53 protein-coding genes, 1 tRNA gene, 1 pseudogene and 2 other annotated features (2 of these 57 cut by a window edge) are annotated in these 57,671 nt (G+C 28.2%); of the genes and pseudogenes, 43 read left to right on the forward strand and 12 right to left on the reverse strand.

The features are described from left to right. Positions 1-2,887: pseudogene (ileS, locus tag KHQ81_04645) on the reverse strand (isoleucine--tRNA ligase) (it extends 221 nt beyond the left edge of the window). A gap of 72 nt (positions 2,888-2,959) precedes the next feature. Then, positions 2,960-3,174 (reverse strand) — a binding site (T-box leader). A 713-nt stretch (positions 3,175-3,887) separates the two neighbouring features. Between ileS and KHQ81_04650 the strand changes: the two are divergent. The 4 genes from KHQ81_04650 to KHQ81_04665 all read left to right on the forward strand — a co-directional run bounded on the left by KHQ81_04650 (position 3,888) and on the right by KHQ81_04665 (position 6,863). Then, positions 3,888-4,862 (forward strand): helix-turn-helix transcriptional regulator, encoded by a 975-nt coding sequence (locus KHQ81_04650; GenBank protein QVK19003.1) that lies wholly within the window; start codon positions 3,888-3,890, stop codon positions 4,860-4,862. 128 nt (positions 4,863-4,990) lie between these two features. Further along, positions 4,991-5,419, forward strand: coding sequence for a GNAT family N-acetyltransferase (locus KHQ81_04655; protein ID QVK19004.1), 429 nt, complete (start codon positions 4,991-4,993; stop codon positions 5,417-5,419). A 638-nt stretch (positions 5,420-6,057) separates the two neighbouring features. After that, the gene (locus KHQ81_04660; GenBank protein ID QVK19005.1) at positions 6,058-6,225 is read left to right on the forward strand and encodes a hypothetical protein; all 168 of its coding nucleotides are present in this window, start codon (positions 6,058-6,060) and stop codon (positions 6,223-6,225) included. Between the two features lie 356 nt (positions 6,226-6,581). Beyond that, positions 6,582-6,863 (forward strand): DUF4870 domain-containing protein, encoded by a 282-nt coding sequence (locus KHQ81_04665; GenBank protein QVK19550.1) that lies wholly within the window; start codon positions 6,582-6,584, stop codon positions 6,861-6,863. A 3-nt stretch (positions 6,864-6,866) separates the two neighbouring features. Here the strand turns inward: KHQ81_04665 and KHQ81_04670 are convergent, their stop codons facing one another. Next, positions 6,867-7,916 (reverse strand): IS1595 family transposase, encoded by a 1,050-nt coding sequence (locus KHQ81_04670; GenBank protein QVK19006.1) that lies wholly within the window; start codon positions 7,914-7,916, stop codon positions 6,867-6,869. A gap of 396 nt (positions 7,917-8,312) precedes the next feature. Here KHQ81_04670 and KHQ81_04675 point away from each other — a divergent pair, with 396 nt between their 5' ends. From KHQ81_04675 to KHQ81_04725, 11 genes are all read left to right on the forward strand, one after another. Further along, positions 8,313-8,576 carry a type II toxin-antitoxin system Phd/YefM family antitoxin gene (locus tag KHQ81_04675; protein QVK19007.1) on the forward strand — a complete coding sequence of 88 codons (264 nt, stop codon included), beginning with the start codon at positions 8,313-8,315 and terminating at the stop codon, positions 8,574-8,576. A gap of 93 nt (positions 8,577-8,669) precedes the next feature. Then, positions 8,670-8,876, forward strand: a complete 207-nt coding sequence (locus KHQ81_04680) for a type II toxin-antitoxin system RelE/ParE family toxin (protein QVK19551.1) — start codon at positions 8,670-8,672, stop codon at positions 8,874-8,876. Positions 8,877-9,054: 178 nt separating this feature from the next. Next, on the forward strand, positions 9,055-9,891 hold the full coding sequence (locus KHQ81_04685) for a metallophosphoesterase (GenBank protein ID QVK19008.1): 837 nt from the start codon (positions 9,055-9,057) through the stop codon (positions 9,889-9,891). 95 nt (positions 9,892-9,986) lie between these two features. After that, a complete protein-coding gene (gene xth, locus KHQ81_04690) occupies positions 9,987-10,733 on the forward strand; it encodes an exodeoxyribonuclease III (protein ID QVK19009.1) in 747 nt (248 codons plus the stop codon). Positions 10,734-10,893: 160 nt separating this feature from the next. Next, positions 10,894-11,208 carry a (2Fe-2S)-binding protein gene (locus KHQ81_04695; protein ID QVK19010.1) on the forward strand — a complete coding sequence of 105 codons (315 nt, stop codon included), beginning with the start codon at positions 10,894-10,896 and terminating at the stop codon, positions 11,206-11,208. Next, the gene (locus tag KHQ81_04700; protein ID QVK19011.1) at positions 11,198-12,277 is read left to right on the forward strand and encodes an FAD-dependent oxidoreductase; all 1,080 of its coding nucleotides are present in this window, start codon (positions 11,198-11,200) and stop codon (positions 12,275-12,277) included. The genes KHQ81_04695 and KHQ81_04700 overlap by 11 nt, the downstream gene beginning before the upstream one ends. A gap of 3 nt (positions 12,278-12,280) precedes the next feature. Beyond that, positions 12,281-12,760 carry a 4Fe-4S binding protein gene (locus KHQ81_04705; GenBank protein QVK19012.1) on the forward strand — a complete coding sequence of 160 codons (480 nt, stop codon included), beginning with the start codon at positions 12,281-12,283 and terminating at the stop codon, positions 12,758-12,760. Then, positions 12,757-13,038: a (2Fe-2S)-binding protein gene (locus KHQ81_04710; GenBank protein QVK19013.1), complete on the forward strand. Its 282-nt coding sequence runs from the start codon at positions 12,757-12,759 to the stop codon at positions 13,036-13,038. The genes KHQ81_04705 and KHQ81_04710 overlap by 4 nt, the downstream gene beginning before the upstream one ends. Beyond that, positions 13,028-14,173 carry an FAD-binding oxidoreductase gene (locus KHQ81_04715; GenBank protein ID QVK19014.1) on the forward strand — a complete coding sequence of 382 codons (1,146 nt, stop codon included), beginning with the start codon at positions 13,028-13,030 and terminating at the stop codon, positions 14,171-14,173. Before KHQ81_04710 ends, KHQ81_04715 begins: the two co-directional genes overlap by 11 nt. 14 nt (positions 14,174-14,187) lie before the next feature. Then, positions 14,188-15,744, forward strand: a complete 1,557-nt coding sequence (gene pruA / locus KHQ81_04720; GenBank protein QVK19015.1) for an L-glutamate gamma-semialdehyde dehydrogenase — start codon at positions 14,188-14,190, stop codon at positions 15,742-15,744. A gap of 83 nt (positions 15,745-15,827) precedes the next feature. Continuing rightward, a complete protein-coding gene (locus tag KHQ81_04725; protein QVK19016.1) occupies positions 15,828-16,139 on the forward strand; it encodes a hypothetical protein in 312 nt (103 codons plus the stop codon). Between the two features lie 106 nt (positions 16,140-16,245). Here the strand turns inward: KHQ81_04725 and KHQ81_04730 are convergent, their stop codons facing one another. Continuing rightward, positions 16,246-17,127 carry an aminoglycoside 6-adenylyltransferase gene (locus KHQ81_04730; GenBank protein QVK19017.1) on the reverse strand — a complete coding sequence of 294 codons (882 nt, stop codon included), beginning with the start codon at positions 17,125-17,127 and terminating at the stop codon, positions 16,246-16,248. 168 nt (positions 17,128-17,295) lie between these two features. On the opposite strand from KHQ81_04730, the gene KHQ81_04735 reads away from it, so the two are divergent. Genes KHQ81_04735 through KHQ81_04745 form a run of 3 tightly spaced genes read left to right on the forward strand, consistent with a single transcriptional unit; the run spans position 17,296 to position 20,464 of the window. Then, positions 17,296-17,934, forward strand: coding sequence for a hypothetical protein (locus KHQ81_04735; protein QVK19018.1), 639 nt, complete (start codon positions 17,296-17,298; stop codon positions 17,932-17,934). Positions 17,935-17,984: 50 nt separating this feature from the next. Then, positions 17,985-19,493, forward strand: coding sequence for an NAD(P)H-hydrate dehydratase (locus KHQ81_04740; protein QVK19019.1), 1,509 nt, complete (start codon positions 17,985-17,987; stop codon positions 19,491-19,493). Between the two features lie 50 nt (positions 19,494-19,543). Next, positions 19,544-20,464 carry an alpha/beta fold hydrolase gene (locus KHQ81_04745; GenBank protein ID QVK19020.1) on the forward strand — a complete coding sequence of 307 codons (921 nt, stop codon included), beginning with the start codon at positions 19,544-19,546 and terminating at the stop codon, positions 20,462-20,464. Positions 20,465-20,589: 125 nt separating this feature from the next. Here KHQ81_04745 and KHQ81_04750 read toward each other — a convergent pair. Then, positions 20,590-20,666, reverse strand: a tRNA-Arg gene (locus KHQ81_04750). Positions 20,667-20,950: 284 nt separating this feature from the next. Here KHQ81_04750 and KHQ81_04755 point away from each other — a divergent pair. The 7 genes from KHQ81_04755 to KHQ81_04785 all read left to right on the forward strand — a co-directional run bounded on the left by KHQ81_04755 (position 20,951) and on the right by KHQ81_04785 (position 29,140). Next, positions 20,951-21,868, forward strand: a complete 918-nt coding sequence (locus KHQ81_04755) for a hypothetical protein (GenBank protein QVK19021.1) — start codon at positions 20,951-20,953, stop codon at positions 21,866-21,868. A 74-nt stretch (positions 21,869-21,942) separates the two neighbouring features. Further along, positions 21,943-23,232: a trigger factor gene (tig, locus tag KHQ81_04760; protein QVK19022.1), complete on the forward strand. Its 1,290-nt coding sequence runs from the start codon at positions 21,943-21,945 to the stop codon at positions 23,230-23,232. 142 nt (positions 23,233-23,374) lie between these two features. Continuing rightward, on the forward strand, positions 23,375-24,652 hold the full coding sequence (gene clpX, locus KHQ81_04765) for an ATP-dependent protease ATP-binding subunit ClpX (GenBank protein QVK19023.1): 1,278 nt from the start codon (positions 23,375-23,377) through the stop codon (positions 24,650-24,652). 85 nt (positions 24,653-24,737) lie between these two features. Beyond that, positions 24,738-27,065: an endopeptidase La gene (gene lon / locus KHQ81_04770; protein QVK19024.1), complete on the forward strand. Its 2,328-nt coding sequence runs from the start codon at positions 24,738-24,740 to the stop codon at positions 27,063-27,065. Positions 27,066-27,087: 22 nt separating this feature from the next. After that, complete coding sequence (gene yihA / locus KHQ81_04775) at positions 27,088-27,684, forward strand: ribosome biogenesis GTP-binding protein YihA/YsxC (GenBank protein ID QVK19025.1); 597 nt, start codon at positions 27,088-27,090, stop codon at positions 27,682-27,684. Positions 27,685-27,769: 85 nt separating this feature from the next. Next, a complete protein-coding gene (locus KHQ81_04780; GenBank protein ID QVK19026.1) occupies positions 27,770-28,654 on the forward strand; it encodes an RluA family pseudouridine synthase in 885 nt (294 codons plus the stop codon). Positions 28,655-28,696: 42 nt separating this feature from the next. After that, complete coding sequence (locus KHQ81_04785) at positions 28,697-29,140, forward strand: MarR family transcriptional regulator (protein QVK19552.1); 444 nt, start codon at positions 28,697-28,699, stop codon at positions 29,138-29,140. Between the two features lie 356 nt (positions 29,141-29,496). Here KHQ81_04785 and cls read toward each other — a convergent pair whose 3' ends face one another. The 3 genes from cls to KHQ81_04800 all read right to left on the reverse strand — a co-directional run bounded on the left by cls (position 29,497) and on the right by KHQ81_04800 (position 33,170). Next, positions 29,497-30,843 (reverse strand): cardiolipin synthase, encoded by a 1,347-nt coding sequence (cls, locus tag KHQ81_04790; protein ID QVK19027.1) that lies wholly within the window; start codon positions 30,841-30,843, stop codon positions 29,497-29,499. 84 nt (positions 30,844-30,927) lie between these two features. Beyond that, the gene (locus KHQ81_04795; protein ID QVK19028.1) at positions 30,928-31,944 is read right to left on the reverse strand and encodes a P-loop NTPase; all 1,017 of its coding nucleotides are present in this window, start codon (positions 31,942-31,944) and stop codon (positions 30,928-30,930) included. A 74-nt stretch (positions 31,945-32,018) separates the two neighbouring features. Then, the gene (locus KHQ81_04800) at positions 32,019-33,170 is read right to left on the reverse strand and encodes a nucleotidyltransferase (GenBank protein ID QVK19029.1); all 1,152 of its coding nucleotides are present in this window, start codon (positions 33,168-33,170) and stop codon (positions 32,019-32,021) included. Positions 33,171-33,378: 208 nt separating this feature from the next. Here KHQ81_04800 and KHQ81_04805 point away from each other — a divergent pair, with 208 nt between their 5' ends. The 15 genes from KHQ81_04805 to KHQ81_04875 all read left to right on the forward strand — a co-directional run bounded on the left by KHQ81_04805 (position 33,379) and on the right by KHQ81_04875 (position 48,209). After that, on the forward strand, positions 33,379-33,885 hold the full coding sequence (locus KHQ81_04805) for a DUF177 domain-containing protein (protein QVK19030.1): 507 nt from the start codon (positions 33,379-33,381) through the stop codon (positions 33,883-33,885). A gap of 16 nt (positions 33,886-33,901) precedes the next feature. Beyond that, the gene (gene rpmF, locus KHQ81_04810) at positions 33,902-34,087 is read left to right on the forward strand and encodes a 50S ribosomal protein L32 (protein ID QVK19031.1); all 186 of its coding nucleotides are present in this window, start codon (positions 33,902-33,904) and stop codon (positions 34,085-34,087) included. A gap of 321 nt (positions 34,088-34,408) precedes the next feature. Further along, positions 34,409-35,476, forward strand: coding sequence for a GGDEF domain-containing protein (locus KHQ81_04815; protein QVK19032.1), 1,068 nt, complete (start codon positions 34,409-34,411; stop codon positions 35,474-35,476). 45 nt (positions 35,477-35,521) lie between these two features. Then, the gene (deoC, locus tag KHQ81_04820; protein QVK19033.1) at positions 35,522-36,190 is read left to right on the forward strand and encodes a deoxyribose-phosphate aldolase; all 669 of its coding nucleotides are present in this window, start codon (positions 35,522-35,524) and stop codon (positions 36,188-36,190) included. A gap of 12 nt (positions 36,191-36,202) precedes the next feature. Then, complete coding sequence (gene deoD, locus KHQ81_04825) at positions 36,203-36,913, forward strand: purine-nucleoside phosphorylase (protein QVK19034.1); 711 nt, start codon at positions 36,203-36,205, stop codon at positions 36,911-36,913. Positions 36,914-37,014: 101 nt separating this feature from the next. Continuing rightward, the gene (locus KHQ81_04830) at positions 37,015-38,289 is read left to right on the forward strand and encodes an insulinase family protein (protein ID QVK19035.1); all 1,275 of its coding nucleotides are present in this window, start codon (positions 37,015-37,017) and stop codon (positions 38,287-38,289) included. Next, positions 38,289-39,569 (forward strand): insulinase family protein, encoded by a 1,281-nt coding sequence (locus KHQ81_04835; protein QVK19036.1) that lies wholly within the window; start codon positions 38,289-38,291, stop codon positions 39,567-39,569. Before KHQ81_04830 ends, KHQ81_04835 begins: the two co-directional genes overlap by 1 nt. A gap of 125 nt (positions 39,570-39,694) precedes the next feature. Beyond that, positions 39,695-40,489: a thymidylate synthase gene (locus KHQ81_04840; GenBank protein QVK19037.1), complete on the forward strand. Its 795-nt coding sequence runs from the start codon at positions 39,695-39,697 to the stop codon at positions 40,487-40,489. Position 40,490: 1 nt separating this feature from the next. Continuing rightward, complete coding sequence (locus KHQ81_04845) at positions 40,491-40,979, forward strand: dihydrofolate reductase (GenBank protein QVK19553.1); 489 nt, start codon at positions 40,491-40,493, stop codon at positions 40,977-40,979. Positions 40,980-40,989: 10 nt separating this feature from the next. Further along, the gene (locus KHQ81_04850; GenBank protein QVK19038.1) at positions 40,990-41,775 is read left to right on the forward strand and encodes a 1-acyl-sn-glycerol-3-phosphate acyltransferase; all 786 of its coding nucleotides are present in this window, start codon (positions 40,990-40,992) and stop codon (positions 41,773-41,775) included. 260 nt (positions 41,776-42,035) lie between these two features. Next, positions 42,036-43,091: a hypothetical protein gene (locus tag KHQ81_04855; GenBank protein ID QVK19039.1), complete on the forward strand. Its 1,056-nt coding sequence runs from the start codon at positions 42,036-42,038 to the stop codon at positions 43,089-43,091. Beyond that, a complete protein-coding gene (locus tag KHQ81_04860) occupies positions 43,078-44,046 on the forward strand; it encodes a hypothetical protein (GenBank protein ID QVK19040.1) in 969 nt (322 codons plus the stop codon). The genes KHQ81_04855 and KHQ81_04860 overlap by 14 nt, the downstream gene beginning before the upstream one ends. 254 nt (positions 44,047-44,300) lie before the next feature. Beyond that, positions 44,301-44,512, forward strand: a binding site (T-box leader). Positions 44,513-44,629: 117 nt separating this feature from the next. Next, positions 44,630-47,266 (forward strand): valine--tRNA ligase, encoded by a 2,637-nt coding sequence (locus tag KHQ81_04865; protein ID QVK19041.1) that lies wholly within the window; start codon positions 44,630-44,632, stop codon positions 47,264-47,266. Between the two features lie 65 nt (positions 47,267-47,331). After that, the gene (locus KHQ81_04870) at positions 47,332-47,610 is read left to right on the forward strand and encodes a LysO family transporter (protein QVK19042.1); all 279 of its coding nucleotides are present in this window, start codon (positions 47,332-47,334) and stop codon (positions 47,608-47,610) included. Between the two features lie 2 nt (positions 47,611-47,612). Continuing rightward, positions 47,613-48,209 carry a lysine exporter LysO family protein gene (locus KHQ81_04875; GenBank protein QVK19554.1) on the forward strand — a complete coding sequence of 199 codons (597 nt, stop codon included), beginning with the start codon at positions 47,613-47,615 and terminating at the stop codon, positions 48,207-48,209. 64 nt (positions 48,210-48,273) lie between these two features. Here KHQ81_04875 and KHQ81_04880 read toward each other — a convergent pair whose 3' ends face one another. Further along, entirely contained in the window at positions 48,274-50,316 is a 2,043-nt protein-coding gene (locus KHQ81_04880) for a thioredoxin domain-containing protein (GenBank protein ID QVK19043.1), read from the reverse strand. 232 nt (positions 50,317-50,548) lie between these two features. Between KHQ81_04880 and KHQ81_04885 the strand changes: the two genes are divergently transcribed. Next, positions 50,549-51,274 (forward strand): N-6 DNA methylase, encoded by a 726-nt coding sequence (locus KHQ81_04885; GenBank protein ID QVK19044.1) that lies wholly within the window; start codon positions 50,549-50,551, stop codon positions 51,272-51,274. Between the two features lie 176 nt (positions 51,275-51,450). Next, the gene (locus KHQ81_04890; GenBank protein ID QVK19045.1) at positions 51,451-52,077 is read left to right on the forward strand and encodes a PIN domain nuclease; all 627 of its coding nucleotides are present in this window, start codon (positions 51,451-51,453) and stop codon (positions 52,075-52,077) included. A 188-nt stretch (positions 52,078-52,265) separates the two neighbouring features. Here the strand turns inward: KHQ81_04890 and KHQ81_04895 are convergent, their stop codons facing one another. The 3 genes from KHQ81_04895 to KHQ81_04905 form a co-directional block, all read right to left on the reverse strand. Then, complete coding sequence (locus KHQ81_04895) at positions 52,266-52,628, reverse strand: type II toxin-antitoxin system RelE/ParE family toxin (GenBank protein ID QVK19046.1); 363 nt, start codon at positions 52,626-52,628, stop codon at positions 52,266-52,268. A 1-nt stretch (position 52,629) separates the two neighbouring features. After that, positions 52,630-53,013 carry a type II toxin-antitoxin system Phd/YefM family antitoxin gene (locus KHQ81_04900; protein ID QVK19047.1) on the reverse strand — a complete coding sequence of 128 codons (384 nt, stop codon included), beginning with the start codon at positions 53,011-53,013 and terminating at the stop codon, positions 52,630-52,632. A gap of 219 nt (positions 53,014-53,232) precedes the next feature. After that, on the reverse strand, positions 53,233-54,048 hold the full coding sequence (locus tag KHQ81_04905) for a GNAT family N-acetyltransferase (GenBank protein ID QVK19048.1): 816 nt from the start codon (positions 54,046-54,048) through the stop codon (positions 53,233-53,235). 653 nt (positions 54,049-54,701) lie between these two features. Here KHQ81_04905 and KHQ81_04910 point away from each other — a divergent pair. After that, complete coding sequence (locus KHQ81_04910; protein ID QVK19049.1) at positions 54,702-56,093, forward strand: WG repeat-containing protein; 1,392 nt, start codon at positions 54,702-54,704, stop codon at positions 56,091-56,093. Between the two features lie 358 nt (positions 56,094-56,451). Here the strand turns inward: KHQ81_04910 and KHQ81_04915 are convergent, their stop codons facing one another. Beyond that, a protein-coding gene (locus tag KHQ81_04915) for a hypothetical protein (protein QVK19050.1) crosses the window boundary here: on the reverse strand, positions 56,452-57,671 show its 3' portion. 178 nt of this gene lie beyond the right edge of the window; only the last 1,220 of its 1,398 coding nucleotides appear in the window; the start codon falls outside the window, past its right edge; it ends in the stop codon at positions 56,452-56,454.

The following is a 57,671-nucleotide window of genomic DNA, read 5'->3' on the forward strand; positions in this document are numbered from 1 at the left end:
TTTTACTGATAAACTCTCTAATATGACCTTCTTCTTTTAATTCTTTTGTTATGTGTGTATCAAGTACGATTCCTAATGAACCTTCTCCCGCAAATGCAAATCCCTCAAGACCAAACATCGTGATAAGGACATTGTCACTGTTGAGTTCAATTGGTGTATCTTTAAGGTTAATAACGACATTTTTTCCTTGTTTAATTAACATGGCTAATTCTGTTTGATTTCTAGATCTTATTTCTTTCTTTATTTCTGGAATTAATTTACCATAAACTTTTCCTAAAACAGGAAGATTAGGTTTAACTTCATAGTTTACATATTTTGATAAATCATCACAAAACTCAATTTCTTTTATATTTAACTCATCTTTAATGATATCTCCATAAGATGATGAAAGGTTATTCGTACTAACAAGAGTTTTAGATAATGGTTGTCTATTTTTGATATTGGTACTATTTCTAGCACATCTACCAAGTTTAACTAATCTAATTGCTAAATCCATTTCTTCTTCAAGATTTTTATTTACAAGTTTTTCATTATATTCAGGCCATGAACAAAGATGGATACTCATTGGTGCTTTTGGATTTAAGTTCACCACAAGATTTTGATAAATTTCTTCTGTCATGAATGGGACAAACGGTCCAGCTACTTTACATAATGTCACTAACACACGGTAAAGTGTGACATAGGCACCAATTTTATTATCATTTAGTTCACCTCCCCAATATCTATATCGATTTCTTCTAACATACCAATTTGACAATTCATCAGTAAATGATTCAATTGATAAGGCTGCTTGTGTGATTCGATAATTTTCTAAGTCTTCTTCGACTGATTTTATTAAGGAATTAAGTCTTGATATCATCCATTTATCCATCACATTTGTTGATGCAAAATCTTCATATTTTGTTGGGTCGAATTGATCTAAATCTGCATATAACACATAAAACGAATAGACATTCCATAAAGTACCTAGAAATTTTCTTTGTGATTCAGCAACATCATCTACTGAAAATCTAGTTGGTAGCCAAGGAGCACTAGCTGTATAGAAATGCCATCTAGTCGCATCAGAGCCTTTGTTTTCAAGTACAGCTAAAGGATCAACCACATTTCCTTTATGCTTGGACATTTTTAAACCATGTTTATCAAGAACATGCCCTAGTACTACACAATTTTCAAAAGGATTGTTATCAAATACACAAGTAGAGATTGCAAGTAAAGTGTAAAACCAGCCTCTTGTTTGATCTACCGCTTCAGAGATAAATTGAGCAGGGAAGTTTTTCTCAAATATTTCTTTGTTTTCAAAGGGATAATGATATTGGGCAAAAGGCATTGAACCTGAATCAAACCAACAGTCAATGACTTCTAGTGTTCTTTTCATTTCTTTACCACATTTTTCACATTTGATACGAACATGATCAATATAAGGTTTATGTAATTCAATATCATCAGGTACATTAATTCCTTTTGTTTTTAATTCTTCGATACTACCAATACATTCTTTATGACCGCATTCACATTCCCAAATAGGAAGGGGTGTCCCCCAGTAACGATCTCTAGAAATTCCCCAATCAATCACATTTTCAAGGAAGTTTCCCATTCTACCCGTTCTAATATTATCTGGATACCAATTTACTTTATTATTATTTTTAAGAAGTTTATCTCTTAAAGAAGACATCTTGATAAACCAACTCTCTTTTGGATAATAAAGTAAAGGTGTATCACATCTCCAACAATGTGGATAAGAGTGGGTGATTTTCTCAGATTTATATAACTTTTTATTTTCTTTTAAATATTCTAATATTTTTGGATCAGCTTTTTTCACAAACATGCCTGCCCATGGTTTTATACAATCAATAAATTTTCCGTCAGCATCAACAAGATTAACAAGCGGTAAATCATATTTATTACCTAATAAATTATCTTCTTCACCATATGCCGGTGCAATATGTACAACTCCTGTACCATCAGTCAATGTAACATAATCACCATGAACAATATAAAATGCCTTTTTATCTGGTTTAAAGAAAGGTAATAATTGTTCATATTCTAAACCAAGTAATTCTTCTCCTTTAAACTCTTTTACTTTCTCAAAATCTGATTTCAATACAGGAAGAAGTTCCTTAGCGAGTATTAAATGTTCTCCATTCTCGATAACTTCGATATAATCATATTTTTTATTAACAGCTAAAGCTACATTAGCAGGAAGTGTCCAAGGTGTGGTTGTCCAGGCTAATAAATATTTATTCTCCTTTTTTACTTTAAATTTAACAAATGCGGTTGCCTCTTTTACATCTTTATAACCTTGTGCTACTTCATGTGAAGAAAGAGCAGTTCCACATCTAGGACAATAAGGCAGTATTTTATGGCCTTTATATAATAGATTTTTATTCCAGATAGTTTTTAAAGCCCATCAGACTGATTCAATATATTCATTGTGATACGTAACATATGGCTTATCCATATCCACCCAAAAGCCAACTTTCCTAGACATGTCTTCCCACATATTAACATAGGTAAATACACTTTCTTTACATTGTTTGATAAACTCTTCTACACCATATTTTTCAATCTCAGGTTTTCCTGAAATACCAAGTTTTTTTTCGATTTCCAATTCTACAGGAAGACCATGTGTATCCCAACCAGCAATTCTTAAAACCTTATAACCTTTCATTACTTTATATCTAGGTATCAGGTCTTTAATAACTCTTGTTAAAACATGGCCCACATGTGGTTTACCATTAGCAGTAGGAGGACCATCATAAAAGGTGAAGTATTCACTGTCTTCATTTAGATTAAAGTTTTTTTGAATAATCTTTTGATCATCCCAAAACTTTAAAATTTCTTTTTCCATCGAAACTAAACTTTTAGATGAATTAACTTTCTTGTACAAAATAACAACTCCTTTTTAATATTTTTAATAGTACCCTTAAAAACTAATTTAGAAAAATAAAAAACTTCATCCAAATAGGACGAAGTTAATATTCGCTATACCACCTTTTGTATACATTTCAAGTACCATCATACTCTATTCCATAACGCGGAAACACGGATTAAACTTACTTAATTCAGTCATCAACTCTATGGTGATTTTCTTATTTCCTTTGTTATGACTTTCCACCAAACAGCCACTCTCTTAAAACTTAGGATAATAATACTTTTCCATATCATAGTTTTTAAAAATATTATTATATAATTATTTATTTGTTATTATATTACATATATTATTATTTATCAATAGTAAAAACAAAATAAGTTATTCTTGACAAAGAATAACATATATTCTTAAATGGTTTCTTCAAGAATTGTCTTAATCAGTTTTTGTTATTGTTTATTCTTATCATTATTTTCATAAATTGAAACTAATACACGTTCAGGATAAAATGAGAGGGTAACTTATTAGGAATTTAATTGCTTAATCTAATTGATTTGATTAATTATAAGTATTACCAAGAGTTGATATCTTTATAAGTAGTGTTTCATCATTTGTACGATCATTTTGATATAATTTCATTAAGTAATGCATTATATTCTGAAGTACAAAATTTCTTAAATAAGACATGAATTAATACAGCTAGTTGATTATGATAATTAGGATATAGTTTAAGAGTTAATTTCTCCTATTTTATCGTTTATTATAATCATCTCTATTTATATTTCAAACTATTTTTATAAAAGAATTAATTGTTAAGTTAAGCAATAACATAAAAATAAATGAAACTCAACTAATTGTATATGGATTTATGTCTGTTTATTGAGAAGATAATGATTACTTGAAATATAATAATTTCGCTTATTAGTAGAAAAAAATTCAATTATATTGTGATTGATATATCAATATACTTTGTTATAATTAAGTTAACAGTACTGTAATAATTTACAAGGAGAAGGGCATGGAATTTAAGATTGGAGAAGTTATAAGAAATTTAAGAAAAGAAAAAAAATTAACTCAAGAAAAGTTGGCTGAATATTTAGGTGTTTCATTTCAAACAATTTCTAAATGGGAAAACGGAATAGTTTATCCTGATATAACAAATTTACCTTCTATAGCGAATTTCTTTAATATATCAATTGATAAGTTGTTTTATCAAGATAAATCAGAGAATGAAATAGTTATAGATAAAATATATGATGAATGTTGTTGGAGTAATAAAGAAAGTGCAGAATTAATTTTAAGAGAAACACTCCAAAAGTATCCAGGGAATTTTAAATTAATGCAGGCATTATTAAGTGTATTATATAAAAGAGGAAATGTTAACAATTCAGATGAAATTATTAATTTAGGAAATAGGATTCTAGATGACTGTACAGATGATAAATTAAGATGGTTTACAATGCAAGATATGATATTTCTATATAAGAAACTAGATAGGAAGGATAAGGCAATTGAATTAATAGATAAATTTCCATCCATGACTAATGAAGACTTATTATTTCATGTGTGTTCTAATAATAAAAAGGATTTTTACGCTGAAGCATTGAAAGAAAGAACTGTTTTACGATTAAATTCTATATATTCTTATTATTATAAGAAATATAAGGATACCAATTATGAAGAATCATTTATACATATAGACTCATTTTTGAATATGTATAAATTGCTGTATCCTAATCAAACTGTTCATTTAGATTTAGTTATCGTTTTTTTATTACGAAAGGCTGAATTAAAGATAAAAATAGCAGATTATTCAGGATCAGTTAAATGTATTATGTCAGCTTATAATTTAGTAAATAAAGCAAAATTAGAAACCATAGAAAAAGAACGATTAGAAAATATTATTAAATCAAATTTGATTAAATCTAATTTTGATGAAGTTAAAAGTAATAAAGAAATTTTGCTAATGCTCAATAAAATACGTTTTAAATAGTGATAGAATACTTGCTGAAGATGATGGTCTAAACATCTTGAGAAATCAAATGGTTTTCTTTTTATTAGGGAGTTATAGTATTTTAATTTAAAATATTTTTTGATTAATAAAAATTTAGGGAGGAAATTATGAATATTGAGTATGTACTTTTGAAACAAAATGATGATTTTACAAGTCTTTTACAATTGCATAAAACAAGCGAAATATTAAAGTTTATCCATATTGATTTGGATAATTATTTTAATTATGTGACTACTACTGATAATGTATATTATTATAAAGTGATTGAAAATAATGAAATAATTAGTGGATTTCATTGTCAAATAATTAATAGCATTTTACATTTATCTATCTTTGTTAATCCAAAGTATCATCATAAAGGATATGGAACAATTATTTTATATGATCTAATCAAAAACAAATTTAACTTTAATGTAACTGAAATAAGAGCAAGTATTGAAATTAACAATTTAAAATCAATAGGCTTATTTGAAAAAGTCGGATTTATAAAAAGTACAATTGATGATGAATTAATCGAATACTCATATATTTTTTAAATCTTTGTCTGTTTTAAACATCACCTTTAATGAATTATATTTTAAACAAAGTAGGTAAGTAGACTTCCTCAAAAGAGAAATATATGGGAATCGTACTTACCTATTTTATTTTTTCTTTGGAGTGTACCTGACTAATTCAGGTAGTTTACCTAACTAGATTCAATTGTTTTTAGTTATAATTTAGAAGAACAAGATTATATACAATTTGAAAAAACAATAAGTTCAAATATAAGTTAGTAATGATAGTAATCTAACTCCTACGATGTTAAGGAACATTAATTGGATTTAGTTATCATAATAATGATTACTTCTACACAAGAGAAAAAATTGGTGATATAATTGATTTGACTGAAAAACTGATTTGTCAATTTGATTTCATCAATTAAATTCCATACAATCTTACTAATTCATTAAAGTTTGGTTTTATTTAAAGTTCTTCAATATGTCCAACATTCTTAGTACATTTATTTCAGTCATTCTTTTCACTCTCTTTTCTCTAGACTGAAAAAAGAATATCAAAAAAGGTAATCTAATTAACTATGTTTTACCAAAAATGGTAGTTTTCTCACAATCAGAATTGGTTATCTTTATAATATCATCAATAAACAGAAGTTCTAAATACTTAAGGAGGAAAAAATATGGGTAGGTATAGATATTTGTTACAAACAGCTATATTAGTATTACTTCTTATGGTTTATCAATTAATTTTTGGTGTAGTACCTAATGTAGTAATTCTTATAATACTGGCTATTATAGTGTATACAAGTGATGTTGTATATAAAATTTATAAATTATATAAGAAATAATCCTGTATTTTTTATTTATTGTTCAAAATTTGCTTAGGCACCTTTTATTTAATATTTGAGAGGATTATTTTTATTAATAAGTCGTGTAAAAAAGTGGTAATAAACCAGTGAAAGTTTGAACGAAATCAGAAGGTAGACAGTTAGTTAAATATGTTTGTACATCACTAAAATCAATAGTAGAGTATTAATATAAATTTTAGAATAAATGGAGATAATCTAAGGAGAAATATTAATTGGTTATCAAATTTGATATTAACAATGAAGTTTATTATTTAAGTGAAAGGGGAGTAATTAAATATGATCCATAATGTTACTGAAGAAACTGACAGTTTGTTACAAGAAAATAATAAGAAACAATAAAAAAAGAGAAAGAGAAATTAATTACTAGTATTATTTGGGCAATACAGTTTCTTAATACATTAATTATTCCTGTAATTGCCACCTTAATTGTTTATTTGTATTATAAAAATAAATCAAATTATATCGCTGATGTTACTAAACAAGCTTTGAACTCTTCATTATCAATAATTTTATATTTTGCTATTGGTTTGGCAGTTGCTAGAGGAGGAATGTATATAGAATTTGAAATAGATTTAATTTTTTTCATTTTTTTACGTTCTATTCAATTTAAGTGTTGATGATTATGCAAAAATCCCATATCGATATTCATAATAAGCATCTTTTAAAGATATTGGATAATCAAAATTTAACGTATCCTTATTAGATAAATGATGATTGTATTTTAATAAGTTATACATTATATTTGCATGATCTTTTCGATTAGTTCTATAATGTAATTGTTTTTTATATAGGTAAAATGATAAGTAATCTTGTAAATGTCTTATAGATACACCATGACTATTTTTTATAATCTTAGTAATCCCGGTAGCCAATTGATTAATATCACCTAAACTATTACCTAGATTAGTAGTATAACGTTTTTTATTAGCTATCACAGGAACTTTATCATTCTTAACACCTAAATTATTCGCAAATTGTTGAATACATGGTTTACTGTCAGAAATAATTAAAGTTGTATCCATAAATTTATCGGTATATTTAGTGTATTTTTCCATTGATTCCGATCCAACTCCAGCTATCTCAAGCAACATATTATCATTTTCATCGATTGCAGCGACAATACATACTTTGTGATGAGATATACCTGAATATGCAGATGTATTACCTCTCTTTTTACTATGTCTAGGCATATTTGATGGTTTGGTTCCTTTAAGATTTATCTTTGTATAAATACAATCTAATTCAACTTTACTAGATAAAGTTTCTTTCATCTTTAAGTTTCTGATTGCTTTATAAAGCTTATGTCGCATATAAAAACAAGTTGTGACACTTAAATTATTATAATAAGCAGTTTCTTTTAAAGATAATCCTGATATTTCACAATCAATAAATTTTAACCATATATCTTCAGTACATCTACTTCTATAAAGAAGAGTGTTAGATGTATCACAAAATGATTTATTACACTCGCGACAAATGTATCTTTGAATTCCTTTGTTTGTTTTTCCATTTTTAACAAACTCAACTGAACCACAATGTGGACAATTCAAACAAATATCGCTTTTAGATTCTATAGGGTTATTGAAAGACATAATGAAACTAAAAACATCTTCATAATTCTTTATAGATAGTTTATTTAATTCATTAATTAAATCTATTTTATTTATCATTCTAATTACCTCACTTTATAATTTCATTATAAAGTGACTTATTACATCATAGATGTAACAATAAAAAAATATCAACACTTAAATTGAATTTAGCGTTTTTTTATTACTTATACTATTTATTATGACTACTGCAGGTATACTCTATTGGGTACATCCGATATTGGGACTAATAAATACTTTAAAACAAAAAGTTTATAAACCACATTATATTATTCATTTTATAAAATAATTCTTAATAAAATTTTGATTTTACAATGAATTAGGTAGATTTGATATTAATTTGATTATTTAATTTAATCATTATTATTAGGATTGTTATTAGAAATTATCGAAGAAATTGAATTTATGGTATAATTATGGTATAATAATCATATAATAAAATGAAAGGGGGATTTTATGCCACAAATAATACCAATTAGAGAATTAAAAAATACTGCTTCTATATCTAAATTGGTTAATGAAAGCAAAGAACCTATTTTTGTAACTAAAAATGGCTATGGAAGTATGGTTATGATGAGCATGGAAGTATATGAAAAGGAAATAGTCAAAGCTAACGCTGCTAATTTAATTAATAATTCGCTAGAAGAAGTTAAAAATGGCGCTGAAGTTATCGATGGTGCTATGTTTTTAAATGAAATGGCCACTAAATATGGTAAGTAGTTTTGTTTTATATCCTGCTGCACCAAGAGATTTTGAATCAATATTTGAATATATTAGTATAACACTAGTAATAAAACAGCAGCATTACAATTCATCGAAATTTTTAAAGGTAAAATCAAGAATATTATGCTTTTTCCAGAAGCTAATCCAAAAATATCAAATGAAAAAATTGTTAATCCAGAAGTTAGAAAATGTTTAATGAGTAATTATATAATTTTCTATCTAATTAATTTTGAGTTAGATAGAATTGAAGTAGTAAGGGTTCTATATAATAAACAGAATTACGAAAAGATATTTTAAAGATATACTGAAAATAATGGAATTGAACAATTGATACTATCTAGAAAATTGCTTAATAAATGATTTAATTGTACAGGGAGGACAATACCTATAGAGTATACACAGAATTTAAAAAGTGTGTACTTTATAGGTATTTTTCGTTATAATGAGAGAAGTTTAGGTTTTAGGAGAAAGTAAAATGAAGTATAAAAAGCGAATGAAAAAAATATCTATTTTTATTATTGCTATTATGGGGTTAATTGTTTTTTGTATCTGGCAAAATAATGATATAGTCATTACTGATTATGAATATAAGAATACTAAGATTCCACCTGAATTTAATAATTATAAGATATTACATATATCAGATTTACATAATAAGGAATTTGGTAAAGATCAATCAAGATTAATAAAATATACAAAAGAAATTTCTCCAGATATTATCGTTATTACAGGAGATTTAATTGACTGTAGTCATTCAAATATTGAGGTTTCCTTAGATTATATTAGAGAGGCGGTAAAAATTTCACCTATTTATTTTGTCTCTGGTAATCATGAAAAATCGTCAGGAGTTTATGAATCCTTATCTGAAAAATTAGAGTCTTACGGTGTAATTATTTTAGATAATAAGAATCTAACACTTCAACAGAATGATAGTAGTATAAATCTTATCGGATTATCAGATATTACGTTTATGGATTCTAATGAAACATTGGTTTCTGAAAGTTTACATGAGTTAGTTGATAATCATTCTTTTAATCTATTACTCTCACATAGACCGGAGTTTATGGATGTGTATACTGATAATCAAGTTGATTTAGCATTAGTTGGTCATGCCCATGGTGGACAGGTTAGGTTACCTTTTGTGGGTGGACTAATTGCGCCAAATCAAGGGTTGTTTCCAGCCTATACAAGCGGGATTCATTATAATGAAAATACATCAATGATTATAAGTAGAGGGCTTGGAAATAGTATTTTACCCTTAAGAATATTCAATAGACCAGAATTAGTTGTAATTACATTAAAAAATAGTTAATGATATTTTTTTAGATTATTTAGAATGCAAATTAATTATCATAATTAAAAGCTTATGTTATAATTAGGTATCTTGACATAGAAAAGAGGGAATATATGCGATTTGTATCATGGAATGTTAATGGATTAAGAGCTTGTATGAAAAAAGGTTTTAAAGATTTTTTTGATCAAATGGATGCTGATATATTTGCGATTCAAGAAACTAAAATGCAAGAAGATCAAAAAGAATTTGATTTTAAAGGCTATTATGAATACTGGAATAGTGCTGATAAAAAAGGTTATTCTGGTACGTTAATTTATACAAAAGAAAAACCTATTAATGTAATGTACGGAATTGATAGTAAATATAATGATGAAGGTAGAATCATAACCCTTGAGTTTGCAGATTTTTACTTTGTTACTGTTTATGTTCCTAATTCACAAAGAGAATTAATGAGACTAGATTATAGAATGGAATTTGAAGATGACTTTAGGGAATATTTAAAGAAATTAGATTCAGTTAAACCAGTTATTATGTGTGGTGACTTAAATGTAGCCCATCAAGAAATTGATTTAAAAAATCCGAAAACAAATAAAAAGAATGCTGGGTTTACAATTGAAGAACGAACTAAATTTAGTAATTTACTAGAATCTGGCTTTACTGATACTTTTAGATTTCTATATCCTGAGGAAATAAAATATACTTGGTGGAGTTATATGTTTAAAGCCCGTGAAAAAAATGCAGGATGGCGGATTGATTACTTTATTATCTCAAACAGATTAGAAAAACGATTAAATAATAGTTTGATTTTTACCGATGTAATTGGTAGTGATCATTGTCCTATTGCACTTGATTTTGAGTAAAATGTTGGAAAAATGGTAAAAAAAATAAATTGTTATAAAAATTCTTAAAAAGTTAGATATTAAATCTAGCTTTTTTTGTGTTATTGTTGAACAATTGTAGAAATATTCTTGTTAATGTAAGCGCTTATATGATACAATAGTTTTTAAAGAGGTGAGGAGATTGAGAATAGAAGAGCATCCAATTCTAAATTTTGAAAAAGAAAGAAAAGTTATTCACTTCACGTTCAATAACCTACCTGTTGAAGGTTATGAAGGAGATACGATTGCATCCGCACTACACGCTTTAGGAATCAAAAAATTTAGTGAAAGTATGAATTTGAAAAGACCTAGAGGATTTTATTGCGCTATTGGAAATTGTTCATCATGCAATATGATTGTGGATGGGGTGCCAAATGTTCGAACGTGCGTTACATTATTAAAAGAAGGTATGGACGTAAAAGTACAGTCCAATAAAGGTGAACTTTATGTTAAATAAAGATTTAGTGATTATTGGAGGGGGACCTGCTGGCTTATGCGCTGCGAAAATGGCGGCTGAAGCAGGACAAAGTTGTTTATTAATTGACCGTAATCGATTATTAGGTGGTCAATTAATAAAGCAGACACACATGTTTTTCGGTTCTGAAAAACAATTTGCGAAAACTAGAGGGATTGATATTGCGTCAAAACTTGTGGATGATGTGAAAAAACATAGTGACCTTATAGAAATATGGGAGGATGCTACCGTTGTTGGTCTTTACAATGATAAGGTCGTTACAGTATTAAAAAATGAACAATATGTTAAAATCCAGACAAAGGCAATTATCGCTGCAACAGGTGCAAGCGAAAAAGTGTTGGCCTTTGAAAATAGTGATTTACCAGGAATTTATGGCGCTGGTGCTGTTCAAACTTTGATGAATGTCTATGGTGTTAAACCAGGAAATCAAATTGTCATGGTTGGTAGTGGAAATATTGGATTAATTGTTAGTTATCAATTAATGCAAGCTGGTGTGAAAGTTAAATCTATTATTGAAGCTAGTCCAAAAATTGGTGGTTATAAAGTGCATGCTTCTAAACTTCGGCGCCTCGGGGTAGACATCGAGACTTCTTGTACGATAAAAAAAGCCATAGGTACCGAAGCAGTAGAAAAAATAGTTACCATTAAACTTGATGAGAATTGGAATATGATTGAGGGGACAGAAAAGGAATATGAGGTAGATGCAGTGTGCATCGCTGTAGGATTAACACCTTTAACTAATCTTCTTTCAATGATGGGTTGTAATATGAAATATGTGAGTGAGTTAGGGGGATTAGTTCCTATAACTAATCATTCTCATGAAACAAGTATTGAGAATGTTTTTGTTTGTGGGGATGCTTCTGGGATAGAAGAAGCAAGTAGTGCTATTGTTGAGGGATACATGACAGGGCTAATTGCTTGTAAAAAGTTAGGAAAAACACACACACGTTATGGGGAACTTATGGAAGAGTATAATCAACAAATAAATAATCTTCGCAATGGTCCATTTGGAGAAAAGATTCTTCTTGGACTAAAAAAGTTAGGAGGGTGAGTGATGTTAGTAAAAGATGGTGTCGCTACCAAAGAACAAGTTTACACTCGTTATCCAGCTCATGAACTCTTAATTAAACCAAAAGCAATCATTGAATGTTATGAAAGTATTCCATGTAATCCTTGTAGTACAAGTTGTCCATTTGGCGCTATAACAATCGGAGATGATATCAATAATTTGCCTAAGGTTGACTTTGATAAATGTACCGGATGTGGTGTCTGTGTTTATAGTTGCCCAGGTTTAGCGATTATGGTATGTGAGATTTTTGAAAACAAAGCCAGATTTAAAATACCTTATGAGTTTTTACCATATCCAAAAGAAAATGAAGTATGGCATGCTGTAAATCGTAAGGGTGAAGTGATTGGTGATGCTTTGATTGAAAAAGTTACCCTTACAAAACGTCAAGACCGTACGGTTTTGGTACAAGTTTTAGTTGATGAAATTTTATTATATGATTTTGTAACCATTAGGAGAAAATTATGAACAAAAAAGATATGATTATATGCCGGTGTGAGGATGTTACCTTACAAGATATACATGATTTAATGGATCAAGGCTACACCAGTGTTGAAGAATTAAAACGTATCTTAAGAATAGGGATGGGTCCATGTCAAGGAAATACTTGTGGTCAATTAGTACAAAGAGAGGTAAGCAAGTATTTAAATGTTAAATTAGAAGAGGTAAAAACATATAAAGTTAGACCACTAACAACGGGAGTTAAATTAAATTCAATTAAAGAGGGTGCCAATCATGAAAGCTAATTATGTGATAGTTGGTGCTGGAATTAGTGGGTGTAGTATCGCCTATAATTTAGCGGTTAAAGGTATAAAAGACATTGTTGTTTTGGATAAATCCTATCTTACTAGTGGTTCAACTGGTAGATGTGGCGCAGGAATTAGACAACAATGGGGAACAAAAATGAATTGTTTATTAGCAAAAGGGAGTATCGAGTTCTTTGAAGAAGCAAAAGAAACTTTAGGGTATGATGGTGACATTGAATTTAAACAAGAAGGGTATTTAATCATAAGCGCAAATGAAGAAGAAGATGAGCAATTTGAAAAGAATGTATTCCTTCAACAGAGTTTAGGGATTCCATCAAGAAAGATAACAAAAGATGAAGCAAAAAAAATCGTTCCACATCTTAATACTGATGTTATTGTGGGAGCTACTTTTTGTCCAACAGATGGCCATTTAAACCCATTTAAAATGACAGATGCTTATTTTCAAGCAGCACAAAGACTCGGTGTAAAATTTTATTTCAATGAAGAAGTAAAAGATATTGTTGTAAAGAATAGAAAAATTAAAAAAGTCATTTCAACAAATTTGGAGATTAAGACAAGAAATGTGATTAATGCAGCAGGCGGTTATGCAAAAGAAATTGGAGATATGGCTGGGGTAGATATTCCAGTTTATGCAGAAAATCATGAGATTTTAGTGACTGAACCAGTAGAGAAGATTCAAGGACCGATGGTTATGTCTTTTGCGAAAAACCTATATTGTCAACAAGTCCCACATGGTAGTTTTATAATGGGGCGTAGTAATCCCGATGTACTTCATAATCATTCTAATGAATCGACTTGGCAATTTTTAGATGAAATGTCTAAAACAGTCTGCGAAATATTGCCAGTGGTTGGTAATCTGCGGGTTGTAAGACAATGGGGTGGATCTTATACCATGTCTCCAGATAGACAACCTATAATTGGTGGAACAGAAGATTTGAAAGGTTTTTATCTTGCTTGTGGCTTTAGTGGTCATGGATTTATGTTTGCTCCAATGACTGGAATTCTTTTATCACAAATAATTTTAAAACAAAAAACGATGATTGATATCAGTGATTTACAACTTAATCGTTTTAAAAATAAACAAGTCTTTACTTATGAAAAATCAGTTGTATAGAAAGGAAGAATAAAATGGCAATTTATCCATATAAAACAGAACCTTTAGTAAATTTCAATCAAAAGGAAAATCAAGAAAAATATCAAGCTGGCTTAAAGAAAGTAGAAGAATATTTAGGGAAAACATATCCACTTATAATTGGTGGAAATCGTGTTGAAACCAATAAATTAGTTAATTCTTACAATCCTGCTAGTAATAAGGAATTAATTGGTTCTATCCATCAAGCAAGGATTAAAGAAGCTGAAGAAGCAATGCAAATCGCTTTAGAGACCTTTAAAACATGGAGTAAAGTAAATCCAAAAGTAAGAGCTGATGTTTTATTCAAGGCAGCAGCTATCTTGAGACGTCGTAAATTTGAATTTAGTGCGTTAATGACAAAAGAAGCAGGAAAACCATGGATTGAAGCAGATGCTGATACAGCTGAAGCAATTGATTTCTTAGAATTCTATGGAAGACAAATGCTTGAATTAGAGTCTATTGATAGTAAGATACTAAGTCGTCCTAAAATGGAACGCAATGAGTATCGTTATATTCCTTTAGGTGTAGGGGCAGTTATTACACCTTGGAATTTCCCGCTAGCTATTTTAGCAGGAATGACTACTGCAGCGGTTGTTAGTGGTAATACTGTTTTATTAAAACCAGCATCAACAACCCAAGTAATCGCCTATAAATTTGTTGAATTACTTGAAGAAGCTGGCTTACCAGCAGGTGTTGTTAACTTTATTCCTGGTAGGGGTTCAGAAATTGGTGAATATATTGTTAACCATCCAAAAACCCGCTTTATTTCATTTACTGGTTCTAAAGAAGTTGGAATCTCAATTTATGAAAAAGCAGCGAAAGTTCAAAAAGGTCAAATTTGGTTAAAACGCGTTATTGCTGAAATGGGCGGAAAAGATGCGATTGTTGTAGATAGTGGAATCGATGTTGATTTTGCTGCTGATGCGATTGTTAAATCAGCCTTTGGTTTCAGTGGTCAAAAATGTAGTGCCTGCTCACGAGCAATTGTTCATCAAGACGTGTATGATGAAGTTGTAAGTAAAGTTGTAGAAAAAACAAATGCATTAACCGTTGGAAATCCATCTCAATTTAATAATTATATGGGACCTGTTATTGATGAACCAGCATTTAATAGAATTAGTGAATATATCCAAATTGGTTCTAAAGAAGGTAAGATTGTTGCTGGTGGTAAGACTGATTCATCGATTGGCTGGTTTGTACAACCAACTGTCATTAGTGATGTTGCTCCAAAAGCACAAATCATGCAAGAAGAAATATTTGGACCAGTTGTTGCTATCTGCAAAGTAAAAGATTTTGATGAGGCTATTGAAGTTGCAAATAATACAGAATATGGATTAACTGGTGCAGTAATTTCAAATAATCGTTTCCATTTAGAAAAAGCACGAGAAGACTTCCACGTTGGTAATTTATATTTGAATCGTAAATGTACAGGTGCTATTGTTGGTTATCAACCATTCGGTGGATTCAATATGAGTGGAACCGATTCAAAAGCGGGTGGACCTGATTATTTAATTTTACATATGCAAGGTAAAACTGTAAGTGAAAGTCTGTAAAATATGTTGGTCGTGTATTACACGACCTTTTTAATAGACATAATTGTTTGTAGTGACCAGTTATGAAGCAAGGAAGGTTAAGGATGGATCCTATACTAATTGGATTATTATTGATGTTTATACTATTTATTCCTTTTACAATTAAACAACATAAAGAATCAATAAAAAGAGAAATATTAATTGCTGAAAATAAAGTAAAAGAATTTATTAGTGCTAATGGATATGAAATAACTGAGATTCAGACTAAACAAAAAGAGATTAAAGTTAAAGGGATACATCTGGGAGCTTTAATTAAAGCGTTTGTTATCGATTCTGAAGGTTTAGAACATGAAATAATATTAAATTATAATCCTTTAAAAAATAAAACAAAAGTTATTAGTGATAAACTATTATAAAATTTAATTTGATTAAATTGTACATATTTGAATTATGATTAAATCAATGATCAAAAAAAAGCCGGATACAGTAAATTCAGTATCCGGCTTTTAAATAATATATTTTTTAATAAATTCCTTTAGCGTTTTTCAGTAAATTCCTAACATGTGTAAGATATTGAGTCATGTTTTTATCATCATTCGTTGGATAAGTAAATGTGAAGTAGTTAGAGACATCTTTTGATAAACTACGGAATAGATCACAGGCTTTAAATACTGAATCCCATATATTGTCATAATTACTATCAGAATAAGTACCTTGATATAAATCCCAATATGATTTAGGAAGATATTTCTTAAAGTATTTCCCCATTTTTCCTGTTGATACCTTATAGTCATGGTTTATGCCAACCCACCAAGAAACCATTTCATCTAACATTTCTCTCACAACACATTCATACATTTTCTTAACATAAGGTAATTCTTCACGCCATATTCCCTTAGCTACATTTTGCATACACCACCAAAAATTATTACAGTTTCGCATAAATTGTGGCTCTGTAGGTTTATTTACCCAATAATCAACATCTGTAGCTTTAGGAATCTTTGGTAAGCAGTTATCCTTATCTAAAAGTGGTATCGTTAAAGAATCATTTGTATATCCCTCTAACATGGATTCCTTGGTTTCAATATGAAGGTCAATTCTATTCCCATCTTTAAAAAGCATTAAATACCCATAGGAACGATCAAAATCCATCTCCATTCCACAAATTTGATCTAATTTATCAGGTTCCTGTATCATAAGTAGTTCACCAAAAACATTAATCCATTTTTCATCTTTCAAAAAAGAGGATGTTTCTTTTACCACATATACAATATCATAATCCTGAAAAATATCTTTTGGTATATTCGGATTAGTTCTTGAACCATTCATATAGACTGCCCGAATACGTTCATCATCTTTTGCAATACCTAATATTAAATCAAACATTTCTTTTTCACTTCTCACTTTATCACCTCGTATTATTTGAATGCAGTTAAACTGACATTTTTATTCCACATAAGTATATCATGAATCATATAAGGTATAAAGGATGTATAATAAAAAAAAATGTGTATAGATATATTATATTTAAGATGTTATAATAACTAGAATGCTTTAGAGGAGTAGTATAGAATGAAGAAAACATTAAGAAAAGTAATTTATTATTGTACTGGATCAATCATCCTATCTTTTGGAATTACATTATCAATTTTATCTGAATTAGGTGCAGGTGCATTTGATGCATTAAATAGTAATTCATCGAAATTATTAAACACTTCAATGGGGAATGCGATGTATTTATCTATTTTTATTGTGTATATTATTACGATGCTCTTAAAACCAAAAAAAATCTATGTGATAGGTATGTTACTTACATCACTAATTGGAGTTGGAATCAATATTTGGGCACAAATATTACCAGATGTTGATTATAGTATGTGGGTGAGGGTACTATTTTTTTGTGGTTCACTTATCTTTTTACCACTGGGTGTAACTTTTATCATTAGATCGAAGTTGCCATTAGGACCCATGGATAACCTATTATTAATTTTAGTAGAAAAAACAAATTGGTCAGTTGCGGTAATTAAAACACTAATTGAAGGTTCTTATGCCGTAATCGCATTAATATTTGGGATTTGTGCTAATATTGGAATGGGGGCAGTTTCTATCGGAACAATCATTATCACATTAACTGTTGGCCCTGTAATTGAGTTCTTTATGAAATTCATTAAAGATATAGAAAATGTAAATATAGATGATAAAAGGGTTTAATTCATGATATTATATAGGTAATTATATTGATAAGATTTGAGGTGTATATCATGAGTATTCACAATGTCTTAACCACAAAAGAGATGAAAATATTAGATGTTGATACCTGTTATAAAAAGGGGATTTCTTCTTTAGAGTTAATGGAAGATGCAGGTGAAAAAATCTATGAATGTTTTTTAGACGAGTGTAAACTAGATAAGAAACAAGCTAATATCACGATTATTTCTGGACTGGGTAATAATGGTGGTGATAGTTTAGTTGTTGGGCGTTACTTAATCGAGAATGATTATAATGTTGATGTAGTGATTGTTGGAGATATGAAGTATTTATCTAGTGAAACAAAAACAAATTTGGAACGACTTATTTCCTTAAAAGTAAATATTTTCAATTTAAACCACCCCTCATCTATAAAACCATTTGAAGATATAATCAGTAAAACGAATGTTATTATAGAGGGGTTATTTGGTATAGGATTAAATAGGGGAATTGAAGGAATTACTTATCAAGCAATTGAGAAGATTAATGCTATTGACGCCTATGTATTTAGTATTGATATTCCTTCTGGAATTAATGGAAATAATGGGAATGTTGAAAACATTGCGGTAAAAGCTGATTTTACTGGAATTGTACAAAATTATAAGTTAGGGAATTTACTAAATGATGCCCTAGATTATCATGGAAAAAGTAAAGTATTAGATGTCGGTATTTTACAAGATAAAATTACTTCTAACAGATATTTACAAACCGATATCCCACAATTAGGTAAACGAAAACACAATACCCATAAATATCATTATGGTCATGTATTAACAATTGGTGGAGGTCTTGGGATGACTGGGGCTCCTTTAATGTGTGCTTATGCAGCACTTAGAATAGGCTCTGGTTTATCATCAGTTGCGATTCATGAAAATTATATTAACTATTTAAATAATATCTATCCTGAAATAATGATTAAACCTTATGTAAATGAAGAATCAATAGTCAATATGTTAGATAAGAAAAAAGTGATCGCGTTTGGGCCTGGGTTAGGTAGAAGTGATAATCGTTATATTAATATCTTAAATCAATTATTAGAGACTGAAATTCCACTTGTAATAGATGCTGATGGAATATATTATTTAAAAGGATTATTAGAAAAACTTAATCATCAACAAGTCATTATTACTCCTCATCTTGGAGAAATGGCTATGCTTCTTGGAAAAGAGACCTCTTATATTAAAGAAAATCCAATAGAGGCTGTAAACCTATTAACTAATAAGTATAGGTTAACTGTTGTTTTAAAAGGTCCTTGTACAATCATTGCTAATCAAGATGAAATGTTTTTCAGTCATATAGGTAATCCAGGGATGGCTACAGCAGGAAGTGGAGATGTATTAACAGGTATTATATCAAGTCTTGTTGGACAGGGAATGGATTCTTTAAATGCTTGTCGATTAGGCGTTCACATACATTCATCTGCTGGAAATTATGCGAAAGATGAATTTGGAGAATATGCGATGGTCGCAACAGATATTATTAAAAATGTTCCAAAAGTATTAAAAGAATTGGTAGATAGATAAATTTTATTAATGGAGTGAGTTTGTTATAAGAATTTATTAGGAGGGAAAAGATGAAAATATGTGGTATAGGGAGTACAAAACTTGCATATAAACTATATGCAAATAGTGATAATAAAAATACAATTGTCATTGATACATGTCTCGGTTCATGTAGTGCTGAATGGTGGCATATTGCACAAAAACTAAGTAATGACTATCGTGTACTTGTGTATGATAGAGCGGGTTATGGTAAAAGTAGTAAGTCAAAATTAAAGAGGACACCAAAAAATATTGCTTTAGAATTGAATAAATTAATTGAACATCTAAATATTAACAGTAATATTATTTTGATAGGTCATTCTCAAGGTGGTATAAATTTAATTCAGTATGCTCTAGATTATAAAGAAAAGATAAAAGCCTTAGTTTTGTTAGATCCTGCAACGCCATTTGATGATGAATTTAAATTAAAATTGAGTAAAGAAGAGTATTGTAGCAGTGGAGTTGATAAAACCTCAAGTCATAAGTTAGGTCTAGTTTTAACATCATTAGGTCTAGGGTTTTTATTTAAACCGTTGCTTAAAAAATCTCCACCTTTTTATTATCATAATTATAGTAAAGAAGCGAGTCAATATTTATTAAAGTCATTAACTAAGAGAAAAACTTATCAAACAGCGTTAAAAGAATATTTCTTCACACATCATGATAATTCAACTGAAGAAATCGTAGAAGCAATCAAGTCTAGTTCTTTAGAGAGTATTCATGTTAAATTAATAACCCATTCAAGTAGTTTTTATATTAAAGAATTAAATCAATTTGCCTATTTAGATGAAATAACAGCTACAAAAGTAGAAAATGTATGGCAAGAGATTATGAAAAGGTATATAGGTTTATCAAAAAATTGTGAATATATTGAAGCATCGAATAGTGGTCATTTTATTCATTTAACTGATTTAGATTTAGTAATAAAAACGATTAAAAGCATTGAATCTTGAAAGAAATGTTTATGATATTAAATATATTAAGGAAATACTAAGGTAAAGTTTAAATAAGGGATAAAAAAAATCTATTTAATACACATTATTTAATAATGTCTATTAAATAGATTTTATTGTTTTAATGGCGGGACGTAAGGGACTCGAACCCCTAACCGACGGCTTAGAAGGCCGTTGCGCTATCCAGTTGTGCTAACGCCCCGTATTGACAAAAATTATTGTACTATAAATTACGACTAAAAGCAATATCTTTTTTATATTTTTTTCATACTTCTTTAGGTTTATGCAAATTTTTTAAAATTAATAATGATATATTTGGATAAATTAATTAAAAAAGAAAAAATAAATTTTTATATTTTTCTATTTAGTTTTAATATTCTTTTTATTTAGGTCCTTTTTTAACTTTTTTTGTCTAATACCTCATGAAAATAATAAAATTGAATAATAATAATGATGGTAAAATCTGTAAATGAGGAGTATTTCTTTATGGAAAGACTGATACTTTTTCCAAAAAATGAATTCAAATATTATAATGAAGGGAAAAAATGTTTTAAAAATCATCATTATGAAAAAGCGATATTTTTATTTGAAAAAGCAATGAAATTGAAATATCTTAAAAAAGATTGCATAAAATACGTGATTGATTGTCATATTGAGTTACATCAATTCGAAGAGGTATATAAGATGATTGAAAATGAATTTATTGATAAAAATGTAGAAGAAACTTATTTAATTAAAAAATATTTATACACAATGGTTTTAGAAGAACAATATATTGAGGTAAATGAGTTGATTAAAATTTATAAGGAAAATAAAGATTTTTCAGTTGATTTTAAATCTTATTTAGATGAATTACAGATATTAGTAGAAGAAAAACTAAGTCATCAAAATGGGTTTATGATGAAATTCTTTAAAAGCGATGATTTTGAAGATCACATACAAATTATTTTAAATTTAGAAAAATTAAATGTTTCTAAATATGAAATTGAAATTAATCAATTTTTAAATAATCCACAAATTGATTCGTTTGTGAAGTTTATTTTTTTAAAATATCTAATAACTAATAATATAAAAGATGAATTGAATTATACGAACCATTATGGAAAACAGTTTTTAATCACAAAAGAAAACTTTATTGATGTTTTAAATGATAATAGATATATTGAACCAATTGATATTGTTTTAAAGAATGAAAAAATAAATCAACTATTTGAAAAAGCATATATTAGAAATATTTGGTTAGACTTTTGTATTAAATATTATCCTCAATTAATAGATGATTTAAACCTAGCGAGTGCTGTTTTGCATACGTTGTTGCTTAAAACAATTAGCCTATCTTTTAATACGGAAGATATAAGTAAATTATATCAAATTGAACTAAAGCGATTATTTTATTATTTTTAGTATGAAATATTTTACAAAATCAAGTTTTATGTTATAATAATACATTGTATGAATATAAATTTGGAGGTTAACAAATGACTGTAAAAGTTGAAAAAATTGAAGAAAATAAAGTGAAACTGACCGTAACAGTTGAAGCAGAAGCATTTAATGAGGCATTAGATGTAGCTTTTAAAAAAGTTGTGAAAGAAGTTAGTGTTCCTGGTTTTCGAAAAGGAAAAATACCAAGAAACCTATTTGAAAAAAAATTCGGTGTTGAATCTTTATATGAAGAAGCAATTAACCATATAATCCCTAAGGTATATCCTGATGCTGTTTTAGAATCTAAAATAGAACCAGTTGCTCAACCAAATATCGATGTTGATTTTGAAACTATTGGAAAAGATCAACCATTTACTTTTTATGCAACTGTAACGGTTAAACCTGAAGTTAAATTAGGGGATTACAAAGGTATTGAAGTAAAAGAACTTTCTACTGAAGTTACAGATGAAGATGTTGATGCTGAAATTAAAAAATTATTAGATCAACACGCAGAACTTGTTGTAAAAGAAAGTGAAGCAGAAAATCTTGATACTGTTGTGATTGATTATGAAGGAATTAAAGATGGTGTTGCTTTCGAAGGTGGAACTGCTCAAAATCATTCACTTAAATTAGGATCAAATAGTTTTATCCCTGGTTTTGAAGAACAATTAATCGGTATTAAAGCGGGTGAAAGTAAAACGATTAATGTTACTTTCCCTGAGGAATATCATTCAGAAGATTTAAAAGGTCAAGAAGTACAATTTAATGTAACTTGTCATGAAGTAAAAACACTTGAAGTACCTGCTTTCGATGAAGATTTTGTTAAAGAATTAAATCGTGAAAATATTAATACTGTTGATGAATTAAAAGAAGATGTAAAAAATACCTTAACGAATAAAAAGGAAACAGAAGCGAAAAATCATATCGTTGATACTGTTGTAGATACAGCCGCAAATAATGCTGAAATTAATGTTCCTGATGAAATGATTAAAGCTGAAACAGATAGAATGATGCATGATGCTACAAAACGATTAGAACAACAAGGTATCAATTTAGATTTATATTTACAATATACAGGTGGTACAAAAGAAGGTTTACAAGAACAATTTAAGGGTGAAGCAACAAAACAAATCCGTTATAATTTAACGCTTGAAAAAATTGCAGAAGTTGAAAACATTGAAGTAACTGCAGAAGAATTAGATGAAGAATTTGAAAAAATGGCAAAAGCTTATAATATGCCAATTGATCAAATTAAAGCAGCTTTCCCTGATACAACAGATTTAGAAGATAATATTAAAATTCGTAAAGCCGTTGACTTTTTAGTAGAAAATACTTCAAGAATATAGTAGTAAGGTACCTAATGTCTCTTTTAAAGAAGGCATTGGTACCTTTATTTAACCTAATGAGCTACCATTGGTACCTTTATTTAACCTAAGAAGCTACTATCTTTATCAGAGTAACAGAGTATTTACATAGAGAGGTGTTATAATGAGTAAAATGAATGAAGAAATAATGTGTTCATTTTGTGGACGTTCAACTCATGAAGTGAATCGTATCATTTATGGTGAAGATGTTTATATATGTGACCAATGTGTTTATATGTGCGCAGATATGTTGAAGAAAGAAAAAATAGAAGACATATATGGAATTAGTGAAGAAGTTATTGATAAAGAAAAGATATTAAAACCAAAACAAATTTATGATATTTTAAATGATTATGTCATTGGTCAAGATAAGGTGAAGAAAGTTTTAGCTGTTGCTGTATATAATCACTATAAAAGATTACTAGAAAATGAAGATGATGATACCGATGTAGAAATTGAAAAAAGCAATGTTATTCTGATTGGTAAAACAGGAAGTGGAAAAACACTTCTAGCGCAAACATTAGCGAGAATTTTAGATGTTCCCTTCGCAATCAGCGATGCAACGAGTTTAACAGAAGCAGGTTATGTTGGAGAAGACGTAGAAAATATTTTATTGCGATTAATACAAGCAGCTGATTATGATATTGATAAAGCTGAAAAGGGAATTATTTTTATTGATGAGTTAGATAAAATCGCTAGAAAATCGGAAAATCCATCGATTACTCGAGATGTAAGTGGTGAAGGTGTGCAACAAGCACTACTTAAAATTTTAGAAGGAACAATCGCAAATGTTCCACCACAAGGCGGAAGAAAACATCCAAATCAGGAGTTTATTCAGTTTGATACTAAAAATGTTTTATTTATTTGTGGTGGTGCTTTTGATGGTATTGAAGATATTGTTAAGAGACGTTTAGGAAAGAAAGTCATTGGTTTTAATTCTAATCAAATAAAAAATATTGCTGATGAGAATGAAATATATCAAAAAATAGAACATGAAGATTTACATAAATTTGGACTTATTCCAGAGGTTGTTGGTCGTTTACCAGTTTTAGGTGTTTTAAATCCATTAAGTGAAGAAGATTTAATACGAATATTAAGAGAACCTAAAAATGCGATTATTAAACAATATGAAAAGTTATTTAATTATGAAAATGTTAAATTAGTTTTTGAAGAAGAAGCTTTACAAATTATCGCAAAAGAAGCAATTAAACGTAAAACAGGTGCACGTGGCTTAAGAAGTATTATTGAAAATATCATGAATGCGATTATGTTTGAATTACCTTCAAAAGAAAATATAAAAACATGTATTATTACCAAAGAAGTCATCCAAAATAATGAAGAGCCTAAATACGTTTATAATGAAACAATCTCTGAAGTTAAAAAAGTTAAAAAAACAAGCTAGATAGGTATATATCTTGCAAAAAGACAGAAATTAGAGTATAAAATAGTTATAAACCCAAAAAATCTTTTGTTGGAGGGGAATACAAATGATTAAATTCAACGAAGTACAAGAATTAAGTCTTCCAGCAATTGCGATTCGAGGATTAGTTGTTTTACCAAATAATGAAATGCGGATTGAAGTTGGAAGAGAAACAAGCATTAAAGCTTTAGTTGATTCAGAACGTTTTGACGGTCATATTGTACTGATCAATCAACAAGACCCATTAATAGATAATCCGAAACCAGATGATTTAATGAAATTTGGTATCGTATGTAAATTATTAATGAAAATTAAACAACCTAATGGTCATTATAAGGTTAAAGTGAAAGGACTAATACGTGCTTCAGTTGAAGAGTATTTCCAAGATGATCCTTTCTTCTTTACCCATGTAAAAACCTTACCATCGATCACAAATGATGCGGATAAAGAGATTGCTTTAATTAGAATGTTAATTAATACGGTTGTAGAAAATGCAGATTTTTTATTTACATCACCTAAAGAAGTAATTGCTAGTATTCAAGGCAATACAACTGCGGATAAGATTTCTGATATAGTCGCATTTCATTTGAAGACTTCAGAAAATGAAAAGCTAAAGTATATTAGTATTATTGATATAAATGACCGTTTAGAAAAACTATTAGTGGATATAGAAAAAGCAAAACAAGTATCACAAATTGAAGAAAAAATCGCTAGCGAAGTTAAAAAGAATATTGAAGAAAATCAACGTGAATACATCTTGCGTGAAAAAATGAAGGTCATTCAAGATGAACTAGGTGAGAAAGCAAGCCGTGAGACAGAAGTCTCTAAGTTAAAGGAAGCAATTGAAAAAGCAGGAATGCCAGAACAAACAAAACGGAAAGCTTTAGATGAATTAAGACGTTTTGAATCCATTCCTAATTATTCAAGTGAATCAAATATCATTAGAACTTATCTTGACTGGTTAATTGCACTTCCATGGTCAAAATCAAGTGATGAAAAGAATGATATTAAACATGCAGAAGAAATATTAGAGGCAGAACATTATGGTTTAGAAAAAGTAAAAGAACGGATTATTGAATATCTTGCGGTTAAGGTTATGACAGGTAAAACACCGCCTACCATTTTATGTTTAGTAGGACCTCCTGGTGTTGGGAAGACATCTTTAGCTAAATCGGTTGCGAATGCTTTAAATCGGAAATTTGTTAAAGCATCTTTAGGTGGCGTTAAAGATGAGGCTGAAATACGTGGACATAGAAGAACATATATTGGCGCAATGCCTGGTAGAATTATTCAAGAAATGAAAATTGCTGGAACGAATAATCCAGTTTTCTTATTAGATGAAATTGATAAACTATCAAGTGATTATAAAGGGGATCCAGCTAGTGCGATGTTAGAAGTACTAGACCCTGAACAAAATAAATTGTTTAGTGATCACTTTATTGAAGACCCATTTGACCTATCCCATGTCCTATTTATTTCAACAGCGAATTATTTAGGTAATATTCCTGAACCACTTCGTGATCGTATGGAAATTGTAGAAGTTAGTAGTTATACTGAAATTGAAAAATTCCATATTGCACGTAACCATTTAATTCCTAAACAGTTAGGTATGCATGGATTAGAAAAAAAACAATTAGACATTACTGATCAGGCGTTAACTAAGGTGATTCGTGCTTATACACGCGAAGCTGGTGTACGTAATTTAGAAAGAAATATTGGTTCTTTGTGCCGTAAAGCTACCAAAGAAATATTAACGAAAAAGGTTAAGAAAGTAACTTTTACGCCTGAGAATTTAAAGGAGTATTTAGGTAAAGAGATATTCTTCCATAATAAAGGTGAAGAAGAAAATGAAGTGGGTGTTGTTAATGGACTCGCCTATACCCCATATGGTGGAGATACGCTGCCTGTTGAAGTAACTTACTTTAAAGGAAATGGTAAGTTAATGTTAACTGGTAAATTAGGTGATGTCATGAAAGAATCAGCACAAGCTGCTTTTAGTTATGTTAGAGCGAATGCTGAAAAATATAAAATAGATGTTAATATCTTTAAAGATAATGATATTCATATTCATGTACCTGAAGGAGCCATCCCTAAAGATGGACCATCTGCAGGGATTACAATGGCAACTGCGATTATGTCTGCTTTAGCCAATCGTAAAGTTGATCATTTAGTTGGAATGACTGGAGAAATCACTTTGCGAGGTCGTGTGCTTCCAATTGGTGGATTAAAAGAAAAATCAATTGCTGCTCATCGTTCAGGTTTAAAAACGATTATCATTCCTAAAGATAATGAAAAAGATTTAGAGGATATTCCATTAATTGTACGTAATGAATTAAAATTCATTCCTGTTTCAGAAGTGAATGAGGTATTTGATATTGCGTTAGTGAATGATTAAACCTCATTATGGTGGTGAAAATATGTTAATCACAAAGGCAGAATTAGTCGCTATGGGGACAAATGAATCACATTTTCCTCAAGATGGATTAAAAGAAATTGTACTTGCCGGACGATCAAATGTGGGTAAATCGTCATTTATTAATTCAATGGTTCAAAGAAACAAGTTAGCTTATACATCTAGTAACCCAGGAAAAACGCAAACCTTGAATTTTTACAATATAAATGATCGTATGTATTTTGTTGATGTACCTGGTTATGGGTATGCACGTGTAAGTAAACATCAGCGGGAAGCATTTGGTCAAATGATTGAAAGTTATTTGAAGACAAGAAAAGAATTGATGTTAGCGATTCTGTTGATTGACTTTCGTCATAAACCAACTGAAGATGATATTTTAATGTATGAGTTTTTGAAATATTATCACATTAAAACCCTTGTTGTTGCTACGAAATGTGATAAAATTGGCAAAACGCATTACATGCGACATGAGAAAATGATTAAACAAGCAATTAATTTCTCAAAAGACGATTATTTTATTCGTTATTCTTCTCATACAAACAGCGGAAGAGAAGATACATGGAAATTAATTATGAATACATTAATAGAGAGTGAACAATAATAGTTCACTCTCTTATTTATTAAGCAATGATGATTTTTAAAATATAATTTGGTATAATAAAAATAATAAATTTAACAGGAAGTTAGTGATGTTTATGGAGAATAATGTCAATATTTTTTCTCATAAGGTAAATAAAGATGCTAAATTGTTTGATTATTTAAAAAATGAATTGATTTTATCTTTTAGACAAACAAATGCTTTTATTAAAAATAATCAATTAATGATTAATAAAAAAATAGTGACCAAAAATAAAAGCATATTAGAAGGAGACATTATTTCTTTACATTTTGAAAATGAAACAAATGATTATGAACCAGAAAATATTCCTTTGAATATTTTATATGAAACAGATGATTTATTAATCATTGATAAACCGCCGCATTATTTAGTTCATCCCACTAAAAATCACACAAATCATACAATTGCGAATTCCGTAAGTTATTATTTTCAAAAACAAAATTTAAAAAGAAAAATTCGTTTTGTCAATCGTTTAGATAGGGATACCAGTGGAATATTAGTGATTGCGAAAAATCCTTATAGTCATAGTTTTTTAACTAAACAATTTGAACGGAACCAAACAATAAAAAAATACTTAACGATTATAGATGGGCATTTAAACGCAAAAAATGGCGCGATAGAGACAAGAATTCATAAGGATGTAAATGATATCAAATATCAGGTAAACGACAAAGGAAAGCTTTCTATGACCTTGTACAAGGTGTTAAAAGAAAATGAAAAATATTCTTTGGTTGAATGTGAACTAAAAAGTGGTAGAACCCATCAAATAAGATTATCACTAGCTTCAATTGGGGCTTATATATTAGGTGATAGTTTATATTATGAGACAAGTGATATCATTAATCGACAAGCGCTCCATGCTTATAGACTAAATTTCATAGAACCTCGTACCTTTAAAAAACAAGAAATTATTTGTGAGTTACCTCAAGATATGAAAAAAATTATTTTATAAAAAAGAATTATTATGATATAATAGTAAAAAATAGAGGTGGTTATAGTGGATAATAGAAAATTAATTAATCAAATACTTGTAGAATTGTTCAACCATATTTTATTACTTGAAGAAAGAAATTTAAAAACACATGAACTGAAAAATTTATCCATCACAGAGGTTCATATTATTGAAGCGGTAAAAAAAGTGGACTCTCCATCGATGGGTGAAGTTGCCTCTAAGCTAATGGTAACCGTTGGGACCTTATCAACATCAGTCAATCGTTTAGTTCAAAAAGGTTATATTAAAAATCAAAGAAGTGAAAAAGATAGACGTGTTGTTTATTTATCTTTAACTGAAAAGGGAGAAGAGGCTTATAACATTCACGAAGCATTTCATGATAAAATGATTAGTAAAATTCTTTCTAGAACAAGTGTAAATGATGATGAATTATTGCTTTCCTCTTTAAGAAAGTTATTAGATTTTTTTGAGTCGTTAAAGATATAATCAAAAATAATATACTTGTATTAAATAAGCCTTGTGAATAGTTAAAAAATTATTTACGAGGAATTAGATTTATTATGAAAGATAAACAAATTATCCAAATCTATGTAAGAGGTAAAAAGAAGTTTTATATCAATAGTCTTTTAAGTTATTTAATACTTGTAAATTGGTGTTTCTTTTGGTTAGTACTAATACAGCATTCTTTAGCGTACGAATTCATTATTTGGCAGTGTTTGTTATTTGTTTTAATTTTTTCTTTAATAATTAATTATTTATTATTACCTATGAGATGGAAAAACATTGTATGAAAATATAGTAAAATTTAATTAGAAAACTCTATATTTTATTGGTTAATATATTCATAATATAGTAGATAATAACTTACAAAAACTCCCGATTACTTTTTTTAATGATGATTCTTTTTGAATCATCATTTTTGTATATTCTGTACAATATGTCAATTGTTTATTAAATATTGTTTTGGTATAGAGCGCTAGGTCTGAATCATTAACAAATGCGTTTATTTCTAAATTGTATTTAAAACTATGGATATCAAAATTTGTTGTTCCAATGGAAACATAGTGATCGTCACATATAAACACTTTTGAATGTAAAAAGGACTTTTTATTAAATAAATAGACTTTAATATTTTCATCTACTAAAAGTGAAGCATAAGCTTTTGTTGCTTGCAAAACAAAGGGATGATCATTTTTGTTTGGAATCATGATTTTGATTTCTACATTTCTTAAACTCGCATATTTTAAAGCTTTAATAAAAGCATCATTTAAAATTAAATAAGGAGTTTGTATGTAAATACATTTTTGCGACTGATAAATATGTTGAATAAATTTATTTTCAATATAGTTAATTTCACTAATATCTGGACCACTTGAAAGAATTTCTATTAGCTTATTTCCTTTAAATTGATGTGTCATTAAATAAGGTTTTATATCAATTTCTTTTTTTGAACAATACATATAATCAGCTAAAAATCGTTTTTCAATAGGCGTTGTCGCATTACCTATTATTTTTAATTGACTATCTACCCATAATCCTAATTTTTTATCTCTTCCTAAATATTTATCACCAATGTTAAAGCCACCTATATAAGCGATTTTATTATCAATTATCATGATTTTACGATGGTTTCGATAATTGATATTTAAAAATTTTCGTTTTAATTTAATGAAAGGAATGATTTCTCCTCCAAGTTTAATAAAATTATTAAAATATTTCTTTTTCATTTGAAAGGAACCTAATGAATCATATAATATTTTAACATCTACATTTTGTTTTAATTTCTCTTCCAATTTTTTAATTATTGATTTACCTATTTGATCTGTATTAAAAGTATAAAAACTAATATGAATATAATGTTCAGCTCGTTCAATTTCTTCAAACATATCTTCAAATAATAAATCACCATTATTAAATAACCTAACTTCATTATGTTGAGTTACTGTAATTGATTTAACCGTTTGAATATGTTTTTCATCAATTTCTCTTTTTTTTATCAATTGACGTCTAATTTGTTCATCAGAAACAATTAACAAATAGATAAACGGTGTGAAAAAAGGAAAAATAATAATTAATAGAAATGTGTATGTCATATTTGAAAGGTTAATATTTTGCTTGAATAATATTTTTAGCCCGAAAAAAAAATTTAACAAGTAAATTGCGATAAGGATATATAATAAGTGATCCATAAACTACCTTCCTTATATAAAAAAGTATCTTAATATAGATAATTCTATATTAAGATACCAAATTTTTTAAAATATATGTATTCTTTATTTCATTTGTAAGATTTGTTTAGCGATTGATAAGTAGACCAATCCATTAGGTTCATCTAGACCATAGATTGAGTGATGACCGGTCGTTGGTTGTGCAATTTCTAGTTGTCCTAAAAGAGGAACATCTAATTGTTTTGCGACTACTTCTCCGCCACCTTGACCAAATATGAGCTCATGTTTCTTGTTTTCAGGATTACTAAAGTATGACATGTTTTCAATGACACCAATAATTTCATGTTTTAATTGTCTTGCTCCAAAACCTGCTTTAACAGCGATTGTAGAAGCAGTAGGGTGAGGAGTTGTCACAACAATCATTTCACATTGAGGAATTAGTGATTGAATATCTAATGCTACATCGCCTGTTCCTGGAGGTAAGTCTACAAAAATATATTCAATATCATCACTCCAATTGACATCATATAAGAAATGTTCAAGCATTTTGTGAAGCATGGGTCCACGCCACATTAATGGCTTATTATCATCAATAAAGAAAGCAGTTGATATGACTTCAACATTGAATTTTTCAAAAGGGATAATTTTTTCATCTTCGGTACCTTTAGGATGAATTATATCTAAGTCCATTACACTTGGGATGGATGGGCCATAAATATCTGCATCAATAAGACCAACTTTATGACCTAATTTCGCAAAAGTTACCGCTAAATTAGCAGTAATGGTAGATTTACCAACCCCACCTTTTCCTGATGCAATTCCTATATAACGAACTTTTTTTTCTTTATCTAAGACTGTACCTTTTTCCTTAGAATTCAATTCTTCAATTTCTAATTTTAATCCAGAAAAGCCTAAGTCTAATTTAATCAATTTTGTTAATTGTACTTTAAACTGTTTTGCTTCATTGGTATCTTTTTTTTCAAGCGCAATAACCATAACTGCTTTATTATTTTCTTCATCAATGCCAACATAGCGAATACCACCGGTTGCTTTTAAGGTTTTATTACATGTTGGATCAATTAATGTTTCAATTTTTTCTTGTAATAGTTCTTTTGAAACCATATTATCATCCTTTCAGTTTTCTTCTTTATTATTTTATCACTATCATCTGTAAAAATAAACCAATATACTTTAAATTAATCAGGATAAATTATAGGTATTTTTCTTTCTCTTTCACAATCAACTAGATGGTATATTTCACTTGCCCGTAAATCTATTTTTAATAAATTATGATTGTTTCTATTTTTATTCGTTATGATAGGTACTTGACTAGTTTTTTTGAGTTGCTTTATATCATGGGTTTTCTTTTCTTTAAATCCTAAAATACGTACATATTGAGGCCCATTCCATATATTCCATTTTTGAACTTCTTCTTTTGTTACATGGTTTAAGACATGGGTTAATAAACGCTGGATTTTCCCTTTTGTATAGCGTTTAGATACTAATGAGGAAACGAATTGATTATAATTAGTTTCTTTTTTAATATGTTGAATCATCGCATTTTCTATGCCTTCGTTTATATCATGAATTTCCTTTAGAGCATGTTTTTGACTGGTTATTTGATATTTTAAATAAGGAAAATAATCATTCCAATAGTGGAGTTTTGTCTTGTTCAACATTTGTTTAGTATAATCAGGTATCACATGATCTACATTTTCTTTTTTCATTAACGCCTTTCGAATACTTGTTGCACTAGCGATTTCCTCATGAAGGATTTCTTGATCGTTATAATTAGATTTTCTTCGTTTAATCGTCTTAAATGCGATATTTTTATTGATATGAAGTATATTTCTGATGTATTGAATCCCTAATAAATCATTTGCTAAAAGATCTGTATTTTTATTTGTGATTATTTTTAGTGCTTTACTACAAGCTTCAGGATAACTATAACCATCATTCATAATACTTTTTAATAATTCATTAAAATGTGGATGATCAATCTTTGTTGCTAGTTCTAATAAAGTACTACTATCATTTGATTCGCTTCCAAAAATTATCTCATCAACACCACAATGATTTAAAATAGAGATAGCACCTAAACTAAATAAATCAGCATGAGAAACTGCATATAGATATGGTAATTCAACAACAACATCCACACCAGCTTGTAAAGCAAGTTTCGTACGAATTTCCTTACTGATAAGACTAGGTTGTCCACGCTGAACAAAATTACCACTCATAACAGCGATTAATAAATCACATCCACTTATTTTTTTAACTTGATTAAGGTGATATACATGTCCATTATGTAAAGGATTGTATTCAACAATAATACCACAAATTTTCATAATCTCACCACACCTGTTAGAATTACTTCTCATTATAATATTATCTTTACAATTAGTAAATATTTAATACTAAATTAAAAATGATTAAGACTAAATGAATGGAGATGTGTTATAATAAAAAAGTATAAATTTATACGAACTCTATAAAAAAAGTTGACATTTTCGTATAAAAAATATATAATTTTACTGTTGTATAGAGGTGATTATCTTGAAGTATTATATCAATGAATTGATGAAACATGGCACAACACCATTTGAAATCAATGAATCAGTAGATTTTTCTTCAATTGCTTCACAACATCACGAGATAAGAAAAATGTCTAAAGTTGTAATTGCAGGTAAAGGACAATTATCAGGTGAAGATGTGATATTTGATTTAAATATTAAATGTGATTTAATATTGCCTTGTGCCTTAACATTAGAGGATGTTAAATATCACATGGATTTTGATACCAAAGAATTCTTTACCTTTAAAGAGCATGCTAAAGAGGAAGATTATGACTATGATATGACAATCGTTAAAGGTCAAACGATTGAAATAGCACCTGTTATTTGGCAAAATATTATTGTTAATATTCCTCAACGTGTTGTTAGTGAAAATGCATATAACAAGATGCCTAAAGAAGGAGAAAATTGGCAAATAGTTGATGAAAATAATCAGGAAAATAAAATCGATCCTCGATTTTCTATATTGAAAGACCTACTAAAAAAATAAAGAGGAGGTGCTAACAATGGCTGTACCTTTTAGACGTACATCAAAAACTGCTAAACGTAAAAGAAGAAGTCATTTCAAAATTTCTATTCCAGGAATGGTAAAATGTCCTAATTGTGGTGAATATGTAAAACCTCATCATGTTTGTGGTGAATGTGGACACTATAACGGAAAAGAAGTTATATCTGTTGAAACTTCTGAATAATGAAGCGCGTTGAGTAATCAGCGCCTTTTTTATTGTTTTATTTATCTGAAATCATAGACGAAAATATATTCCAAAAATTGACAATATTATTGAAAAATGATGTCATTAGTTATATTTGTTGAATTTAAGTGTGTTGAGTAATCAGCACATTTTTTATATATAGTTACATTATTTCAATGTGCAACCATTGATTTGTAAAAAAATGTCGAAATTTTTGTATCAATAAAAGTCAACATTTATTGAAAAATGATGTCAATATATAATATAATGTAATCAAATTTAACAAATAAAGTATAATTATAAACAATAGAGGTGATACTTATGCCACTTGATGAAACCATAATCTCAATTACTTATCAATCCTTATTATTATTTGTTTTAATTATGGCTCTTAGCTTTTTATATAAAGGAAAAACCTATACTCAATATTATAAAAAAAGTTTAATCATTTTATTACCAGTTAATCTGGTGATATTTTTAATGTACTTTTTAGGTATTTCCCAATTATTATCTGTTTTTATCATCATTTTTACATTAAATATTATCTATTTAGGATTAAAAAATGCGCTTTTTCTTTACTTATTCTTAGTATTGGAAAATTTATTGTTTGTTTCAAATTATACTCTATTAATAGCCTACCTTTTTATGATATTAATTACCCATTTTAACTTAAATTTGATTAAAAATTACCGAAAAAAAATAACTGTTGGCTATTTTTTATCATTTGTCTTTTTAAATGCAGAACTATTTTTATCTCACCTTACTTATGATTACTATGTTCTGTATAATATTTCATGTTTTATCATTTGGACTTTAATTATTCATCTTGTTTTATTCTTAAATAAAAGAAATCGGAATATTGTTTTACATAAAGTAAATCTATTTAATGATAAAAAGACAAATATAAGTAATTATTGTTGTTTGCTAAATCAGTCCTTACAATTTTTAAAGAATAAGGATACTAATATTTCACTAATTTTAATTAATATTGATCGATTAAAAGCGATTAATAAATTGTATGGAGATTACTGTGGTGATCAAGTGATAAAAATTGTAGCTAATAGTATAAAAAAGAATGTAGAAGAATATGGAAATGTTTATCGGTTAGATGGAGATACATTTTGTGTTGTTTCTATAAATGAAAAATTTAAAATGATGCAAACTATTTCTGAAAGAATTAGATTAGAAGTTGCGATAAAAGATTTAATTATTGATAATAATAAGATTAATCTCTCTGTTTCTATCGGAGGGTATTATGGTAAGATAGAGAGTAAAAACATCGATGATTATATCGAAGTAGCATATGATTCATTATTAAATTCAAAATACAATGGAAGAAATCGTGTCTTCTTAAATAACCACATGGATTATTATCCTAAGGTAATGTAATTTTTTGAAAGATATGGTATAATATTCCACACGGAGGTAATGAATATGAAATTAAATAAATTTATTGACCACACAGCATTAAAACCACAAACAACGGTACAAGACATTGTTAAATTGTGTGAAGAAGCAAAAAAATATGATTTTAAATCAGTTTGTGTAAATCCTACGCATATTCAACATGCGAAAGAATTATTGAAAGGGACTGATGTATTAGTTTGTACAGTCATTGGTTTTCCTTTAGGGGCAAACACAATTGAAACAAAAGTATTTGAAACCCAAGATGCTATTACTAAAGGTGCAGATGAAATTGATATGGTCATTAATATTGGTAGAGCAAAAATTAATGACTTTGAATATATTGAAAAAGAGATTCGTTCTGTAGTAGAAAGTAGCACTGGTAAAACAGTTAAAGTTATTTTAGAGACTTGTCTGTTATCAGATGAAGAAATCGTAAGATGTTGTCAAGCAGCCAAAGATGCTAAAGCTCAATTCGTTAAAACCTCAACTGGATTCTCTACTGGTGGAGCAACCGTACATGACATTCAATTAATGAGAAAAACTGTAGGCGAGTTAATGGGTGTTAAAGCATCTGGTGGTGTTAGAAGTAAAAAAGATTGTCTTGAAATGATTGAAAATGGGGCAACAAGAATTGGTGCTTCTAGTGGTGTTAAAATCATGGAAGATGAAACAGTAAGTGATGATACTAATTATTAGGAGGAATAAAAGATGACTATACCTACCCCCCATATTGAAACAAAAGAAGCAAATTTGATTGCTGAAACGGTACTTCTTCCAGGAGATCCGTTACGCGCTAAATTTATCGCAGAAAACTTTTTAGAAGATGTGAAGCAATTTAACGCAGTACGAAATATGTTTGGTTTTACAGGAACTTATAAAGGGAAAAAAATATCTGTGATGGGTTCAGGCATGGGGATGCCTTCTATAGGGATATATAGCTATGAATTAATTCATTTTTATGGAGTGAAAAACTTAATTCGTGTTGGATCTTGTGGAGCAATGCAACCGAATATGAAACTATATGATTTAGTATTTGGAATGAGTGCTTCAACAAATTCTAATTATTTACATCAATATCAATTGCCAGGAACATATGCTCCTACTGCTAGTTTTGAACTTTTACAAAAAGCAGTCAACCAAGCCGAAAAATTTCAATATCCATATCATGTAGGAAGCATTTTATCTAGTGATGTATTCTATGATGATGATAATGAAAGTTGGAAAAAATGGGCTAAAATGGGTGTTTTATCTGTTGAAATGGAAGCAGCTGCTTTATATGCAAATGCTGCCAGAGCAGGTGTAAACGCTTTAACAATATTGACTGTATCAGATTCATTAGTTACACATGAATTAACTTCATCTGCTGAAAGACAAACAGCTTTCACAAAGATGATGGAAGTAGCTTTAGAGTTAGCTTAATATAAAAATAACTTAAGGTTGGTAACTTCTACCAACCTTTATATATTGTAAAATTTTATTATTTGCGAATAATATGTAGTAGGATTAAACGAGGTGAAATAATGCAACGGATAAATTATAAGATTAATGGACTAAATGTTATTTTTATTAAAACTGATAAATTTAAAACAACTGATTTTATACTAAATTTTCGTAATTATTTAAATGGAGATACGGTTACAAAAAGAGCCTTAATTCCATATGTTTTAAAAGCTGGAACTCAAAATTATTCAACCAAAAAAGAAATTAATGAAAAATTAGAAACCCTTTATGGAGCTTCTTTAGGTATTTCAATTAATAAACAAGGGTTAATGCAAATTCTTTCGATGCGAATGTCTATAATAAATGATACTTATTTAATGACTAATTCAACATTATTAGAGGATGCTTTTCAATTTTTCCATGAGGTAATTTTTAATCCAAAATGTGAAAACAATGTTTTTTCTGAAAAAATTGTTTCAGAAGAAAAACGTTTATTAAAGGCACAATTTAATGCTTTATATGATGATAAAATTCGTTATGCTTATGATAAATTAATTGAAGAAATGTGTAAGGATGAAAATTATCGAATTAAGGCATTAGGACGTATTGAAGATATCGATTCTATTGACCCATCAAATCTTTATTCAGTTTACCAAGATATTTTAAAGAATGATACAGTTGATTTACTAGTGATTGGTGATATCGATAAAGAACGACTTAAAGGTTTAATTGAAAAACATTTATCTTTTAATGACCGTCAAGAAATTAAAGAAGTGGTTGATACACAAACTAAAGAAATTGATAAAGTGAATAAAATAGTTGAGTCTCAAGAACTTAACCAAGCAAAACTAAATATTGGTTTTAGAACAAATGTTAATGGAAAAGATAATGATTATTATCATTTACTTTTAATGAATGCGATGTTAGGTGTCTATCCTCATTCATTACTATTTAGAAATGTTAGAGAAAAAGCAAGTTTATGTTATTACATATCAAGTAATATCGATAAAGCTAAAGGAATTATGATTATCTATGCAGGAATAAATAAAAAAGATTTTGATCAAGCATATAAACTGGTTTTAGATCAGATTAATAAATTAATCACCGGTGATTTTGATGAAGCACTTATGAATAATTCTTCAAAAGCATTAGTAAATGATTTACTACAAATGAGTGATAATCCAATAGCAGTACTTGCAAGTGAATACTCACATTTACTCTATGATGAAATCTTTGATATCAATTCAATTATCGAAAAAATAAAAGCAGTCACAAAAGAAGATATACAAAAAGTTGCACAAAAATTAAAAGAAGACACAATCTTCTTTCTTACTAAAGAAGAGGTGAATGAGTAATGGAAAAAATGGTTTATGATAATCTAAAAGAAACGGTTTATTATGAGAAATTAGATAATGGATTAGAAGTATATATGCTACCTAAAAAAGGGTTTAATAAGTTTTATGCTACTTTTACAACGAAGTATGGCTCAATTGATAACACCTTTATACCAATTGGGAAAAAGGACTATATAACAGTTCCAGATGGTATCGCTCACTTTTTAGAACATAAAATGTTTGAAAGTGAATCAGGGGATGCCTTCGAGAAATTTACTGAGTATGCTGCTAATTCAAATGCCTATACTGCTTTTAATAGAACAGCTTATTTATTTTCTTGTACTTCCTATTTTGAAGAAAATTTAAATTTATTGCTTGATTTTGTTCAAGATCCGTATTTTACAGATCAAAACGTTGATAAAGAAAAAAATATTATCGCTCAAGAAATCAGTATGTATGATGATAATCCTGATTGGCAATTATATTTTGGAACCATTGAAAATATGTTTAAAGAAAATGGCGTAAGGGTAGATATAGCTGGAACAGAAGAATCAATCTATCAAATCACAAAAGAATTATTATATGAGTGTTATAATACTTTCTATCATCCTGCAAATATGTTGTTATTTGTTGTAGGAGATATGGATATTGACCAGACCATTGAACTTATAAGAAATAATCAAAGTAAAAAAGATTTCAAACCATTTGAAAAAGTAGAGAAGAAATTTGTTTTTGAATCTAATGAAGTTAATCAAAAACAAACCCTTACCAAAATGGATGTTTCAACACCAAAAGTGGCTGTTGGAATAAAAAATAATGAATCAAGATTCCAAGGTAAGGAATTAATGAAATATGAAATAGCTTTAGATATTATTTTTGACTATTTATTTAGTAAAAGTTCAACTAATTATCAGCAATTACTCGATGATGCATTAATAAATAATACCTTCAGTTATGAGTTAACAATAGAATATTCTTATGGATTTGGTATCATTAGTAGTGATACTGAAAAACCAGATGAGTTAACTAAACGCTTGAAAGATATATTAATCAACGCAAGACATATGAAAATGAGTGAAGAAGAGTTTACGAGAAGAAAAAATAAATTATTAGGTGCTTCAATAAAGTCATTCAATTCGCCTGATGCTATCGCAAATTCATTTACAAGATATAAATTTAATGGAATGAATATGTTTGATGCGATTAAAGAATATGAAAAATTAACATTGGCTGATATAGAAGAAGTACTTCCATTCTTTGATGAAAGAGCGATTACTACAAAAGTTATTATGCCTAAATAGTATCATTGAAAAACTGTGTTAGCGATAATACAGTTTTTTATATCTGTTTCATTTTGTATTTTTTTCTATTCGCTTTAAATCTTAGATGTGTTATAATAGAATAATAACAGTAAATGGAGGATATGATGAAACAATATATAGATTTATGTCGACATATTTTAGATAAAGGTACCCTAAAAGAAGATAGAACAAGTACGGGAACTATCTCAACATTTGGTTATCAAATGCGATTTGATTTAGCGAAAGGGTTTCCTCTGTTAACAACAAAAAAATTACATTTAAAATCGATTATCCATGAATTATTGTGGTTTATTTCAGGTGATACAAATATCAAATATTTACAAGAAAATGGGGTAAGAATTTGGAATGAATGGGCAGCTGATAATGGAGATTTAGGTCCTGTCTATGGACATCAATGGCGTCATTGGGATTCATCTGATGGATCAGTGATTGATCAATTATCTGATGTGATTAAGCAAATAAAAACAAATCCTAATTCCAGACGTATGATTGTATCAGCATGGAATGTAGGTGATTTAAATAAAATGGCACTACCACCATGTCATTTGTTATTTCAATTTTACGTGAATGATAATAAATTGTCCTGCCAATTGTATCAACGTTCTGCTGATGTATTTTTAGGTGTTCCATTTAATATTGCATCTTATAGTTTATTAACAATGATGATTGCACAGGTTTGTGATTTAGAATTAGGGGAATTTATTCATACCATAGGTGATGCTCATCTTTATCAAAATCACCTTGAACAAGTCAATATTCAATTATCAAGAGAGCCTCGTGACTTACCACAAATGGAAATTAATTCAGAAATCAAATCAATCTTTGATTTTAAATATGAGGATTTCAAATTAAAAAATTATAATCCTCATCCACATATAAAGGGAAAGGTTAGTGTCTAATATGTTGTCCATTATTGTAGCGTTTGATAAAAATCAATTGATTGGCAAAGATAATAAAATGCCTTGGCATTATCCTGAGGATTTAAAGTATTTTAAAGAAGTAACGTGGGGGAAAAAGGTAGTGATGGGTAGTAATACTTATCAATCCATTCTTGATTATTTACATAAACCATTACCTAATAGGCATAATATTGTTATTACTTCTAAAAAAGATAAATATCCTGAGATAGAATGCTATGAAAGTATTGAACATTTTTTAAGACAATATCACAAATCTACAGAAGAGATATTTATAATTGGCGGTAAAATGATTTATGAACAATTTATTAATCTTGTTGATCGTTTATATATAACCCATATAGATAAAACATTTGAAGGAGATACTTATTTTCCTCATTTTGATAAAGAGGATTTTAAAATTATAAACAAAAAATCAAGAGAAGAACTTAGTTTTATTATTTATGAAAGAAAGGTACAAGATAATGAATAGAGTCTATATAATGCCCAAAATAATTATTGTAACATTTATTATACTATATGTTTTTTATCCATTGACTTGGTTAAATCTTCTTATATCAATACTAATCTCAATTGGAATTGTTTTTGTGTATCAAGTATTAGAAATTACACTTCGTGGTAAATATTATATGTATTTAATTAATAAAGGTAAAGCTGTAGCAAACGAAAAAATTTACAAAACGATGCATTTATATGGTAAACTAGTTAACATTATATTAAGAATGAATGTAACTGTTTATAATTATGAACGATTTGACCCAAATAAAGCTTATTTAATTACACCTAATCATCAGAGTAATATTGATGCTACAATCATGGCAGAAACTTTTAAAGACCCAATTAGTTTTGTAGCGAAAATAGCCCTTTCTAGAATCATTGTTGTAAGAGATTGGATGAAATTATCAGGGTGTTTCTTTTTAGATAAAAATGATATGCGGAGTCAAATCAAAGTAATGAAACAAGTAGAAGGTAAGTTAAATCAGAGGAATAGTTTCGTTATTTTCCCAGAAGGTAAACGCTCATTCACACCAGAGATGAATGAATTTAAATCAGGGACATTTAAAATGGCAACTAAAACGAAGGCGGATATTTTACCTGTAACTATTAATCATGCTCACAAACTAAAAAACAACTACCCATGGCGTAAAACAGAAATTCAAGTTTATATTCATGATGCTATTTCTTATGAAACCTATCAAGATATGAGTACACAAGAAATTGCTACAATGGTTCAAAAGATTGTTGCATCTAAGATTGATTGTGACTAAATTAAAGATAGAAGTAGAAACAATGAATTAAAAATTTAAGTTATTAAGGCTCAAAATGAATTTGAGCTTTTTTTAATGAAAATGATTATTACCTAGGCAATGAGTTTAGTAAATAATTTCTGAAAAGTTCATTTAAGGAAGATTTATATGCACCTTAAAAATATTTGTGTCATAAAATAGATAATGGTTAAACTTTCATCATATTCATGATTTATATATCATAAATTATAATGATAAATAATAAATAGGAGATGAATAGAATGAAATATACAATACCATATGACGATAAGATAACTTTACCTCATATTAAAAAAATTGATAGTATTGGTATTAATGCAGATAACCTATACTATGATGCTAGAGAATTAACAGGTGAAGTTATCATAACAGGAGATTATTTACTAGATAATAGTAATGATGTCATGGAATTTAAGCATGATATTCCTGTATCTTTTTTAATTGATGATGAGTCAATTTCACCACAAATTAATATTTCTAATTTCAAATATGAATTAATTCCTGGAAGAGGGATTGAAGTTGTGTTTGATTTAGATGTAATTTTAACAGAAGAATTAGAGGAAGAAGAAGAGATTGTTCCTAGAATGAATAATGAAGAAAATGATAATCAAGATCTATTAAAAGAACAATCAGATGAAGAAGCAATTAAAGAATTTCAAGAAAAAATTGATGAGAATCTAGATACAGTACTTCAAAAGAGAAATAAAAAGAAAAAAAAGCAAAGTAAAAAAGAAGAACCGATTAAAGAGGAAGTAACCGAAAGAGAAGAAGATGATAAAGAAATTAAACTAGAAGAAGATACATTAGTTAAGGACGTGACAGAAGATATGGTAAAAGAAGAAGAACATGTAAATAGAGAAGAAGATGTGGAAGAGGAATCTGTAATTCAGGAAGAAGAACCAGCAACTCAAGCAGATGAAGAATCAGTAATTCATACAGAAGAAGAGGATGAAACTACTATCGTTCAGGAAGAAGACCCAATAAATAGGGAAGAAGATGTGGAAGAAGCAAAAGATGTTCACAAGGAAGAGGAAGAAGTTAAACAAGTAGTACAGGAAGAAACGCCTGAGGAGGAAATTTTTCAAACTAATTTACAAGCAACTGTAGCTTCTTTTGATACTGGCTTTATACCTAGAGATAATGATAAGTATACCACTTATAAAATTTTATTAGTTGAAAAAAATGAAACCATAGATGATTTATTGGATTCAAGAAATTTATCAAAATCATTAATCTGTAAAGAATATCAATTCGATGACCAAAAAATTGTATTAAAATTAGAAGATGAAAAATTATAGTCAAGCTCTCATTAATCATATAGAGAGTAATTATAATCTTAAAATTATACAAATCAGCCCAATTAATGAAGTATTAAAGATTAAGACTAACCAAAATCATGTTTATGTATTAAAAAAAGTAAAAAAAAGAGAAATTATCCAGGTTTATTACTTCTTATTATCTCAGAAGTTCACTCATTTTGTTATGCCTGAAAAAACAGTCTATAATCAAATATTTACCAGTTTTGAAAATCAACTGTATTATATGATTCCTTATTTTGATGATATCGATTATCCAATTGACAAGAAATTAATTGATTATATAGATTTATTGAATAAATTACACAAATCTACAACGATTCGGAAACATTTTAATCGACCACAATTTAATAAATTATTTAAAAAAAAGTTAAAACGATTAGATAAGCAGTTTCAACTTTTAGATTTATATATTATTGAATGTGAAAATAAAAAGTATAAATCCATATTTGATTGGACTTATTTAGTGAAGTATAATGAAATAATGTATATAAAAAACATCTTATTAAAACTTCAATCACAGATTGAAAACTTAGTAGATGATATAGATAATTATGATTATTGTATTATTCACAATAATCCATCAATTGATCATTTTATAGTAACAAATGAAAAAAATTATTTAATTAGTTTTGATCATAGTACAATTGGTTTTAAGGTACATGATTATATCAAATTATTTATTGATTATAGTGAATATGAAGTTGATTGGATGACCTTAATTATTAATGATAAAATAACAAATTTTGAGTTTAATTATTTCATTTTTAATGTCCTTTATTATATTGTAAAGAATATAGAAATCACTTTTTTAAGTAATAATAAAAATTTAGAGTCAATTAATACATTGATTCATAATTTATTTGTTTGTGCTAAAGCGATTGAATTGTATCAAAAATATGAATCAGTAAATTCTTCTTCCGAAGAGCAAGAATAAACAGACAATAATAATATGAATAATAAATAAAATAAAATTAATATAAGTAAAACAAAATAACATTAATAGAAATTGATAACAACTTAAAACTATACAATAATTTATAAGACAACATCTCCTACGAAACATAATAGAATAACCCCTTTCAATAAGTATCTGTTATTATTTTATGATTGATGAATAAAAAAGGTCTGATAAAAGAATAATAAATATTGTATTTTATCTAAAAATTGTGTATAATATAACACATAAATGAAACAACTGTGACCAGGAGGAGTAAAAATAAGAACTCTAACTAGAGAAGAACTGGTTGGTGAAAAGTTCTAGAGTACTATTTTGAAGGTAGCCTGTTGAGTTGGTATTATGAAATAAGAGTAGTAATATCCGTTAACCGCGTTAAGGTATGTAAGTTGGAATTATTGATTAATTCAAATAGGATGGTACCGCGATTTAAGTCGTTCCTTTATGGAACGATTTTTTTTATTTTATTTCAAGAAATAAAAGGCATTTTGCCATTCTAATATGCTTACCAATTGTTATGTTATTAAAATTATCATTTTATTAAATGAAAGGAGATTAAAGAATGAGTAAGAAAGACCTGGCTAAAAAATATAATCACCAAGAAGTTGAAAAAGGGAAATATCAATATTGGATTGATAATGGCTTTTTTAAAGCTGATGTTAAATCAAACAGACCGCAATATACGATTGTGATACCCCCACCTAATGTAACAGGTAAACTTCATTTAGGACATGCTTGGAATACTACCATTCAAGATATCATTATTAGACGAAAAAGAATGCAGGGTTATGATGCGTTATGGTTACCAGGAATGGATCATGCAGGAATTGCGACACAAGCTAAAATTGATGCTAAACTAGCTGAACAAAATATATCTCGTTATGACTTAGGAAGAGAGAAGTTTTTAGAAGCGGCTTGGGAATGGAAAAAAGAATACGCTGATTTTATTCGTGAACAGTGGTCAACTGTTGGGTTATCTTTAGATTATTCTCGTGAGCGTTTCACTTTAGATGAAGGCTTAAATCAAGCGGTTAATAAAGTATTTGTTGATTTATACAATAAAGGGTTAATCTATCGTGGTGAACGTATCATAAATTGGGATGTTCAGGCGAAAACAGCATTATCAAATATTGAAGTTGAACATAAAGAAGTAGAAGGAGCTTTTTATTACTTTAAATATATGCTTGAGGATGGTAGTGGTTATTTAGAGGTAGCAACAACAAGACCAGAAACGATGTTTGGTGATGTAGCCGTTGCTGTTCATCCTAAAGATGACCGTTACAAGCATTTAGTTGGTAAAAAAGTACTAGTACCAGGGAATAAATTACCTGTTCCAATTATTTTTGATGAATATGTTGATAGAGAATTCGGTACAGGAGCGGTTAAAATTACACCAGCCCATGATCCAAATGACTTTGAAGTTGGTAATCGTCATAATCTATCTCGTCCAATATGTATCAATACTGATGGAACAATGAATGAATTAGCTGGTAAATATGAAGGGTTGGAACGTTTTCAATGCCGTAAGCAATTAGTAAGTGACCTACAAGCTGAAAATCTTGTGGTAAAAATAGAAAAACATCTTCACTCAGTTGGACATAGTGAAAGAACTGGAGTAATTGTTGAACCTTATTTATCAAAACAATGGTTTGTTAAGATGAGACCTCTAGCTGATCGTGTATTAGATATTCAACAAGATGAAGATAAAAAAGTCAACTTCTTCCCTGAACGCTTTGAAAAAACTCTAAACCAATGGATGGAAAATGCATATGACTGGTGTATTTCACGTCAACTTTGGTGGGGTCATAGAATCCCTGCTTATTATCATAAAGAAACAGGAGAAGTATTAGTATCAGAAAAACCACCAAAAGACATAGAAAATTACATTCAAGATGAAGATGTATTAGATACTTGGTTTTCTTCTGCATTATGGCCATTTTCAACTTTAGGATGGCCGGATACAAGCCGTGAAGATTACAAAAAATTCTTCCCAAATGATGTTTTAGTAACGGCTTATGATATTATCTTCTTTTGGGTTGCAAGAATGATTTTTCAGTCATTAGAGTTAACGGATACAAGACCATTTAAAACCGTATTGATTCATGGATTAATTAGGGATAGTGAAGGTCGAAAAATGAGTAAATCATTAGGAAATGGTGTTGACCCAATGGATGTTATCGATAAATATGGATGCGATAGCTTACGTTATTTCTTAACAACAAATTCAGCACCAGGACAGGATTTACGCTTTGTAGAAGAAAAAATTGAAGCTTCATGGAACTTTATTAATAAAATCTGGAATGCATCTCGTTATGTTTTAATGAATCTAGAAAATACAAGTGATGATCAAATAGAAATTGAAAAAAGTGAATTAAATGTAGCAGATAAATGGATTTTAACCCGCTTAAATGAAACAATAAAAATAATTGATCAAAATTATGAAAAATTTGAATTTGGTGAGGTTAGTCGTCATTTAAATAAATTTGTCTGGGAAGACTATTGTGATTGGTATATTGAAATGTCTAAATTAACCTTATATGGTGATGATGAAAAAGCTAAACAAACAACAAGAGCTGTCTTAACGACTGTATTAGAAGCAATCTTAAAATTACTTCATCCATTCATGCCATTTGTGACAGAAGAAATTTATCAATCAATACCGCATAGTAGCCAGTCAATCACGATAAGTGCTTGGCTAACGGTAAACAAAAGTTATCAATTTGATGAAGAGGTTACCATTATGAACTCTATTCAAGAGATTATTAAATCTGTTCGTAATATGAGAAGTGAGGTAAATACACCTTTATCAAAACCAATTGACATGATGCTTAAAACAACAAATAAAGACTTTGAAGACAAATTAATTCAAAATCAAGCATATATTAATAAATTCTGTAATACATCTAAGTTAACCATCGCTAGTGATTTTAATATTACTGAAAAAGTGATGACATCAGTCATCACAAATGGTGAAATATTAGTCCCATTAAAAGGATTAATTGATATTGAAGGAGAAATTGAACGTCTTAAAAATGAACTAGTTAAATTAGAAAATGAAGTTAGTCGTTGTGAAAAGATGTTAATGAATCCTAATTTTGTAAATAAAGCACCTAAACATAAGGTAGATAGCGAAAAAGAGAAATTAGTTGATTATAAAACAAAATATCAAATGGTTAAAGAACGACTTAAAGAACTATAAAAAGGAAAAGAGAGTATCAAATGATACTCTCTTTGAAAAGTTTTAATTCCTAAAGGAGAATAGCGATGTGGTTTATATATATTAGTTTATGTATAGGTATTGGAATTGGTGCATTAAATCTAGTTCCAAAAAAAATAATTAAATACAATGACCATTTATCAACAATTAGTGTTTTTTCTTTATTATTTGTGATGGGAATTAGTATTGGATCCAACAAAAAAGTGATTAATGATTTATATAGGATTGGATTATCAGGGTTATTATATGCTTTCTTATCTGTTTTATTTAGTATGCTGGTTGTTTATATATTAACAGGTATACTATTTAGGGGGGAAAAGAAATGAAAATGACACTTTATATTTTTATCACTGTATTTTTAGGGATAATCATCAGTTATTTCTTTTTACCCTCAAATTATATAAAAGATATCGATTTATTAATTGATATTATATTAATCATTACTCTATTTTTTATTGGAATTGGTATTGGACAAAACAAACACATATTTAAAGAATTGAAAAAAGCAGGTATGAAAGTACTAGTATTACCCATTGGAACAATTATAGGAAGTTTAATCGGAGGGGCTTTAGCTGGTTATATTTTACAACGTACCCTTACATTAAGTTTAGCCATTGCATCAGGTTTTGGTTGGTATAGTATTTCTGCCGGATTATTGGAGAACTCTGCAGGATTAGAAGTCGCTACAATTGGTTTCTTATCGAATGTTATTAGAGAAATGATGGCTTTTCTTCTTATTCCATTTATCGCTAAAAAACTATCGCCTTATGTTGCTATTAGTGTAGGTGGTGCAACATCAATGGATACAACTCTACCACTTGTTTCTCGGTCTGCAAGCGAAGAATTTGTGCTCATTTCTTTTATTCATGGTTTCTTATTAAGTTTATTAGTCCCAGTTCTAGTGCAATTTTTCGCTAATATATAAAGTTTGATGAGTATAGTATTTTTTTATGGTAATAAAAATGAAATGAGAAGTTTTTTTTAACTTCTCATTTCATTTTATCTATTTTTTTAATTATTTCTTTTACATTAAATATTGGATCAGTACATTGATAATCTTCACAAATATAAGCAGCGATTTCTTCTGTAAATTTATTATATTCAGTGAATATACTCATATTATCTAAAGTTTCTTTATATAAAATCACATTTGTTGTGAATGGAAGAAATTTTTGATTAAAAATATCGAGTACTTTTTTTAATGCCTTACTGTTTTCATCAGTCACTAAGACAATTTTTCTCTTATTTGCTTTATGAAACATATAAGCAGTTAAGAAGTAATTATAGGCATTTGGGGATTCATTGACTTTTGATGCGAAATATTTGATTTGTTGACGTGCAATTAAATCTAGTCCAGTATCATCTGTTATCTCTGTTAATTTAAATAAATTCATTGTGACAACACTATTTCCTGAAGGAATGGCACCATCATAAATATTTTTCATTTTCATAATGAGTTCTTCACTATCTTTACCTGTTTGATAAAAGCCAGCATTTAGACTATCTTCAAACAAATCAATCATTCGTACATTATAATCCATCGCCAGTTTAATATATTTACATTTTCCTGTAGCTAAAAATAGTTCGTTCAATGCCCAAATAAAATAAGCATAATCATCTAAATAACCAAGAAACTTAGCTTCACCATTTCGATAACGGGCTAATATTCTTCTTTGTTTTGTGATTAAATTTTTTAATATAAATTCTAAGGCAGTTTCAGCATGTTGAATGTATTCCTCATTATTAAGTATTTTACCAGCAATTGTTAAAGCACTAATCATCATAGAATTTATTGATGTCAGTATTTTATCATCAATATGTGGATGAATTCTTTTTTCTCGTTTTTTATAAAGTTTGATACGAATGTTTTCAACTTTTTTTGAATCTATCTTATTTAATTCATCATCATCATGATGAATTAAATTTAGTATATTTTTACCTTCAAAATTACCATTGTCAGTAATATTAAAATATTGACATATAAAATCAGCTTCAGTTTTTGAAAGGGTATCATATATCTCATCTTTAGTCCATACATAGAATTTTCCTTCAACACCTTCTGAATCTGCATCTATTGCTGTATAAAATGCACCATCATCACTTCTCATATCGCTTAATACAAAAGAAATGATTTTTTCAACAATTTCTTTATATACCTCTTTATGGGTTAGTTGATAGGCTTCTGTATAGACAATGATTAATAAGGAATTATCATAAAGCATCTTTTCAAAATGTGGAACTAACCATTTTTTATCTACTGAGTATCTTGAAAAACCAAAGCCTATATGATCAAAAATACCACCTTTATACATTTGGATTAGTGTTTTTTCTACCATATCAATCGCTTTTTGATTATTTTGATAAACACCATACCGTAATAAATATAATAGATTATGGGGTGATGGAAATTTTGGTTGAGTTCCAAAACCACCATAGACATTATCAAATGACATTTCCAACGTATTAAATGACCTTTCAAGGATGTTTTTATCTAATACACTAGGTTGGAAATCTTCCATAGATTCTCTTATAATTCGGGTTATCTTCTCGGCTGAATCTAAAATCTCACTCTTATTATCATTCCATTGACTAACAACTGTATTTAATAATTCCATAAGACCAACCCGGTGTTGCATTGATCTTTTAGGGAAATAGGTACCAGCGTAAAATGGTTTCATATCAGGTGTCATTAAGATTGTTAATGGCCAGCCACCACTTCCAGTGAGCCCTTGACATACTTCCATATAAATATGGTCAATATCAGGACGTTCTTCACGATCAACTTTAATTGAAATAAAGTGTTCATTTAATATATTTGCGACTTCTTCATCTTCAAAAGATTCGCCTTCCATAACATGACACCAATGGCAGGTACTGTAACCAATAGAAAGAAAGATAGGTTTTCCTTCATCTCTTGCTTTTTTAAAGGCTTCTTCATTCCATGGATACCAATTTACAGGATTATGTGCATGTTGAAGTAAGTAAGGAGATTTTTCGTTCATTAACTGATTTGTATAGGTTGTTTCGTTCATATCGTCAACTTCCTTTATTGTAATATCATTCACTTTTTATTTTACCCTTATAGTACGAATATATAAAATGTTTTGCTTAAATCTATTTTAATCTAAAATAATAATGGTAATATTCAGTAAGTTATGATAAGATAATATAAAAATATAGGAGATAATCAGGATGATGATGAGGAGATAGTAATTAATTATCAATTAAATCATATGAATACGATTATGTGAAGAGGATTTTAGAATGGAGTATAGACATTGTGATAAAGAAAATTTCGAGGATTTTTCGTGTGGTAGAGTAATATATCATAGGACAGGAATGCCTAACTTTCCTGTTAGATTATCACAAGAAATATATTGTCGATGTTTAAACTATTTAGATAATAAAAATAACATAAGCCTTTACGATCCTTGTTGTGGTGGTGGTTATTTACTAACCGTATTGGGTTTTCTTAATATGAATTCTATTACGCAAATTTATGGTTCGGATATTAGTTTTGGCGCAGTAGAATTAGCAAATAGTAATTTATCCTTACTATCTGAAAAAGGGATTGAAAAAAGAATTAATCAACTAAATAATTTATATGATAATTATAAAAAGGAATCACATAAAGAAGCAATTAAAAGTTCAAAAAGGATTTTGAATTTAATTAAAAAATATCCAAATAAACCTACTACTAATATTTTTCAACTTGATATACTTTCTAATTCTTTTTTTAAAAATGAACCTTTTAAAACTGATATAGTAATAACTGATGTTCCGTATGGTAACTTGGTAACATGGCAAGGTAAAAATGTAGACTTTATTAATACAATGCTAAATAATATAATTCCAATCTTAAAGCCAAACTCCATTGTTGCAATTTGTTCAGATAAGAAACAAAAGATTACATCTAACAAATTTAAGCGTTTGGAAAAACAATTTATTGGAAAACGAAAATTTGAAATTTTAGCTTTAAGCGAAGTTTAATATAGGTTAGACACTTGTGTAATCTGTGATGGGTAAGTTATTATACTGTAAGTGCTTCTATAGGTTTGATACCATCATTATTAGACTGGTTCAGAAAGTTTAAAAATATTTATAATAAAATGGTTTGAAAAAGTAGTATTATATATATAAGTTAGATAATTTAAGGTGGTGTATTTATGCCATTAAAAAAATTATATTTGGATACTTCAATTATCAGTCATTTAGACGCTCTGGATGCACAAGATAAAATGAGAGATACAAAAAAACTTTGGGAATATTTTATTGATAGTAATTATGAAATATTTTTGTCAAATGTAATATTTGATGAAATAATGGAATGTGCTGACCCTAACAAAACGCTTATGTTAAATCAAATTAAAAAGATTAAGTATTCATTAATCAATGAAAATGAGCAAAGTAAGTTGTTGGTTAAAGAATATTTAAAATGCGGTGTATTAACAGAAAAAAATATTGATGATTTACGTCATGTATCTCTCGCAGTAATTTTTAATTGCGATTATATTTTAAGTTGGAACTTTAAACATTTAGTTAACATTAGAACTATAGATAAAATAAAAGGTATAAATAAACTACTTGGATATAAGGATATTAACATTATTCCTCCTACTATGTTAATTGAGGAAGATGATATTGTTTATGATGCTAATATCGAATATATACACCAAATTCGTTATAATCATTATGAAGAAACAAAACATATGTCACTACAAGAAATAATAGAACAATCAAATGAACGTGCAAAAAAAATAATTGAGGAATTAGATAAAATAAAAAACGACTAAATTAAAATCACTTAATTGTCGTTTTTTCATTTTATACATATTTAACACTGATTAAAAATGGTAACATACCTGTTTGCTGGATTATGTACATATTGAAGTATGTAAGATGATTACCCATCAAGTACCTTAGAAAAGAAATATATAAACCAATATGCTTAAAGGAAAAAAGCATCAATTTCTGGATGCTACTATTTATTTTTGATTTCAACTTTTTCAAAAATATCTTGAAATACAGAGTCTCCATATTTCTGATATATTTTATTTGCATATTCATAACAAAAATTATCATCTCGTTTTGAAATAACAAGAATGTTCATTATTTTTGAATCCATTACCAAAGAGTAAACAACTCTAATTCCAATACCTTTATATTTAATTTTAAAAAATCCTGTTAAATTATTCTCACCTTTATTACCTAAAGGTTTTCCATAACCCACATCAGGAAGAGGATTTGAACTCACCTTTTGAATACCAGCTAATATTTGAAGTTGTATACTTCTTTCAAATTTAAACAAATTTTTTTTGCTTCTTTTGAAAATCTTTTTTCCCACATTATTCAATATCCACAGAATCTATGAGTTCATTGATTTCATCTTCGTTAATAACAAGTTCATCTAAAATTGATTTAAAAGATAATGTATTGTTAGAATTCATTTTCTTGTTAACTTTTTCAGCTACTTTTGAAAGTCTATATTCCTCAATCGACTCAAGTAATAATTCCATTTTATTGGCTTTAGTTATAATTTTCTCATACTCTTCAACAGATAATAACACTGCAGCTGGTTGATTATTTTTCAATATCACGTATTCGTGATTGGTCTTTTTAAGATCATCAAATATTTTAGCAGTTTTTCCTTTACTAAAATCTGAAATGGGTATTAATCTTTTCATAAATTCACTTAAATTTTTATTGCTCATAAGGTTTCCTACTTTCACTTTATCCCTCCATACATATTATTCGATATATATATTATTATACACTTATTTTATGTATTTTTAAATAAATTTACATAAAAATATTTTGGTAAATTTATATAATTAAATATCCACCGAATAAGAGTCCGGTGGATATTTATTAGTACTACTTGAAATTATATTAAATATAATCTGTTTTTAAATGAATACTTACTATATTCTATTTTTGTACTGCAACATCTAAAATTCAACAATAAGTACTTCATATTCTTCAATTTTGTTAAATCCAACTTTCTCTGCTACTTTTACTGATGGTAAATTTCTTATCCAACTATCCCAATGAGGAATTAAGTTTCTTTTAGCACATTCTTTAACAAAATTTGCGGCAACGGCTGTTCCAACACCTTTTTTTTGCTCTTCTTCAATAGTCTCAATACCAATACCACAATAATTTTCACTAATAAATTCAGCTGTACACCATGATATTAATTTATTACCATTTACAGCACAATATCCAAATCCATTTTTGATAAACCCATCAATAGCTCCCCACATTCCTTTTATCTCTTCTTTTAAGAATTTAAGATTTTCTAAGTTACTGTCGTTAAGTAATTCTTGTGTAATAGGTTTAATTTCACATGAATGATTTTCTGGAAATTTATTATTAATATTTTCTATATCATATCTATATAAAACCCTTTTACCATGATGCACTGTTAAGTCATTAAATGTTTCTAACATAATATTTTTCCATATATCTGATGTATAAGAAACTAGAATACAGTCGTCGTACTCTTTTTTTAAATTTTCAGTTAATATATTTTCTTTTATGTAACTAATACACTTCTTATATTCTTCGTAAGTAGCTGATTCTCCACCAACGTATAATACAAAGTTGCCTCCATCAAAAATAACATATAACTCAGGATTATCTAAGTTATTTATGTATATTCCTCCTGGTGTATTTCCTTCAATAATTGATTCAAAAACAAATTTCTTACTATTTGAACTAAACACTTTCTTTACTTTTTCAAAATTACTATCTAATATATACATGATTTTCCCCCTTGATTTAATAACACAATGGTGTGATTATTATCTGTCTTAATTGTATTATACACTATTTGATAGTTATAAAATAGGCAGAGAATAGTTATAATTGTTTTTTCCTTAATTATGATTACTAAATCAGTGATGAAGTATTTCTATATCAAAAAATAATTATGAATATCTATAAAAAATATGTGACTTGAATATGGATTTATGTCATCAACCTAGATACATAACGATTTACTTTATTAACATATATTTTCTTATCTGTAATTCTATTTTATTAGGAATAATATATCCTATATTACCATGAATTCTATTACAGTCATACCGTCCTTGTATATAATCAAAACATCCTAATTGATCCTCTTCATTTTCTTAAGAGGAAGAAAAGTGATAATTCGTAGACAAAAATTAAGTGATGGTTAAATGGAGAAATTTATACGTGGTTGGTTTTCTTAACTCAGTAATTACTGTAATCATACCAAATGAAATAAGGAGATTTAATATGCTATTATGTGATCAAATAATATTAATTAACCTTTATAAGAAAACTTTGGTTGAGTTTAGTTATAATTTCAAAAAAATCGTTTTATATTTACATAATATTAAATGTAAGTTATAATTATATAAAACTATATCTAAAAGTAGGGGATTCTATGAATAAAAAAATAAATATTTTTGTCTTAGATGGTGTGGTACTAATATTTTTATTATCTAACGTATATTTAGGGTGGAGGCTAGTGAATTACTATCGTGTTGTAAATGATCCACATCGTTACGATAACTGTGTTAAAAGTGCAGATTTGACTAATGAGAATGAAACGCTATTGCCTGTACAATGTAAAATGAAGACTGGTTATATAAATACTGAGGGAAAAGTTGTTATTAATATGAAATGGGATCATGGACTCATGTTTAATGAAACAAATTTAGCAATAGTTAATATATCTGATAAATGGGGATTGATTGATAAGTGGGGAGTAGAAAAAGTTCAATTAGAATACGAAGGAATTACATATATGGGGTACAATAAATATTTATTTGAAGATAAAAATAAAAGTTATCTTGCGACTTATAAAGAAAATGAATTTACATTACTTGAATTGCCTCCCTATAGTTATTGTGGGGATTATTCTGAAAACGAAAACTTAGCTTATTGTTACAGAGAAAATGGAATTGATTATATCGACTTAAATGGTACAATTGTTTCAAGTTTTGATAATATAAACGAAAATCGCACATTTCCATTTGACTACTATAAAGGGTACGCCATAATAGACCATGATGATAAATATATAGTAATTGATCGTAATGGTGAATTTGTAACAGAATTTGATGAAATCTATAAATTAAATATTAGGTTACATTTTGAAAATTCTGAAGCCATTCCATATAAAGAACAAGGCATGTGGGGATTATTTAAATATGATGGTACGATACTGACAGAACCTATTTTTAAGGATATTAAGGGATTCGGAAATAGTCACTTAGCACCATTTACTAAAGATGATGTTAACTGGGGATATATAGATGATACAGGAAAGGTTATATTTGAACCTCAATATTCTAGTGCATCTATGTTTGATAATGGATATGCTGCTGTAAGTAATCAAAATAAAAAATTTGGTCTTATCGATACTCAAGGTCAAGTTATTATACCATTTGAATATGACTATGTAAGAGTTATCGCATCGAAATTTATTATGTATGTAAAAGATTCAAAAACTTATACCTTAGATATAAATTCTAAAGAACTTATTAATATCATTAATAATAAAGACATTATCTATCAAGAGGTCAATGAGATGGGATTCTCAGTAATAGACAAAGATGTTAAGCCATGGTTGGAATATGGTACTTATAATTTGTTTTTACCTAATAAAGGTATATTAAGTACTGATTTCTATGTCGAACACTGGGGTTGGGTAGGGGAAACAAATGGAACAAAATATTACAAGGTTGAAATTCATGATGATAACAAACATATGATATATAAAACAATAATTGATGAAAATGGAAATATACTATGGAAACCATATAATAATTAATGTAATTTAACTAAATAATCAAAATAAAATTAACTGTGAATTAAATCTGTACACAGTTTTTTTTATGTTAATTAAAATTCTATAATTGTATACTTTCATTGATAGATATAAGTGATAGATAGAAAAGATGGGTTTCCCTTCATACCAGACTTTTTAAATGCTTTATCTCACCAAATCAATCAATCAATTGGATCATATTCATGTTGAAGTAAGTAAGGAGATTCCTTGATAATTAATTTATTGGTCACTTTTTTAAAAATAATACCTTTATAGTGGAAAAATATAAACTTATATCCGTTTAACATTTAAAAAGCACAGGAGGATTTAATGATTCTCTTGTGCTACTGTTCATATAGATTTATTCATTATTCAATACAAGTTCACGAATTTCATAATTACAATCATATTGACATTCAGCTTTAATACTCTGAGGTAAGGTATCACTTTCTAACATTAATTTTACAATACGTAATCTACAGTTAGAACAATCATTGTGATAATATAGATAAATTAAAATATCTTTAAATTGAGGTGATTTGTTGTTTTCAATTACAAACAAAACTTGATATGTTAAGCTATGAAAGTCATATTGATCATTCTTTTTTATTCGTTGATATTCCTGCTTAAGTGTTTTAAGGACTATATTATAATCATTGTCAAAGTTCAATTTAAGTAATGATAATGCATAAACACTGAATTTTCTTTTATCAATTAATTTTTGAGCTAACGAGTGTATTCGTTGATCTTTATTATTTTTGAGTGCATTCAAAGTAGTTTTAACTAATTTCATATTTTTACTATTGGTTAGTTTTAATAAAAAATCTATATTTAGAGGGTAGGGTGAAAATCTGAATAAATTTAATATAAGATCTTGCTTTTTTTCATCTCCTGTATTCTCAACTAATTTGGCAAACTTAATTAAATCTTCTTTCTTAACACGCCTACTGTAGTAAGCTAATTTAGCGAACTTATGAAACTCTTCTTTCTTAGAGTATCTACTATAGAAAATAAATGAACCATAATTAATCCTTTTATGTGTGAATTCATCTATTATATTCATAATTGATTGGAAGTCAGTTTTTATGATTTTACGGTTTTCAGCATTTATCTCATACTGGTTTTGTAATCGCTGACTAATATCAAAAAACTTTTTAATATTCTCGTTTTGCTTTGATGTAGTTAATAAAAATTTATGTACTGTTTCATTACCTAAAATATCCTTAGCTTCACATAGTTCTGTATCAATATAATCGATGTTATATTTAACCAACTTTTCTCCAATTTCATTTACAACAAACTCTAAACCTTTAATTCCATCTATATGTATAATACATTCAATGCAAGTTCTTAATATAGAATCATATGATGTATTATGCTCATGATTTTTAACAAGTTTCTGTAAATACGTTTTAAACATAACAAATATAGCTTCTCTTGCTATTAAGTTCCCATTTTTATAAAAGTGGGTAGACAATGTTAGTAATTGTCTGGTGCTCCAGTCTTTTTTATTTCTTGATTTTAACATTTTTTTTAAACATACATTTTCTAATTCGTATCGTTTGCCAGAAAGAGAAATAA

This window comes from Mycoplasmatota bacterium (assembly GCA_018394295.1).
Taxonomy (GTDB): Bacteria; Bacillota_I; Bacilli_A; order Haloplasmatales; family Haloplasmataceae; genus JAENYC01.

Excerpts from the sequence above, each read along its gene's own strand:
- KHQ81_04890 (QVK19045.1), top strand. The coding sequence starts at position 51,451 with ATGCCATTAAAAAAATTATATTTGGATACTTCAATTATCAGTCATTTA.
- deoD (QVK19034.1), top strand. The coding sequence starts at position 36,203 with ATGACTATACCTACCCCCCATATTGAAACAAAAGAAGCAAATTTGATT.
- clpX (QVK19023.1), top strand. The coding sequence starts at position 23,375 with ATGAGTAAAATGAATGAAGAAATAATGTGTTCATTTTGTGGACGTTCA.
- pruA (QVK19015.1), top strand. The coding sequence starts at position 14,188 with ATGGCAATTTATCCATATAAAACAGAACCTTTAGTAAATTTCAATCAA.
- KHQ81_04880 (QVK19043.1), bottom strand. The coding sequence starts at position 50,316 with ATGAACGAAACAACCTATACAAATCAGTTAATGAACGAAAAATCTCCT.
- KHQ81_04795 (QVK19028.1), bottom strand. The coding sequence starts at position 31,944 with ATGGTTTCAAAAGAACTATTACAAGAAAAAATTGAAACATTAATTGAT.
- KHQ81_04685 (QVK19008.1), top strand. The coding sequence starts at position 9,055 with ATGAAGTATAAAAAGCGAATGAAAAAAATATCTATTTTTATTATTGCT.
- KHQ81_04725 (QVK19016.1), top strand. The coding sequence starts at position 15,828 with ATGGATCCTATACTAATTGGATTATTATTGATGTTTATACTATTTATT.
- KHQ81_04835 (QVK19036.1), top strand. The coding sequence starts at position 38,289 with ATGGAAAAAATGGTTTATGATAATCTAAAAGAAACGGTTTATTATGAG.
- KHQ81_04755 (QVK19021.1), top strand. The coding sequence starts at position 20,951 with ATGGAAAGACTGATACTTTTTCCAAAAAATGAATTCAAATATTATAAT.
- KHQ81_04650 (QVK19003.1), top strand. The coding sequence starts at position 3,888 with ATGGAATTTAAGATTGGAGAAGTTATAAGAAATTTAAGAAAAGAAAAA.
- deoC (QVK19033.1), top strand. The coding sequence starts at position 35,522 with ATGAAATTAAATAAATTTATTGACCACACAGCATTAAAACCACAAACA.
- KHQ81_04660 (QVK19005.1), top strand. The coding sequence starts at position 6,058 with ATGGGTAGGTATAGATATTTGTTACAAACAGCTATATTAGTATTACTT.
- KHQ81_04885 (QVK19044.1), top strand. The coding sequence starts at position 50,549 with ATGGAGTATAGACATTGTGATAAAGAAAATTTCGAGGATTTTTCGTGT.
- KHQ81_04705 (QVK19012.1), top strand. The coding sequence starts at position 12,281 with ATGTTAGTAAAAGATGGTGTCGCTACCAAAGAACAAGTTTACACTCGT.
- lon (QVK19024.1), top strand. The coding sequence starts at position 24,738 with ATGATTAAATTCAACGAAGTACAAGAATTAAGTCTTCCAGCAATTGCG.
- KHQ81_04670 (QVK19006.1), bottom strand. The coding sequence starts at position 7,916 with ATGATAAATAAAATAGATTTAATTAATGAATTAAATAAACTATCTATA.
- KHQ81_04830 (QVK19035.1), top strand. The coding sequence starts at position 37,015 with ATGCAACGGATAAATTATAAGATTAATGGACTAAATGTTATTTTTATT.
- KHQ81_04840 (QVK19037.1), top strand. The coding sequence starts at position 39,695 with ATGAAACAATATATAGATTTATGTCGACATATTTTAGATAAAGGTACC.
- KHQ81_04905 (QVK19048.1), bottom strand. The coding sequence starts at position 54,048 with ATGTATATATTAGATAGTAATTTTGAAAAAGTAAAGAAAGTGTTTAGT.
- KHQ81_04740 (QVK19019.1), top strand. The coding sequence starts at position 17,985 with ATGAGTATTCACAATGTCTTAACCACAAAAGAGATGAAAATATTAGAT.
- KHQ81_04910 (QVK19049.1), top strand. The coding sequence starts at position 54,702 with ATGAATAAAAAAATAAATATTTTTGTCTTAGATGGTGTGGTACTAATA.
- KHQ81_04715 (QVK19014.1), top strand. The coding sequence starts at position 13,028 with ATGAAAGCTAATTATGTGATAGTTGGTGCTGGAATTAGTGGGTGTAGT.
- xth (QVK19009.1), top strand. The coding sequence starts at position 9,987 with ATGCGATTTGTATCATGGAATGTTAATGGATTAAGAGCTTGTATGAAA.
- KHQ81_04800 (QVK19029.1), bottom strand. The coding sequence starts at position 33,170 with ATGAAAATTTGTGGTATTATTGTTGAATACAATCCTTTACATAATGGA.
- KHQ81_04655 (QVK19004.1), top strand. The coding sequence starts at position 4,991 with ATGAATATTGAGTATGTACTTTTGAAACAAAATGATGATTTTACAAGT.
- tig (QVK19022.1), top strand. The coding sequence starts at position 21,943 with ATGACTGTAAAAGTTGAAAAAATTGAAGAAAATAAAGTGAAACTGACC.
- yihA (QVK19025.1), top strand. The coding sequence starts at position 27,088 with ATGTTAATCACAAAGGCAGAATTAGTCGCTATGGGGACAAATGAATCA.
- KHQ81_04815 (QVK19032.1), top strand. The coding sequence starts at position 34,409 with ATGCCACTTGATGAAACCATAATCTCAATTACTTATCAATCCTTATTA.
- rpmF (QVK19031.1), top strand. The coding sequence starts at position 33,902 with ATGGCTGTACCTTTTAGACGTACATCAAAAACTGCTAAACGTAAAAGA.
- KHQ81_04845 (QVK19553.1), top strand. The coding sequence starts at position 40,491 with ATGTTGTCCATTATTGTAGCGTTTGATAAAAATCAATTGATTGGCAAA.
- cls (QVK19027.1), bottom strand. The coding sequence starts at position 30,843 with ATGGATCACTTATTATATATCCTTATCGCAATTTACTTGTTAAATTTT.
- KHQ81_04700 (QVK19011.1), top strand. The coding sequence starts at position 11,198 with ATGTTAAATAAAGATTTAGTGATTATTGGAGGGGGACCTGCTGGCTTA.
- KHQ81_04850 (QVK19038.1), top strand. The coding sequence starts at position 40,990 with ATGCCCAAAATAATTATTGTAACATTTATTATACTATATGTTTTTTAT.
- KHQ81_04855 (QVK19039.1), top strand. The coding sequence starts at position 42,036 with ATGAAATATACAATACCATATGACGATAAGATAACTTTACCTCATATT.
- KHQ81_04875 (QVK19554.1), top strand. The coding sequence starts at position 47,613 with ATGACACTTTATATTTTTATCACTGTATTTTTAGGGATAATCATCAGT.
- KHQ81_04735 (QVK19018.1), top strand. The coding sequence starts at position 17,296 with ATGAAGAAAACATTAAGAAAAGTAATTTATTATTGTACTGGATCAATC.
- KHQ81_04710 (QVK19013.1), top strand. The coding sequence starts at position 12,757 with ATGAACAAAAAAGATATGATTATATGCCGGTGTGAGGATGTTACCTTA.
- KHQ81_04865 (QVK19041.1), top strand. The coding sequence starts at position 44,630 with ATGAGTAAGAAAGACCTGGCTAAAAAATATAATCACCAAGAAGTTGAA.
- KHQ81_04745 (QVK19020.1), top strand. The coding sequence starts at position 19,544 with ATGAAAATATGTGGTATAGGGAGTACAAAACTTGCATATAAACTATAT.
- KHQ81_04675 (QVK19007.1), top strand. The coding sequence starts at position 8,313 with ATGCCACAAATAATACCAATTAGAGAATTAAAAAATACTGCTTCTATA.
- KHQ81_04870 (QVK19042.1), top strand. The coding sequence starts at position 47,332 with ATGTGGTTTATATATATTAGTTTATGTATAGGTATTGGAATTGGTGCA.
- KHQ81_04860 (QVK19040.1), top strand. The coding sequence starts at position 43,078 with ATGAAAAATTATAGTCAAGCTCTCATTAATCATATAGAGAGTAATTAT.